Here is a 57201-nt window from a genome sequence, read left to right on the forward strand (position 1 = left end):
ATAGCGTGGGGGAAACGCCCGGTCCCATCCCGAACCCGGAAGCTAAGACCCACAGCGCCGATGGTACTGCATTCGTGAGGATGTGGGAGAGTAGGACACCGCCGGACAACACCCCAGGGTCGAGGCCCCCACCACCGTGGGGGCCTCCCTACCTTTAACCCCCCAAACACAAACGCCCACGAGACCCCATTCACGCCCGGGCGTCGGGTCGGTCGAAGTCGGCCAGCACGCCGACGACCTCACATGCCCGCTATGCCCTCCACTGTGAAGAGCTGCTACTATGGTGCACCCCAAGGCAAAGGAGGGCACCGTGGGCAAGGTGGTCATGTACGGCTCGGTGTCGGTGGACGGCTTCGTCGCGGACGAGAACGACCAGCCCGGACCGCTGTTCGACTGGTTGTCCAGCGGTGACGTCCCGTTGGACGAGAGCGGCGAGGTGAAAGTGTCGCAGACGTCTTACGACTACACCCGGCCGTACTGGGACCAGATCGGGGCGACAATCGTCGGCCGCCACGTCTTCGACCTGACGGATGGCTGGGACGGGAAGCCTCCGGGCGGGGTCGACCACGTGGTCGTCGTGACGCACCGGCCCAAGCCCGAGGGCTGGGCCCCGGAGGCGCCGTTTCACTTCGTCGCCGGCGTCGAGGCTGCCGTGGCCAGGGCGCAGGAGCTCGCGGGTGCCCGCATCGTCGAGGTCGCCGCTGGCGACGTCGGTGGCCAGGTGCTTGCCGCGGGCCTGGTCGAGGAGGTGCGCATGGACGTCGTACCCGTCGTGTTCGGGTCCGGCAAGCGCTACTTCGGGTCGGTCCACGTACAGCACCTGTTGGAGGATCCCGACGTGGCGATTCAGGGCAACCAGGTCCTTCACCTGCGCTATCGGGTGCGCCGTTGACCGATCTGAGCGGGTACGCGAAGAGGTCCACCGCGAATCATCCGTCCGGCCAGAATTGGCCGCAACCCGACGCCACGGCTCGGGCGCGCGCCGCGGGCGAGCGGGCGTTGGTCCTCGGTGGCGGCGGATCCACCGGCAACGCCTGGCTGATCGGTATCCTCGCCGGCCTGTTCGACGCCGGGCTGGATGTGACCGGGGCCGAGCTGGTCATCGGGACGTCGGCGGGCTCGACGGCCGCGGCCCAGCTAGCTGGCGCGACCCCGCCGGAACTGCTGGCCGCCATCCTTGCCGGGGCGCCCCAGCAACGGACCGGTCCGCCCCGGTCCGACGGCGGACGGGCTCCGAGTCGGCCGGCGGCGGACCACCTTAAGCGAACGAGCGCGATCATCGCGGCCGCCCGGGATGCGGCCGAGATGCGCCGCAGGATGGGCGCGGCGGGGCTCGAGATGGATGCGGCATCGGATGGTTCCTGGCAGAGTCGGTGGCGCGCCACCGTCGCCGCGCGGCTGCCCGGCCAGCAGTGGCCGCACCGGACGGTGCTCCTCACGGCGGTCGATGCCCGTACCGGTGAACCGGTCGTGTTCGACCGCCACAGCGGAGTCGAGATGGTGGACGCCGTCGCCGCCAGCTGTGCYAGCGGCCTTCCGTACAGGATCGGGGACAATCACTATATCGACGGCGGCTACCGACGCAACGAAAATGCCGATCTGGCGGCCGGATACGGGCGGGTGCTGGTGCTCTCGCCCTTTGGCGGCAGAACACGGATGCCGCTGAAGTGGGGCATGCAGCTCGCGGCGCAGCTCGGCGAATTGCGCGCCCGCGGCAGCAAAGTCGAAACGATCTTCCCGGAGCGCAACGCCACGCACATGTTCGGCGCCAACGCGATGGATCCGTCGCTGCGTCCGCCCGCCGCCCGCGCCGGCTACGACCAAGGCAGGGCCCTCGCGGGGCAGCTCACCGAGTTCTGGCGCTGACGCCCCGCCGGCCACCGGCCCGTCCCGGCCAAGGGAGTGGCCGGGACGGGAGCTGTTAGCTGCGGTTTCCCGGGATGGGGAAGGATCCGGCCCGCTTGCCGGTGCGGATATTGACGGACTTGAGTTCCGTGAATTCCTCGAATCCGGCCTCGCCCATTTCGCGGCCAACGCCGCTGGCCTTGTACCCGCCAAAGGGCATCTGTGGGATGCCGTCGATGGTCGTATTCGCATAGACGGTCCCGCTCCGGAGCGCCTTGGCCGTGTCCAGGAGGGTGTCCGTGTTCTTGCTCCAGACGCTGTTGGAGAGCCCGTAGTCCACGTTGTTGGCGAGCTCGATTGCCTCGGCTGCGGTATGGAACTTCGTCACCGTCAGGACGGGGCCGAATATCTCGTCCCGGAAGGTCGGGGCGGTGCTGGCGACATTGTTGATAATGGCCGGAGCCATGAATTGGCCGTTGCCGTATTCCCCGCCTTGGAGCCTTTGCCCGCCGGCAATGACTTCGCCACCGTATTTGTTGGCGTTGTCAACGAAGGAGGTGACGTGGTCGAGGTGTCCGGCGTGGATGAGGGCCCCGACGTCCGATGCGTGGTCCAGGGGTTGGCCGACCTTGATTTGAGCCGTCCGGCGGGCCACGTCGGCGATGAATTCATCGGCGACGGTGTCTTGGACGAGCAACCGGGGCTGGGACACGCAGCATTCTCCGTTGTTGAAGTTCACCCCGAAGACGACGCCGGCCGCGGCATCGTCGAGGTCGGCGTCCGCGAAGACGATGTTGGCGGCCTTGCCTCCGAGTTCGAGGGAGAGCTTTTTCATGTTCCCCGCCGAGGCGGCGAGGACCTTGCGCCCGGTCGCCGTCGATCCGGTGAAAGAGACCATGTCGACGTCCCGGTGCGCCGTGATGGCGCCACCGGCCTGGCCGTCGCCGACGACGACGTTGAGCACGCCTTCCGGCAGTCCGGCTTCGGCGGTGAGCCGCGCAATTTCCAACGCCGTGCTGCTGGTGAATTCGGACGGCTTGACCACGGTGGTGCAGCCGGCGGCCAGGGCGAACGGCAGCTTCTGGCTGAGGATGAGAGCCGGGAAATTCCACGGGATGACCAGTCCGACGACTCCGATCGGCTCTCGAAGGACCAGCCCCGTGAAGTCCGGTCCGTTGTTGGTGAAGCTCCTGCCTTGGACGTGTAGTGCCAGGGATGCGGCGTAGCGCCAGAGACCGGCGGCGCCGGCGATGTCTCCCTCGGCCAGGGTGATGGGTTTGCCGGATTCTTCGGCGTCAAGCCGGGCGAGGTTGGCTGCTTCCCTGTCGATCAGCTCGGCCACTTTGTTCAAGATCACGTACCGCTCCATGCCGGTGGCGTGCTGCCAAGTGCCGCTGTCAAACGCGGTGCGGGCGGACCCGACGGCCCGGTCCACGTCGTGGGCGGAACCGCGCAGGACCCGACTGACGATTTCGTCCGTGCCGGGCGCGCGCCGGTCGATCAGCTCGGATTCGGTTTCCCGGGTGCCGGCCCCGTCGATGAAGTGCCCGATCACGCGGGGGGTCGCGGTTGTTGATTTCATGGTGAGGGATCCTTGTGGACTCGTGGCTTAGAGAGCCAGGCGGTAGAGGTGGGCGAGGTCGGCCAGCGAGGCCTCACGGGGGTTGCCGGGCAGGTCTGCCTGGACGAATGCGTCCCGGGCAAGCTTGTCGATGGCATCTTCGCCGACGCCAACTTCGGAGAGTTTGGTCGGGACGCCGGTGTCGGCGGCCAGCTGGTGTACGGCGGCAGCCGCGGCGAGTGCGGCGTCCTCGTCGCTGAGGCCTGTCGTGTCGATGCCGAGGGCGGTAGCGATCCGGGCGAACCGCGCGGGTGCGGCCGAGACGTTGAAGTCCATGACGTAGGGCAGGAAAAGAGCGTTGGCGGTTCCGTGGTGCACCCCGAAGTGGGCGCCCAAGGTGTTGGCCAGGGCGTGGACGGCACCGAGTCCGGCGTCATGGAATCCGATGCCGGCCATCGATGAGGCAACGAGCATGTTGTAGAGGGCGTCTTCGTCGCCCTTGGAAGCGTCGAGGAGGTTCTGGCCGATCAGCTCGATCGCCCCGATGTTGATGGCGTCGGTGACCGGGTTGGCGCCCTTGGCAACGTAGGCCTCGATGGCGTGGGTGAGTGCGTCCATGCCGGTGGTGGCCGCGATCCGTCCGGGAAGCCCGGCCACCGTGCGGCGGTCAAGGAGGGCGATCCGCACGAACATCAGATCGGAAACGATCACCATCTTCACGTGGGTGTCCGGATTGGTGATGACGGCGCCCTTGGTGACTTCACTGCCGCTTCCCACGGTGGTGGGAATGGCAATGACGGGCAGCGGGGCGGTGCTGAACTTGTCCACGCCTTCGTAGTCGGCGATGGTGCCGCCATTGGTGGCGACGACGGCGACGGCCTTGGCCACGTCCATGCTCGAGCCGCCGCCGATGGCGATGAGAACGTCGGCGGCGTTCTCCAGACGGGCACGGTTGGCGGCCTCCACCGTGGCGATGTCGGGGTTGCCGATGACGTCGGCGAAGACGGCAATGTCCAAGGTACCCTGCAAGACCGTGGTGACAACGTCCAGGATGCCTGCGGCGACGATCCCGGGATCGGTGATGATCAGGACTTTGGTGCCGAGGCGGGGCAGTTCGCGCCCGAGTTGTTCGAGCGCGCCGTCGCCCATGATGAGACGGGGCGGGGAGGAAAAGTGCTGGCTCATGGCGGTGCCTTCCGGGTGGGGCGTGGTTTAGTTGGTCTTTTTGCGATTGAGGAATTGCTGTACGGCCTGGCGTTGCTCGGGGCTGGCGCAGCGCTCTCCGACGAGTGCCGCCTCGGTTTGGAGTCCGTGGGCGATGCCGTTCCGCTCGCCGTCGTAGACGGCCCGTTTGCAGGCGTCTACTGCCAGGGCGCTGTGCCCGGTGACTTTTGCGGCGAGGCCGAACGACGCCGCAAGGGGGTCTTCGGCGACGGCATTGAGCAGCCCGATGTCCAGGGCCCGGCCGGCCGTGAGCGGCTCGCCGGTCAGGATCATCTCCAAGGCGCGGCCCCGGCCGATGAGGCGCGGCAGCCGTTGGGTGCCGCCCCATCCGGGAAGGTTCGCCAAGGTGATCTCCGGCTGTCCGAGCCTGGCATGGGGGGACGCCACACGGAGGTCACAGGCCATGGCGAGCTCAAGTCCGCCGCCGAAAGCGACGCCATTGATTGCCGCGATAATGACCTGGGGCGAGTCTTCCAGAGCAGTGAAGACCTGTTGGCCGCGCAACATTTGCGCCTCGGCGGCGGCCTGATCCAGGCCTACGAGAGTGTTGATGTCCGCTCCCGCGCTGAAGGCCGACTCCCCGGCGCCGGTGATGATGACGGCCCGCGCGTTGCGGTGGGGACCGTCCTCGCGGCTGAGCCCGTCGGCGAGGGTTGCGAGGGCGTTGATAAGTTCGGTAGTGAGGGAGTTGCCCTTCCGCGGGCGGTTTAGCGTCGCGACCAGCACGTCGCCGTGCTGTTCCACCAGGAGAATCTGTTCGGTCGTCGTTGTGGACTTGGTCATGCTTGGGCTCCCAACAGGTCGATGGCTTCACGGCGCCGCAGCGTCAGGTTCAGCGCCTCCGTGCGGAACAGCGACGGCTCCATGACCGCCAGATCAGCGGAAATCTCGGGGGTGAAGCCCATTTGAGACAAAATGTCCCGGTGCAGGTCCGCCCCTGGCGCTATTTCGATCAGCACCGGACCGGTCGGGCCGAGCTTGAAGACGGCCCGTTCACAGACGAAATACACTTCCTGTCCTGTTTCCGCGGCGTTCTTCCCCGAGAAGCTGATCTGTTCGACTTGGCGGACGAATTTCGGTTTTCCGGTGGGGGGCAGCGTGATGTTCCCGGTGCCGTCCAGGTGAAAATCGCCCTTGGCGATGAACGTTCCGACGAAAACCACGCGATTGGCGCCCTGGGAGATGTTGACGAATCCTCCGATGCCGGGTGCGCGGCGGCCGAAGCGGCTGACGTTGACGTTGCCCTGCTGGTCGACTTCGGCGAAGCTGAGCACCGCCGTGTCGATGCCGCCGCCGTCGTACCAGTCGAATTGGGCGCCGGCATCGACGCTTGCTTCGGCATTGCGGGCCAAACCGAAATCGGCACCGCCGGCTGGCACTCCGCCCACGTGGCCCTGCTCAACGGTGAAGACGACGTCGGCGCTGATGCCTTCCTCGGCAAGGACTGCTGCGACTCCGTCGGGCATTCCGAAGCCGAGGTTCACGATGTCCCCGGAGCGCAGCTCCGCGGCGGCCCGCCGGGCAATGACCTTGCGGACGCCCAGCTCCATCGGCTCGATGGTGATGTTGCCGAGCCGACGGCGCCCTTCGAGGTAGGGGTCTTCCGCCGTGGCGTGGGAGAGCCGCTGGGTGGGGTCGAGGACGACGACGTCGACGACGACGCCGGGGACCTGCACGGACTGGGGGGCAAGGGAGCCCAGTTCGACCCTGGTCCTGACCTGGGCGATGACGATTCCGCCGTTGTTTTTGGCGGCCTGGGCGGCCGCGAGTGTTTCGGCGAGCAGTCCCTCGCCTTCCATGGTGATGTTGCCGTGGTCGTCGGCGGTGGTGCCGCGGATGATTGCGACGTCGATGGGGACGACGGGGGTGAAGATCCAGTCCTGGCCGGCGAGGGTGACGATTTCATTCACGGATTCCACCGCTGCCTCGTTGAGGCGCCCCCCGGAGACCCGCGGGTCCACGAAGGTGTTGATGCCCACCCGGCTGAGCGTTCCCGGCCGGTGCCCGGCGGCTTCACGCAGCAGGTGGGAAAGTGTTCCTTGGGGGAGGCAGTAGGCCTGGATGAGGTTGTCGGCCGCCAGCTCCTGCATCCGTCGTGACCATCCCCAATGACCGCCGATCACCCGGTGCGTCATGCCCTCGTGGGCGAACCGGTCGATTCCGTCCCCGTTCCCCGATCCCATGCCGGAGACGTGATAGACGCAGAGGTTCTTCGGGAAACCGGTTTCCAGGAACCGCGATTCGATGGCCGCCAGGACGACTCCGGGTTCGTTGACTCCCCCGCCGGAACCGTCGACAAGTACGGTCGACCCGTCGGGGATCAGGCTGGCGGCTTCTTCCGCGGTGCAGAATTTCATGGATCTACTTCCGGTCCTTGCTACGGGCTCAACTGGTGCATAATCCAGGTCAATGACCGGACACTATTCAATCTAGAAACCCCCTTAGGCAGAGACAATAGCAGTGACATAATATTGTTAGCTATTACCAATTGGGACTTTATGATCCAGCTACTCGCAGCCGCACCCTTTTGTGGAGGACCCATGTCTGACTTATCGCCTGGCCAGTCGCCGGAAAACCCGACGGCCCCACACCCGCCGAGAGTGGTGCATTCAGTCTCGCGCGCCGTCGGCTTGCTCAAGCGGCTTGCCGTGGAGGGGGAACCGATGGCCTTGGGTGATTTGGCGCGGGCCGTGGGATTGAGCAAGCCGGCCACCTTCCACATGCTCCGCACCCTGGAGCTTGAAGGATTCATCAGCAAGACCCCGGCCGCCACGTACCAGCTGGACTGGGGCCTGTATGAGCTGGGCAGCTCCGTGTTGCATTCCGTTGACCTGACCCGCGCCGCCCGTGCCCACCTTGACCACCTTGCCGAGATCACCGGAGAGGCCGTGCTGCTGAGCATTTTGGACGGGGATTCGCTGTTGTATTTGGACCGGGGACAGGCAGTTGAATCCTTTTCCATGGTGGCCAACATGGGCCGGCGTTCCCCTTTGCACACGAACGCATCGGGCAAAGTACTGCTGGCATTTCAGCCGGCGGAATTCATTGCCAAGTTTCTGGGGCGCCGCCTCATCCCCAGGACCCAAGCAACGCTGATCGATCCGCGTGAACTCAACCAGATGCTCGCCGCCGTGCGACTCAACGGATATTCCACCTGTTGGGAAGAGGAGGAGATCGGACTGTGCAGCGTCGCGGTGCCGATCAGGGATTATACCGGCGAGGTGTGTGCCGCCATGGCCATCGCCGGGCCGGCGCGCCGCGTGAACGCCGGGGCCGCGGAACCGCTGATCCGCTTGCTGCAGGACGAGGCGGAGCTCATTTCGCAACGTCTCGGAGCTCCCGCGAGCCGGCCGTGACGTCGGTGCGGCACTTGGCATCGATGGTGGCGGCCGTCAGCGATTGACGGGCTCTGCATCCAAAAGCAGGCCGAGCTCGGAGCGGAAGGGCATTCCTTCCCAATCACCGGGAACCATGCAGGCGAAGGCCCCGACCGTGACAGCCGTCGCCAGGCGCTGCGGAACGGGGGAGCCGAGCAGGTATTCGGAGAGGTAGCCGGCCACGAAGCCGTCGCCGGCGCCTACGGTGTCGATGACCGGAACCGGTATGGCATCCTGACGGTATTCCAGGGCGCCCACACGGGCCACACAGCCTTTGTCGCCGAGCTTGATGATGACCTGGCCGGGGCCGAACGCCGCAAGCCGGCGGCCCTGTTCGACCGGTTGGTGTCCGTGGCCCACGACAAGTGCTGCTTCGTCCGCTCCGGCGAAAACGATGTCCACATGCGGCAGGATCGCACGGTAGAACGCCCCGGCTCGCTGCCCGGTCCAGAGTTTGGAGCGGAAGTTCAGGTCAAAGGAGACGGGAACGCCGGCATCTTGGGCCACCTCCACCGCGTGGAGGGTGGCGGCGGCCGCGGTGGCCGACAGGGCGGGGGTGATGCCGGTGACGTGCAGTAGGCCGGCCCGGCGGATCAGTTCCTCCGGGAGGTCCCGGGGGGCCAGCCGGGAGCCCGCGCTTCCCTTTCGGTAGTACCAGACCCGGGTGCTGGCGGCAGTTCGCCGTTCCTTGATCATGAGACCGGTGGGTGCCTCGGAATCCACTATCGCGTGGGTGTTCACGCCTTCGGCCCTCAGCTCCCGGACGACGAGGTCGCCCAGGCTGTCGTCCCCGACGCGTCCGACCCAGGTCACCTCCGTGCCGAGCCGGCGCAGGGCGACGGCAACATTTCCCTCGGCCCCGCCGGTCCCCAGCTGCAGGTCCCGAGTCAGCGCCAACATGCCGGGTACGCGGTCCCGGACCAGGGCCATGATTTCCCCGAAGGTGACAACGGATGCGCTCATCGCGGCACCTGGCTTCCCCGAGCCAGTTCCAGTGCCCGTTCGGCTCTTTCGCGCAGGGAGACCTCGCTGCCGCCCTTGAAGGCGTCCCCGAGCAGGGGGCCGCCCAGGCTGACCGCGAGGGCGCCGGCTTTCATCCATCCGGGAATCTCGGAAAGCTCGACGCCGCCGGAGGGGACGACGTCGATGTCGGGGAAGGGGCCGCGGAGCTGGCGCAGGTACCCGGACCCCACGACGGCGGCGGGGAAGACCTTGACGGCCGTTGCCCCGGCCGACCACCCTGCATGCAGTTCCGTTGGCGTCAGTCCTCCCGGGTAGACGGGGACTGCCGCGCTCCGGGCGACGGTGATGATCGCCAAATCGGTTACGGGGGTGACGAGGAAATCCGCCCCGGCAGCGATGGCCGCAGCGGCTTGGGCGGCGGTGGTCACCGTCCCCACGCCGATTTCCGCCCCCTCGGGGAGGTTCCTGCGCAGCCCGCCCAGGTGCTCCAGGGTCCCGGGAGTACTGAGCGTCAGTTCGATCGAGGTGATGCCGGCCTGCGTGAGCGTCGCGACGACGGGGGCATACTCGGCGGCGTGGCCGGCCCGCAGGACGGCAATGACGGGGGCGGCGAGCAGCGCGGCCGACGGCCGCACGCGTGCTGGTTCTTCGGTGGCGGTCATGGTTGGTGCCGTCTTTCGTTTCGTTTCAGGATGTGCCCCAAAGCCAGGGCAACCCCGTCGTCGTCGTTGCTGAAGGTGATCAGCCGTGCCGCATCGAGCACCGCTGGTCGGGCGTTGAGCGGGGCAATGCTGAGCCCGGCGTAGGCGAACAGGCCAAGGTCGTTGGGCCCGTCGCCGAACGCCACCACGTCCGCGGCCGGCATCCCCCATTGGGCGCAGAGTGCCCGGACGGCAGAGGCCTTGTCGACACCCCTTCGCGTCACCTCCAGATAGCCCGGATTGGAAATTTGGGTATCAACGGCAGCTGGAAGCAGGCCGGTCAGTCGGGCGAGCTTGTCGCGGTCGTGTGCGGCCACCATGAACAGGATCTTGTCCGGGCCTTCCCTCATGCCGGTGAGATCCTCCGTCTCGGGAAGGTGGCCCACGATCCCGGCTTCCCGTCGAACCTGATCATCGAGCCGGGAGGCGAGCCACCGCTCGCCGCTGAACCAGTTGACCGTCAGGTCAAGTCTCCGGGCCGCAGCGAGGATCGCACGGGCCGGTCCCAGCGGAATGCTGGTCCGGGTCGCGATCCGCAGTTCTCCGGCAGCCGTGTAGCTGGCGGTGATGGCGCCCTGCGAGGCCACGAAGACTACCGGATCCAGCAGCCCCAAATCCTCAAGAATCGGGTACATGGCGGCCGGGGCCCTGGACGAGGCCAAAACCAGCTCAAGTCCGGATTCGCGCGCCTCTGTCACCGCGGTGCGGGTTGCCGGGGAGAGCTGGTGGTTGGAGTTCAGGAGGGTGCCGTCGAGATCGATGACGGCGGCCCGCAGCAGCGGAAGCGCGGTGGCGACATCCAGCCACCGGCTTGTCGGTTTGGCGTCGGTCAGCCACCGGGGAAAAGCACGCGGACCCGGCCCAACCCGCCCGCCGGCGCCATGGCGCCGTGCCGGGGTGGGGTTGGTTGGGTTCGCATGCTTGAGGCTCATGACGAGTGGCCGCGGGCATCGTCAAGGGCGGAGAGCTTGTGCAGGGCTTCGACGTAGTAGTAGTCGCCCCACATGACGCTCTCGTTGACTCCCAGGCCGTTGCCCCAATGGTAGGTGGCCTTTTTGATGATGCCCTCCCAGCCTTCGGCGGCACGGCCGAGGAATTCCGGGGTGCTAAGGCGCGCAAGGGTGCGTCGGGCGTAGTCCTGGTAGTCGTTCCCCGCCGGTCCGAGCTGCCCGGCCAGCTGCAGCAGCCCGGCGGCGGCGATGCTCGCGGCCGATGCCTCAGTGGTCAGGCGGGGATGCGGATCGTCAAAGTCGTTCGGCGGGATAAGGCGCTCGCCGGTGCGGGCGATGTACAGGTCCGCGCAGGCTTGGGCGGTAGCGAGGAAGCGGTCATCTCCACTCCACTGGTAAGCGGTGCCGAACCCGTAGATTGCCCAGGTGAGCCCGCGTACCCAGCATGAGTCCGAGCGATAGCCCTGGTGGGTTGCCGCGCGCAGGAATTCACCGGTCTTGGGGTCGAACCAGCCTTCGTGGATCGTGGAGGCGTCCCCGCGCACCAGGAACCGGCGCGAGGTCAGTGAGTGTTGGGTCGCGATGGTCGTCAGCCGCTTGTCTCCGGAGAGTGCGCCCGCCTGAAAAATGATGCCGACGTTCATCATGATGTCGATAAAGGAACTGCCGTCATCGACCCAGGTCTTCAGGTACCTGCCCGCCGGGTTGTAGCTCTTGGCCAGCGTCCGGCCGGCTTCGATCAGGACGTTGGCCGTCCGGGCGGAGGGCGCGATCTCGTGCCAGCGCCCCCAACTGGGTGTGAAGAGGAAGCCCAGATCGTGGGTGCCGTCGTCGTGCTTGCGCGATTCGATGAGCAGGCTGTATTTTTCGGCCTGCTCCCGCCACCAGGGCTCGCCCGTCCGTTCCGCGAAGATCCAGACCAGGCCGGCCAGGAAACCGCCGGTCCATCCTGGGGCCCAGGCGTCATCATCGAAGTGCCACTTGCCGTTCTCGGTGTAAACGGGTATCTTTCCGGGGTGGTCCGTGATGAGGCGCCGAACCTGCTCCTGCGCCGTATCCAGGGCATGCTCGGTGTCGACGCCTCCGTCCGCAACCTCATGCATCGGGGTGCTCATCGATGGGCTACCTTTCGTTTTGGTGGAGCCGGGCCGACCGTTGTAACGGTGGGATCCGGCTCATATCCCTTCGAAAATACCGCCGCCAGAAAATCGGAACAATAGCGAGAAGTAAATATGATTCGGTGGTTGCTAATGAAGGGGCGGGCCGCATAATGAAGGGTATGGATATGAAATCTTCGGCGGATTCACCCCCTCCCGCCGTCCCGGCGGAGCACAAAGCTCCCCGGACGGTCCAGTCCGTGGCGCGGGCTTCGCAGCTCCTGAAGGCCTTGGGCCGGTTGTCCCGGCCGACGTCGTTAAGCGATCTGTCCCGGCGCGTGAACCTGAGCAAACCCGCAACCTACAATCTGCTCAAGACGCTGGAAGTTGAAGGATTGATCTCCAAGGACGCCCAGGCAAGGTACCAGCTCAGCTGGGGCATGTATGAGCTGGGCACCGCGGTGGTGCGGTCCGTCGATCTGACCCGCCTCGCCCGGTTCCACCTCGATCGGCTGGCCAAGGAGACGGGCCAGGCCGTTCTGCTGGGTATCCTCGATGAGGAATCGGTCCTGTACCTCGATCGGGGACAGTCGGATTCGGCGTTCAGCATGACGGCCAACACCGGGCGTCGGTCACCGCTGCATTCCAATGCCTCCGGGAAGGTCCTCCTGGCCGGCGAGAGCCCCGAATACGTCGCCGCCGTGCTGGGTAAGGGCCTGAAGGCCTATACCTCGCGAACGATCACCGGTGCCGAGGAGTTGAGGTCGGTTCTGCAGAAGGTCAACAGCCGCGGCTATGCCACGTGCTGGGAGGAACGGGAGCTTGGACTCTCGAGTATTTCCGTCCCGGTGAGGAACCATACGGGTGCCGTTCAGGCGGCGATGACCATCGCGGCTCCTTCCAACCGGCTCAACAGCACCACCTTGTCCAAGTTCCTCTTTCCGCTCCAGAAGGAGGCCGCGGCAATCTCGGAGAAAATGGGATGGTTTCCCGTGCAAGAGCTGGCCAATGATGGCGATGACGGGCCGGAGACCGACACCGGCCTGTAGGCCCCGGGACCGGCCTACCCCTTGCCGTGCGCGGCCCGGGATCGCCGCGACAGCGAATCGACGGTGACCGCCAGCAGCAGCACCGCCCCCGTAATCATGAACCGGATGGACGAATCCAGGCTCAGGAGCGTCAGGCCGCTTGCAATCGACTGGATGACCACGATGCCCAGGAGCGCGGACCAGGCGTTGCCGCGGCCACCAAAGAGGCTGGTGCCTCCGATGACGGCCGCCGCGATGGCGACCAGGTTGGTGTCGCCCCCACCGCTGCTGACCCCTGCCGAGGCCAGTCGTGCCGTCGCGAGAATGCCGCCCAACGATGCCAGCGTCGTCCCCAGAATGAATACCGAAATGATGACACGGTTGACATTGATGCCCGCGCGTCTGGCGGCTTCGACGTTTCCGCCGATCGCATACACGTTCCTCCCCCAGCGCGTCCGGGTCAGGGCGTAGTTGATGATCATGATCAAGAGCAGGAACAGGAAGAACATCAGGCCGATGCCGCGGCTGGTGTTCAGGTACCAGGCGACAACGCCGAGCAGCACCAGCAACAGTGACGCCTTGACGATGACTTCGGTCGACGATGTCGCCGACAGGCCGGCCGAGGCGCGGCGGCGCGACTTCAGGAATGCCGAAACTCCGTAGAGGGCTGCGGCGACTGCCACCAGTGCGTAGGAAACGGCCGGGGCAAGAAACATCTGCTGGGCGAACGTGACGAGCCAGGAATCGAAGGGGATGTTGATGGAGCCGTTGGTTCCCAGAATCCACAGCTGGAGGCCAAGGAATCCCATGAGTCCGGCCAGCGTGATGACAAAGCTTGGCACGCCGAACCGGGTAAAGATCAATCCATAGAAGAGCCCGATAACCGCCGCCGCCAGGATGGCCAGGACGACCGAGAGCCAGAGCGGCCACCCGTGGAGGATGAATCCGAAGGCCACGATCGCCGAGGATAGGCCGCCAATGGTTCCCACCGAAAGGTCAATCTGGGCGATGAGGAGAACCAGGACGACGCCAATGGCTATGGTTCCGATCGCCGCACATTCCAGGGCCAGGTTGACAAGGTTGGCGGCGGAGAGGAAGAACGGGTTCAAGGCCTGGAAGATGCTCCAGATGATGGCCAGCCCGATCAATACGGGAAGGACGCCCGGGCCCCCGTCGCTGATGCGCTTGCGGAAGTCCGTCCAGTACCGCCGGAAGCCTCGGGGCCCTCCCGGGCCCCCGACGGATTCCAGGGCAACGTCGTGATTGCTGACATCGATCATGGCTTGGGCTCCTCCCCGCTTCTGGTGCCGGCTCTTCGGGTTACGACATTATCTGATGCCCCGGTTATGGCGGCCACGATGTCCTCATAGCTGACATCGCCAACCCGGAACTCTCCATTGTTCCGGCCCAGGCGGAGCACGATGATCCGGTCCGCAACCGCCTGCACGTCGGCCATATTGTGGCTGATGAGTATGACGCCGTGACCGCGCTCACGAAGGCGTTCAACCAGGTTGAGGACCTCGGCTGTTTGGGCTACGCCGAGTGCGGCGGTCGGCTCATCAAGGATGACGATCTTCGGGTCTCCGATCAGCGACCGCGCGATGGCGACCGTCTGTCGCTGGCCGCCGGACAACGCCGCGACGACCGTCCTGAGGGAGGGGATCTTTGCGGAGAGCTGGCGGAGCAGGAGCGAGGACCGTTTCTCCATCTCCACCTCATCCAGCGCCAGGCTTCCGAGTTCATTGCCGAGAAAGAGGTTGGAGACGACATCAAGGTTGTCGCAGAGGGCAAGGTCTTGAAAGACTGTCGCGATGCCAAGCCCGCGCGAAGCCGCGGGGCTGGGAATTCTTACAAGCTGCCGGTCAAACGATATGGTGCCGGAATCCGGGGAATGCACGCCGGCCAGGACCTTGACCAGCGTTGATTTTCCTGCACCGTTGTCGCCGACTATTGCTACGACCTCGCCGTTGTGGATATCGAGGTCGACGTTGGTTAATGCCTGCACCGCGCCAAAGCTTTTACTGATTGAGCGCAGCGAGAGAATCGGCACTGTATTCGTAGACATCACGTGTTCCGGGGATGTCATATTCGCCATTGAGTTTCCTGTTCGTGGTGGCCCGTGCTGCCGCTGATGGCCGGTCGGAGTGCCACGCACTCCGACCGGCGGCGGTCACTTGATGTTGGCTTTGGCGCAGGCTGCCGCGAAGTTCGCGGTGCAGATCTCCGAAGCCTTGTAGAAATCATCCTTGATCACTGTGTCCGTGATGTTGGAGACGTTCACCGCGATCGGCAGGTTGAGGAAGGTTGGTATTCCATCGACGGTTGTTGTGGACTCGGGCGTCTTGCCGTTGGCCAGGTCGACTGCCGCCATGGCAGCGTGCTTCGCCTCTTCCCTGAAGGGGTTGTAGATGGTCATGTACTGATCGCCGGCCACGATGCGCTGAAGTCCGGCAAGGGATGCGTCGAGCCCGGTGACGGGGACGAGCGGGTGAACGCCGGCAGCCTTCATCGCCGCAATCGCCGATCCGCCGTTGCCGTCGTTGGCGGAGTAGACGCCAACGATTTGGCCCGTGAATTTGGTCAGCTGGCTGGCAACCCAGTTCTGGGCTTCGGCCGGATCCCAGGTGGCGTACTCGGCCAGGACCTTGTAGCCACTGGCGTCAATGGCCGAGTGGGCGCCCTTCTTGATGTTTGCGGCATTCGGATCGGTCTCCGCACCGTTGATCATCAGGATGCCGCCCTTGTCGGTCGCCACTCCGTCCGCCTTGAGCTTGTCGACGAGGGCCGCCCCCTGCAGCTCTCCGACCTTGGTGTAGTCATTGCTGATGGAGAAGGCCACATCCGGGCTCTTGATCAGCCGGTCGTACGAAATGACCGGCACTTTCTGCGCCTTCGCGGCCTGAACGATGCTCGCCGCCGCGACGCCGTCGTACGGGTCCACGACCAGCACATTGACTCCCTGCGTCAACATCGACTGGGCCTGTTGCAGCTGCTTGGATGCATCAGAGGAAGCGTTGGCGTAAAGGAGCGTGCAGTCGGGGCAGAGGGAAGTGAGCGCCTCCGTGAAATAGGGTTTGTCCTTTTCCTCGTAGCGCAACGTGGTGACTTCCGGGAGCAATAAACCGATTTTCTTTGCAGTGGCTCCGGGCACTGAAGTCCCGGGTTCGGCCGGAGCGCTACAGCCCGAGACTAGACCCCCAAGGACCAGAAAAATGGCAGAAACACCAACTGTTTTTCTGAGTAGATTGTTCATGGTGAGAAACCTCCGTTAGGACAACAGCGATTCTGTAGTCTGCCCAAAAATTAGCCCGTCCGAGGAGTGTACAACAATAGCCAAGACAAAATAGAGTTTTGTCCTTGCTAATAGCCGAGGAATGGGATCACCGTGGGGTGCGTTTTTCCGGCACAATCCGTCCGCCGGGCACCGCCCCTCCGGCCTTCCGGGCCTTTTTCATGGGCCTGCCGGGCACCCGTGATCACGCTTCCAATGCCCACTCGTTGGGACATTGGAAGCGTGAAGCCGAACCCGTTCCCTAGCCCTCGACGGCGGCCGCCACCGCCGCGGCGACCGCCGGGGCGACCCGGGGATCCAGCGGGCTGGGGACAATGTAGTCCGCCGTCAGGTCCGGCGCCGCCAGCCCGGCAATGGCCTGGGCCGCCGCCAGCTTCATGGCCGGGGTGATCCGCCGGGCACCCGCGTCCAGCGCACCCCGGAAGATGCCAGGAAACGCCAAGACGTTGTTGATCTGATTCGGAAAATCGCTGCGGCCCGTGGCGACCACGGCAGCATGGCGCCGCGCGACGTCCGGCATGACCTCGGGGTCCGGATTGGACAGGGCAAAAATGATGGCATCGGGATTCATCCTCGCCAGATCCTCCTCCGCGATGGTTGACGAGGACACCCCAACCACCACATCAGCGCCGTTGAGGGCTTCTTGAATGCCCCCGGTTACCCCGGCTCTGTTGGTCTTGGCCGCATACTTGGCCTTGACCGCGTTCAGGTCCACGCGGTCGCGATGGACGATGCCGCGGGAATCGAGCAGCACCACGTCGCCGAGCCCGGCATTGAGCAGGATCTCCGCCACGGCAATGCCCGCGGCCCCGGCGCCGGAGATGACGGCCCGCATCGCGCCGAGTTCCTTGCCCACCACCTTGGCGGCATTGAGCAATGCGGCCAGCACCACCACGGCGGTGCCATGCTGGTCATCGTGCATGACGGGGCAGTCCAGGGCCTCGATCAGGCGCTCCTCCAGTTCAAAGCACCGCGGTGCGGAGATGTCCTCCAGGTTCACCGCACCGTAGCTGGGGCGGAGCCGGACCAGGGTTTCTATGATCTCCTCGACGTCGGTGGTGTCCAGGACCAACGGGATCGAGTCCAGCTCGCCGAATGCCTTGAACAGCGCGGACTTGCCCTCCATGACGGGCAGTGACGCCCGCGGGCCGATGTCCCCGAGACCCAGGACGGCCGTGCCGTCGCTGACCACCACCACCAGGCGGCTCGTCCAGGTGAGAGCGGACGCCAGGGACGGGTCATCGGCGATGGCCCGGCTGACCTGGGCGACGCCGGGCGTGTAGGCGATGGACAGATCCCGCAGGCTGGCCAGGGGGACCTTGCTGCCGACGGACAATTTGCCGCCCCGGTGTGCGGCAAAGATTTCTTCCTCGGAAAGGTGGACCTTGCTGCCGGTGGCGCGGTCTTCGGTGAGGGGCATTGTTTCAAGTGACATTTGAGGTCTCCTGCGTCGCTTCCATTGGTGGGAGGCGCGAGAGCGTCCGGGCGAATATTTGCCGGGACGACGGCAACCGCCGCGCAGAGGGGTGGCACGCGGCGGAGCCTCGCAGCGCCGGACTCGGCCTGTACGTCGGTGGGCAGGGAAGAGAAGAGCCGGCATTTGCTGTGGTTTGTTGTCACCGATCCTACCGCACGGGCCCGCCGGAACCCGGGTCGGGGGCGTGCCCTCGCCTCACATGGCGCTACCGCAGGACGATGTCCGTCGCGGTGGCGGGCGAGCGGCCCGTGGAGACAAAACCGGACACATTGGCGTGCGGGTGCTTGATGATGTCCGTCACCGAGCCCAGGTGCAAGGAGAGGTCCACCTTGTCCTCGGGTGCCGCCAGCAGCAGCTGGAAGCCGAATTCCTGGAGCGCATTGATGCCGGCCCCCGCGTATTCCGAGTTCGCCTGGATGAACGCCTCGTCGATCATGACCGTCCCGTAGGTGCTGTACCCCTGGGCGTCGATGCCCAGCTGGTAGGCCAGCGCGGCGCCCATGATGAAGGAGGTAAACCGCTGTCCCTCACCGCCCGAGAGTGTGCCGGGCTCCAGGCCCAGCTCCACCTCGCCGTTCGGCCGGTGTTCATTGCAGCTGATGCTCACGTGCTGGCGCACATCCAGAACTGTGTCCGCCCAATGCTGCCGGGCGGGGTCGTTCAAGGCATCGACCAGGCCTTCCAGGGCCTGGTAGCTGGAGGTCATCTTTTCCTCGGTGTCCTTGGTGTAGGCGTTGCCCARGGCATCCTTTAGGTCCATCCGGAACTGGCGGGCCTCGTCCGGGATGGCGGTCCGCACTTCCAGCCGGAGCCGGCTGCCTTTTTCAAAAGGCACCTCTTCGAGGATTTGGTTCAGTGGCAGGATGCGTTCGGCGATCGCCCGGCGCTCCTCCTCCAATAATTGCAGGAGGTCGGAGAAGCGCTCGTAGGAGCGGTTATTGAAGTACTCGCGGAACTCGTCCTGGCGCTGCGGCAGCCCGTCGGAGAGGATGCGCCGGTACAGCTCCTCGTACTGATCTGCGGACTCGGCGCCGGTGCCGATGCTTGAGCTCAGGTGCGGGCCGAACTCACGGGCGAAGGACTTGAAGGTCTCAACCAGCGCGCCTTCGGTGCGGAACAGGCGCTCCCTGAGGGCGGCAATCCGCTCACCCAGATCCTCCGCGGTCCGGCCGGCGAGCCGCTCGAGCTCATCCAGCGTGGTGGGCTCGGCCCCAGCCAGGTAGGCGGCAAAGTCGTCCATCRCCCAGTCCGCCGGCGGCTGGGTCCGGGCCTGTTCGGCGGTGGTGTAGGCCGAGGTCGCCGCCGCGTGCAGCTCCCTATCGATCTGCGCAAGGTCATGGTGGAGCACGGCCACCCCTCCCACGGCGGCCTCCAGCCCGGCCTTGGCCTCGCCCAGTGACGCCCGGATCCGGGCCAGCGTGGCGCTGCTGTCCACGGTCTCCGCCAGGGTGGCCCGGAGTTTCTCCAGGGCCGCGGAGACGGCGGCGCTGTCCACCTGGTCAAAGGCGCGGGTGTCCCCGGCCACGCGCCGCAACGCCTCGAGCCGGTCCGCCAGGGACTCCCGGGCCTCGCTGCGCCGGTCGGCCAGCGCGCTCGAGCGTTCATGGGCGGCAGCCAGGGTGTCCGCCTCCGCCTCCAACCGGGCAATCTTGTCCGCGTTGGTGAAGCCGAGGAGGTAGTCGCCCGGATTGACCGTGCGGGTGTCACGCTCGAACGTGGTGGCATTGGCCTTCAGCGTGCCGGCCAGGGAGATGGCACGGTGGTGCTGATGCAGTTCGGCGTCGGCGTCCACGCAGCGGAACGCGAAGTCCAAGGTGACCTTGGCGCGCAGCCAGGAGCCGGCGTCGGAATCTTCGAACTCGAGCTTGGTGACGAGGTCGAACGGGCCGGCGTCGGCGCCGCGCACCGGCGTACCGATGTTGATCCAGCGCAGCTTCCCAACCCCGTCCAGGGCGTTGATGGCGCCGGTGACGGCCTCGATGTCCCGGCCGCGGATGAGCAGCGTGGTGGCCAGGGACCGCAGCGCCTTTTCCGCCGCCGGCCGCCAGGGGGCGTGGTCGCGGCCAATGTCCACCAGCTCGCCGGCAAACGGCATGTTCGCGGCGTCCAGCCCGGTCACGGCGCTGATGGCGCGCCGGGCGGCGGCGCTGCGGCCGTCGATGTTGCTGCCCCGGCGCTCGTAGGAGGCGATCTCCGCCCGCAGCTTCTTTTCCTCGGCCTTCGTGTTGATGCTGGCGGCCACGGCCTCGTACTCGCGAGTGCGCGCGGACTCGGTTTCGGCCTGCTGATGGGCCAGCCCGGCCGCCGCGGCCGTGCGCGCGGCGTCCAGCCCGGCGGGCGTCCAGTCATACTCCAGGGCGGCGGCGTCGAGGTCGTCGCGGACGGCCGATTCAAGCCGCCGCCGCTCCTCCAGCTCGCGCTTGGCGGTGCGGATGTCCTTCTCCAAGCCGTCAATGGCGCGCCCGCCGTGGTTGGCGTGCTGTACGTCCAGGTCGGCGACGGAGCCGGCCAGTGCGTCCTTGGCGAGGGTAGCGGTCTCGATCTCCGCCAGCTTGTTGGCCCGTTCCTCGGTCAGCGCCGCGGCCCTGGCGGCCAGCAATTCGGCCCGAAAGTGCCCACGCAGCAAGGGCAGCTGAACATTCTTGAGTTCGGTGGTGGCGGCAATGTTCGCCGTGAGTTCCTGATACCGCGCGCGCAGCTCGGGAACGTGCGCCAGGGCGTCGCGCTGGCCGCGGGCGTCCTGAAGCTGCCGGTAGATCCCGCGCAGGTGGCTAAAGTCCTCCACGGCGGCCTTCGCGGCGGACAGGGTGGCGGGCTTGTCCAGGACCTCGTAGCGGAAGAACCGGTTGACGCCCTTGTCCAGGCCCTTGCCGTTTTGCAGCGTGCGCAGCAAGCTGAACGCCTTGTCATTGTCGATGCCCAGCTTGCGGCGGAACCGCTCGGCAAACGTCTTGTGGACGTCGAACGCTTCCGCCCCGGGCAGTGCGGCGTGCAGGGACGACGGCGAGAAGCGGCGGCTGCCGTGGTTTTCCAGGGCCTCGGTGTCCAGCGGCCGGTCGTGAATGACGTAATGCTTGCCCACTTGCCCCTCGAGCCCGTTGGCGGGAAGGTCAAACAGGGCGGCGATGGTGACCGTGCGCCCCAGCCCGTCCGCGAAGACCAGCGCCGTGGCGGACCAGGTGGCGCTGGGGCGCTGGTAGGTGGTGCCGTTGGCGGTCTTGATCTTGCGTCCGCGCATGTAGCTGTACGTGGTGCGGCGGTCCTTGCGGTTGGAGGCCTCGTGCGCGGATTCGTTGAGGCGGGGGGCCGCATAAAAAATGTGTTGGATGCCGYCGAAGAGCGTGGACTTGCCCACCCCCGGATGGCCGGTGAGCAGGGTGCCCGCGCGGTCCACGTACATGGCGTGCCGGCCGTGGAACGTGCCCCAGTTGATGATCTGGATCTCGCTGAGGCGGAACTGGCCGGGGTTGATTTCCTCGCCGATCGGCAGCGTGTGGGCAATGCTCATGAGAGCGCCTCCTCGGGGGCATCCGGGAGCTCCGGCTCGTCGCCGGCGCTGTCCAGGGCCGCCAGGTATGCAGGAATTTGGTCGATGGAATCGAAGGGCAGGGCCAGGGCCAGGGCGTTGCTGACCCGGTATTCGCCGGCCAGCTCCGTGGGCAGCAGCAATTTGAGCGCCAGCAGGCGGGCCAGGGCGGCGTCCGTCTGCTCGTCGAGCCGCTTGTCGTCCACAGCGCCAGGGCGGCGGTGCTCGGCCAGGATTTCACGGGCGCCGCCGCGCGTGACGGTCGCCTCGGTGCCGGAGCCGGCATGCCGGTCCAGCAGCATGCGCAGGCGCAGCGCCAGCAGCGTCTCCTCCCGGCGCAACGGCTTGCGGGGCATGATGGGTTGGGTGTGGACGGCGTCGATCTCGGCCGGGGCCAGCATCGCGATCTTGCGCTCCGGGTCGATGGTCAGCAGCAGGAAGATCTCGCTCAGGTACTGCTGCAGGGACTGGCGATGGGTGGCGATGGTGGTCCACAGGACGGGTTCGGCGGCGCCGTCGATGTAGGGTCCGCGCAGCAGGCGCACCAGGACCTGGCGGATCTCCAGCGAGAAGGAGCCGGTGTCGCCGGCGAACAACGCCCGTTCGCCACGGTAGGCGGCGGCGAGGCCGGGCGCGGAAGGCGGGGGGACGTCGTCGTACTTCCGGGCTCCGGGGGCGGCGGATTCGGTGCGCAGGGTCATGGCGAGGAGTCCTTCGTGAACGTGATCAGCGGCAGGTGGGCGGTGCGTTCGGAGCCGTCGATTTGGGTGAAGCGGACCGTTTCCCGGCCGGCGGCGTCGACGTCTTGCTCGCTGCCGCGCGCCGCGAGGATCAGGCCGCGGATGGAGTTCAGGTGCCGCAAGTCCCGGGGCAGGTCCGCATAGACGTCCGCCAGGGTGGCGCGGCCGTTGCGGGTCGCGCGGGCCCGGCCGACGGCGGCATGCAGGGCCGGCATGTCCGGCTGCGGCGTCGCGGGCGTGCGGTGGATGTCCGCGTCGCTGAGGGCCGGCGGCGCGGCAAGCCGGGGCGGGGGAATGTGGTCATCCGGGTTGAAGATGCCCAGCCCGGCGAGCGTTTCAAAGGCGGGGATGTAGAGCAGCGGTTCGACGACCGGGGTGCGCGGGCGCAGACGTGCACCCGCCACGGCCTGCAGGGCGGCGTGGATGGCCTTGCGCAGCAGCACCGATTCCCGGAACTCCTCCGACATCACGTAGCCGTGCAGGCTCTCGGACAGGCGGCCGTAGATGGCGTGGACGTCCGCGGCCTGGCGGCGCAATTCCCGCAGGAGCGTGGCGAGGTTGGTGCGTTCGTCGGTGGTGAGCCCGTCGATGAAGCCGCGCTCCAGGACTTCGTTGATGGATTGCCGGAACCGGGCCTGCTGGACGGGGTCGTTGAGGAATTCGGTGAATCCTTGGAAGGTGGCCCCTTCGGCCGTGCCGCGCAGGGCCTTGTCGCCCTCCAGGACCTGGCCCACGGCGACCCCCTTGGTGACGGAGGATTCCATGATTTCCTGGCGAATGCCGTGGAGCATGATTTCCACGCCGTCGCGCATGCGCTTGAAGTCCGCCGGCAGGCCGGACGCCAGATCCAGCACGCTGCGGGCCGCGGCCGCGGCGGATTCGTCCGAGAGGACGGCCGGGTTTTGGCCGTTCTTCAGCGCCTCAATTTCGCCCTGGCGCTCGGCGATCTCCGCCGCAAGTTGGGCGATGCGGCTCTCCGGGTTGGGGTCGGTCTGGAAGGAGAGCGTCTCAATGCTGGTCAGCAGGGTGCTTAGCCGGGAGCTGTTCAGGTTGGTGCGCTCCACCGTGAAGCTCTCCAGGAAGGTGAGCACCCGCGATGTTTCGGCCGTGGGTTCGTAGATGAATTTCCCGTCCACCATGGGGCGGGCCAGGAACTGGCTGCGTACCCAGGAATCGGCATAGTTGGAGGCTTGCCAGGCGTCATTGAGACTCAGAAACTCAAGCCGCAGTTCCTTCATGAAGGCGGCAAGGTCGGCGTGGAATTCCTCCAGCGGGACGCGCTGGCGGGCGGGGGTGAACTCCGCCCGCAGGAACGCCACCGTCCACGGCGCCGCCTGCATCAGCTTCCACCCCGGGCTGTGCCGCAGCCGTTCCTGGGCGTGCCAGTGCGCAACGGCGGTTTCGGTGGAGCGCATGGGGTCCTTCGGGGTGGCAGCGGCGGGTCGTGGCGCGAGGCGTGGCGGTCTCCCCATTTTAAGCCATGGCGTGCGGCTCCCCGCCCGGCCCTGAACTGGCCCGCACTAGATGTCGGATTTCCCCTCGAAAATGAGTTTTTTGGACATCAATTGCGGGTAGGTTGACACACCCCCCAGCACTGCGCCGGGCCCGGAGAGCCGTCTACGGCTGGCCGCCGTCAACGGTGATCAATGACCCGGTCGTGTAGCTTGAGGCATCGCTGGCGAGGTACAGCGCAGTGCCGACGATCTCATGGGGTTGCCCCCCTCGTTTCAGGGCGAATGAGTCGGCGCGCTTGGCGAAGGCCTCTTCGTCCCAGGACTTGCTCACATCCGTCAGGAACGTGCCGGCGATGATCGCGTTGACACGCACGGTGGGGCCAAAGGCATGCGCCATGCCGATCGTGAGCGCGTTAAGTCCGGCCTTCGCTGCGGCATAAGGGAGGATGTGCGGCCGCGGGTGCACGGACCCGGCACTTGAAATGTTGATGATCGAGCCTCCGCTGCCCGCAGCCATCCGCTCGCCAATCAGGGCACAGAGTCTGTACGGCCCTTTGAGATTGACGTCGATGACCTTGTCGAACAATTCCTCGCTCAGGGACGACGGGGAGTCGTAGAGCGGGGACATCCCCGCGTTGTTAATAAGGACGTCCACCCGGCCGAACTGCCCATATGCGGCATCGACGAGCCCGGGGAGAGCATCCCACTTGCCCACATGCGCGCCGATGCCTACGGCGCGCCGACCCGTTTCCTGATGGATCAGGTTGGCGTATTCCGTACACGCCTCTTCATTGCGGCTTGCGATAATGACGTCGGCGCCGGCCTCCGCCAGTCCGCGCACCATGGCACGTCCGAGTCCACGGCTTCCGCCGGTGACGAGTGCTACGCGCCCCGTGAGGTCAAACGAGATGGGTGTCATTGGTTCCTCGCTAAGGATGGGGAGGTGTCGATAGATACTTAATATCATAATCATAGATCGAGGCTGGTGTACGTGTGCCGGAGACTTGAGTGGCCGACAAAAGGAGTGTTATCCTAATAATGATTGTCACAAGCAGGGGTGGACAGCACAAACGCCGCGTCAACGCGATCCATCGAGTAGGCGTAAGTGCGCCGATGGGTTCCATGGGACCGGAAGTCGTCTCCAGCGCGGTCACCTTGCTCGGCTCGCATAAAACATGATTTATCAGTGGCAGCATTCTGGCGGTGGATTCGGGGGAATTATCGCCTTGGCGTTCTTTTTTATCCCCTATTGAACGGGCCGCTTGAGGCATTTTCCGCGCTACGATGAGGATAATGATAGAAATGTTGGCACAGAGTACAGGAATGGGCATGTTAACGACTCAGAAACGCCGGCCCCAGAAGGTCGCCATGCTCGTGGCCCAGCAGATCATGAGCGATGTCTCCCGGAATAAAGTGAAGCCAGGTGACCGTCTCCCTCCTGAGCGAGTCATGCTCGAAAAGTACGAGATCGGACGCGGCACCCTTCGCGAAGCGTTGCGACTCCTGGAGTTCCAAGGTGCAATTGCGCTCAAGTCCGGACCCGGCGGAGGTCCCATACTCCTGAGTCCCGATGCATCGCATCTGGCGAACAGTCTCTTGCTCCTGATGCAAATGCGCGGGGCGCCTTACCGGACCGTCGTTGAAGTGCGCCAGTGCATTGAGCCAGTCACCAGTCGGCTCGCCGCAACCCGAATCGATGATCGGGCACTTGAGCTGCTGGAAGGAACAATTACTCGGATGCGCAAAGGCGTAGACGATGAAGAGCAGTTTTTCCAAGCCAACAAGGAATTCCATGATGTCATTGCCTGGTCATCGGGCAATCCATTACTCGGTCATTTCAATGAATCGTTGATGGGAATCATGGACGGGACGGCGATTGGAATCGACTACCCCACGCATCGGCGTGCCGCGATAGTCAAGGCACACGAGGGCATCTATCAGGCGATGCTTGCGCACGATCCCGACAAGGCGGAAGAGCGAATGCGCGAGCACGTTGATGCGTACTCCACCTACGCGGAACGCAAGTTCCCTGAGGTGCTTGACCGCTTKGTTCTTTGGGAGCATGCCAATCAAATCTAGCCGGCGACCACGGTGGATTCCGTCATCAGGCGGCGATCGCCGTGATGCCGTGGGGTCCTTGGGACTTCCGTAGCTAATCCAATGCGCGGTCATGCCCATGGTCGGTCGGCAACGCTGCCGGCCGGGCGAATTCCAGGGGTCGATATGTGCTCGAGCCTTCCATGAAGTCCCTCAAGCACCGGGAGTCTGCCGCGCCCGGACAAATGGCGCGCCGCGAACCGGCCGGCGCGCACCGCGCCGGACGGCCGTTCTTCGAGCCGGGCGCGCGTCGGAGGGCGCCGACGTCAGGGACATCCTCGCCGGCCACGGCCGATTCCGCGGCGAAACCGGCGGCGACGCTCGCCGGTCCATCCAACGCCCTGACCCGGCGCAGTCATGCCGCCCCGTCCGCGGTCCGAGCGCCCGGGCCTCGCGCAGCCACGCGCCGTTGCGGCCGGGACGACCCGAAGTCACCACCAATTGTCGGCCCACACCGTTCCTGGCCACCTCCAGATTGACAGACGCCCCGATTCCGGGACCTACAGTAGGTAAGACTTGCAACCAATAACTATGTACACGATTAGTATCATTCGCTACAATAGTCGTAATGGTGAGGCGGTCCGCAGGTGACCTTGCCGAATCAACGGTTGATGAATTTCCCTACGGGCTGAACTGACACGAGGTAGTGATGACTGATTTCCAACTCTCCGCCGAGCAACTCGAGCTGCAAACTCTTGCCGCAACGGTTGCACGCGAGGTTTACGCTCCGCTGGCCGATGGGTGGGAGGAAAAGCATGAGCCACTTCCACAGTCCGAGGTCCAGCGCCTGGCCGACCTGGGTTTTTTGGGAATCTGCATACCAGAGGAGTATGGGGGTTCCGGCGCGCCGCTCATGGATGCACTCCTGGTTATCGAGGAGCTGGCCAAGGTCTGTCGTCCCGCCGCTTTCCAGGTTTTCGAGGCCAACGTTGGTCCGGCCCGGGTGATCGAATTCTTTGGAACGGCGGAACAGCGCAAGCGGTTCCTCCCGCGCGTCCCCACGGGTGAACTGACGATGGCCATCGGCATTTCCGAGCCGGACGCCGGCTCGGCGGCGACCGACATGCGCACCACCGCGCGGATCGAAGGCGACGAGATTGTGATCTCGGGGAACAAGCGTTGGATTTCCAATGGTGGCCACGCCGACCATTACCTGATCTACTGCAGAATGAATGACTCGCCCGGCGCCAAAGGCATCGGGGCCGTCGTCGTGCCGGCCAATGCGCCGGGGGTTTCCTTCGGTCAGCGCGAAAAACTCATGGGGTGGAAGGGGATCCCCTCGGCAGACATCTACTTCGACAAAGCACGCGTTCCGCTGTCCAACCTCGTCGTGGACGCCGGAGGCTTCGGAAAACTGTTCGGCGTCTTCTCCATTGAACGTCTGGGCAATTCGACCATGTCGCTGGCGATTGGCCAGGCGGCGCTCGACAAGACGATCGCCTATGTGCAGGAGCGTGAGCAGTTCGGGCGCTCCATCGTCGAATTCCAGAACGTGCAGCAAACGGTTGCAGACATGAAGATCCAGGTCGAGGCCGCCCGCCTGCTGATCCGCAGGGCGGCAGTCAACGCCGGCCGCGGGTTGCCGGATACGCTGGAGGTCTCCGTCGCCAAGTGCTATGCAAATGAGATGGCGAAACGGGTATCGGATTTGGGCATGCAGATGCACGGCGGCAACGGCTACACGGTTGAATACGGCATGGAGCGCCTTCATCGCGATGCCCACGGTTGGGCCATCGCCGGGGGCACCCCAGCCATTCAGAAGGTCCGCATCGCATCCGAACTGTTCGGGCGCGGTTTCAACCAACGCGTGGGGAGCGCCGTATGACCGAGTTCTCCTGGGAGCTCCCGCCCGCCTATGGCGCGTTGCGTGAGGAGGCCCGCGCCCTCGCCGCCTCGGTCGCCCACTTGGCCGCAGAAGCCGACGAGGCCGACTCGTTCGTCCCCGACGTGCGCGCGGCTCTCGCCGAGAGCGGGCTGGGGGCGCTGATGGTGGCCACCGAATACGGCGGCCGTGGTGAGAAGGTCGACTCGCTCGCGGTCACGGTGGTGCGTGAGGTGCTCGCGGGAGAGTGCGGGCATCTGGATTCGATGTTCGCAATGCAGGGCATCGGGTCCTTTGCGATCTCGCATGCCGGCAGCGATCGACTGAAGAAGGAGTGGCTGCCCAAGGTGGGCGCCCTTGAGGCCATTGCCGCGCTGGCACTCACCGAACCGGGCGTCGGGTCGGACCTGAAGGGACTCAACACCACGATCAGGACCGTGGGCGATGAGATCATTGTTGCGGGTCACAAATCCTTTATCACCAATGCCGGTGATGCCGACTTTTACTGCGTGCTGGGGCGGGAGGGTGACGGATACACCCTCGTGCTGGTACCCGCAGGGCTGCCCGGCGTCACGGTGTCAAAGCCGCATCAAATCATCGCGCCGCACGTGCTGGGCGATGTCATTTTCGACAACGTCCACGTGCCTGTCGAGAACCGCATTGGCGACGCCGGCAAGGGCTTCCCGCTCGTGTTGGCTACGCTGGCCACCTTCCGCGTCTCAGTGGCAGGAGCCTCGATCGGCCTTGCCGAGGCGGCGCTGCGCGAGGCACTGAACCATGCAAAGGATCGTGAGCTGTTCGGCACGCCGCTGACACGTCTCGGCGGCGTGCCCGCAGCGCTCGCTACGTGCTGGACGGATATCGAGATGGCACGGTCCTTGACCTACCGGGCCGCCGCGGCCGCCGCGGCCGATCCGCTGGCAAATCTGCATCTGTCCTCCATGGCAAAGGTCGCGGGTACCGAAGTCGCCGGCCGGGTAACGGACCGCTGCGTGCAGATCATGGGCCGCTTCGGCCTCGTGCGCGGCAGCAAGATCGAGCGTCTCTACCGGGAGGCCCGCCCCATGCGCATTTACGAGGGCTCAACGGAAGTCATTCTTGACTCTCTCGCCAAGCAGCTCGTCAAGCGAGGCCTGCCATGATCATCGATGCGCACTGCCATGTGTGGCCGGATCACCTGGCCGAACGACTGGTGACCGCCCGGCCTGCCGGTTTGGACGCCGTTGGCGACGGTACCCTTGACGGACTCCGACGCTCCATGGACGCGGCCGGTATTGATATGGCCTGCACGCTGGCGATCGCCAACGAGGCCCGCCATGTCTCACGCACCAACGATTTCATCGGCGGCGTGGACCGCTCCCGCTTCATCCCCTTCGGGACCGTGCACGCGGGGTTGAGCATCGAGGAGAACCTCGCGTCCCTTCGGGACAACGATATTCGCGCGGTCAAGTTCCACCCGAATTTCCAGGGCATGTCACTCGGGAGCGAAGAGACCGCCGACATCTTCGCCGCCCTCGCCGACAACGGCATCTCGGTGCTCTCGCACGTCGGCGCCGGCAGCGACGACGCCGCCCACGAACGCGGGGCCCCCCACCACATCGCCGGCATCGTTGACTCAATTCCGCACCTGCGCTTCATCGCCTGCCACTTCGGCGGCTACCACCGCCTCGGCGAGGCTGAACAGAGCGTGCTGGGGAAGAATGTGTGGCTTGAAACATCGTGGCCGCCAAGCGTCTCGGAGCTCGGAGCCGAGCGCATCCGTTCCCTCATCGAGGCACACGGCTTCGAACGTTTTGTTTTCGGCTCGGACTGGCCCATGGCCGACCCGGGCCGGGAGATTCGCGTGATCCGTTCCATTGGGCTAAGTACCGAAGCTGAACAAGCGATACTCGGCAACAATCTCGCCGCCCTGCTCGGGGTGGGCGACCTGAAAGGAAACTCATGAAGACAGTGCGTTTGGGCGCCGGCATGGCGTTCTGGGGTGACAGCGTCAAACCCGCTGCCGAGATGATCCGAAAAGGGGAGATTGACTATCTCTGCTGCGACCATCTGGCAGAACTAACGATGTCGATCCTGGCCAAGCAGCGCAAGAAGGACCCCAGCCACGGCTATACCCGTGACGTGCTGGCCCTGCTTGAGGGCGTGCTGCCAATAGCGCTCGAAAAGGGCACCAGGATCATCACGAATGCCGGTGGCGCCAACCCGCAGGCCTGCGCCGACCGCATCGTTGAGCTCATCAAGGAAATGGGACTGAGCGAGGTGAGGGTTGCCGTCGTCACCGGTGACGACATCGAGCCCGAGATCGACAGTCTCATGGCGGCCGGTGTTCCTTTCGCCAACATGGATACCGGAAAGCAATTGGCCGACGTACGCGACCGCCTGACCCACGCCGCCGTCTATACGGGGTCCGAAGGCATCGTCGAAGCGCTCGCCGGCGGAGCCGACATCGTGGTATGCGGCCGGGTCACCGATATTGCCCTGTATCTCGGCCCCCTCATCCACGAGTTCGGCTGGAAATGGGATGATTGGGACCGGCTGGCCCGGGGGACCGCCCTGGCGCATGCGATTGAATGCGGCGGCCAGGCCACCGGCGGACTCTACGCCGGCGGGTGGCAGGATGTGCCGAGCCTGGAAACGCTCGGCTACCCCATCGCCGAAGTCTTTGAGGACGGCACTGGCATCATCACCAAGACCCCGGACACCGGTGGCCGAGTGGATGTCGGGACCGTCTCCGAACAGATGGTCTATGAGATCCTGGACCCGAGCAACTACCTCACGGCCGATGTCATAGCAGACTTCTCCCAAATACGTTTGGAAGAGGTCGGCGAGGACAGGGTCAAGCTCTCCGGTGTGACGGGCAAGCCCCGCCCGGAAACGCTGAAGGTCAACATGGGCTACCGTGCCGGCTTCATCGGCGAGGCGGTCTTCACCTACACGTGGCCGGACGTCTACGCGAAGGCCCAGCGCGGCCTCGAATTCCTGCGCAACCGCCTCAAGCGCGAAGGCTTTGAGTGCCAAGAAGACATCGTCGAGTACATTGGGCACAATTCGGCGTGGGGGAGAGTGGTTGCGGAGCCCGACGACCCGGACCGCCTGGAGCTTGTCGTGCGCTATGCCGCGCGGTGCGCTGACGCCGAGAACGCTCGCAAGATGTTCACCGAAAGCGTGCCGCTGTACAACAACGGACCTGCGGGCGTATCCGGCGTGGGTACCCGCCCGCCGCTCAAGGAACTCTACGGCCTCTGGTCGGCCCTCATCCCCCGCGAACACATCCGGCAGTCCGTCCGATACCTGGAGGTTTAACTGTGAGTACGAAACGTGTCGCCGATCTGGCGCATGGCCGTTCGGGAGACAAAGGAGATACCTGCAACGTCGGTATCGTCGCCTACGACGCCGAGGGTTTTGAGATCCTCAAGGACTACCTGACCGAGGATGCCGTGAAGGAGCATTACGGTGACCTCGTCAAGGGCACCGTGACCCGTTACGAGCTGCCGAACATCCATGCCTTCAACTTCGTTTTGACCGGGGCGCTCAACGGTGGCGGTACCCTGTCGCTGCGTTCGGATCACCTCGGCAAGGTCATGTACGCGTGGCTGCTGCGCATGGAACTTCCGGAGGTGGCGGCATGAAGAACGTCACGGGGGCCGAGGACGCCGTCGCCCGTCTGTGGAATCCGGGCACCGTGGCGCTTATTGGGGCCTCCAGCCGCCCCGGAACCCTGGCCTGGTGGCCACAGCGGTTGATGCAGCAGTTCGGTTTTGCCGGGCGTGTCATCCCCGTGAATCCGAACCGGGCCGAGATCGAGGGTTTGCCATGTGCTCCGAGCATTGGTGCCATTGAGGGACCCGTGGATGTTGCCGTTGTGACCTTGGACAATCTCGGAACCGCCCGCGCCGTGGCCGAGTGTGCGGCGGCCGGTGTTGGCGCCGTGATCTTGCCCGCGCAGGGTTTCGGCGAGAGCGGCGACGAGGGCAAGGCCATCGAGCGCGGCATGCTGGAGGTCGCACGGTCGGCGGGAATGCGGATCCACGGACCCAATACGGATGGTTTGGCCAATTTCGCCACCGGCGCCGTAATGTCGATTCAGCCGGTGTTGGGCCAGGGCGTGGACGTCGGTGAGGTTGCCGTCATCACGCAAAGCGGCGCGACCGCGGGGTCCCTTATTTCGCGGCTCAAGGCGGAGGGAATCGGCTGCCGGCTCTATGCCAGTGCCGGCAATGAGATCGACCTGGGTCTGGCCGACTACCTTTCCGTTGCCCTGCAGGATCCGAATGTGAAGATGGTTCTCTCCTTCATCGAGGCCATCCGCCGCCCGGAGGACTTCGTCAAGGTTGCGGCCCTGGCGGCCGAGTTGGGCAAGCCGATCGTGGTGATCAAGGTTGGCCGGACCCGGGAGGCGGCCGCGCGCGCGGCCGCGCATACCGGTGCGCTGGCCGGGGAAGACCGCATTTACGACGCCTTGTTTGATTCCCTGGGTATTGTCCGGGTGGAGGAGCTCAGTGAGCTGGTCGCGATAGCGAAACTGCACCTGGCAACAGGGGCGATCGCTTCAAACAGGATCGGCATCATGTCTGTGTCCGGTGGGCAGGCCGGCACGCTCGCCGACCGGGCGGCGAGCTTCGGTCTCCGTCTCCCGGAGCTTGCGCCGTACACGCAGGACGCGCTTTCCTCCCTGTTCCCGCACGGCAACGCACTTAATCCGTGTGACCTCACGGGGGACATTGCCAAGAAGCCTGAGCTTGCGGCCGCGGCGTACGCCGTGTTTGACGACGACGCGTCGGTTGATTTCCTTGTCTATGCCCGCAAGAACCTGACCGGCGACGTCGGACAGCAGAGCGTTGAGGCGTTGGCCATGGAACGGTCCAAGCGTCGGTTGCCGTTGGCTGTCTACTCGATGGACGGGGTGGTGAATGAGCTCGAGAGCAAGATTTATCACTCTCAGGGAATCCCCATCTTCACGTCGGCAAGTGAGCTTTTTGCCGGGGTTCGCGGCCTCGCAAAATTCAATGCACGGCCCGCCGTCCGCGCCATCGCGAACAATGTTGAGCCTGTTGCGTCCATACCCTCCGATGCGAGCGGTGTGCTCAGCGACGAGCACGCCAAGAGCCTGCTGGGGGCGTATGGCATTTCATTTCCCGCGGAGCGCGTCGTCACCGATGCCGCGACCGCCGTCGAAACAGCCGAGGCCATCGGTTACCCGGTCACGTTGAAGATCGTGAGCGAGCGGATCACGCACAAAACCGAAGTCGGCGGCGTTCTGCTTGGCGTCTCCGGCGAGAGCGCAGTGCGGGAGGGCTTTGCCCTACTGATGGAGCGTGGTCGAACCGCCCTGGCCGGCGATGATCCCGAGGGCATCCTCATCCAAGAGCAGATCACCGACGGTGTCGAAATTATCACCGGCCTGGTCATCGACGAGCAGTTCGGCCCGTTTGTGCTCGTCGGCACGGGTGGCGTCATGGCCGAACTCCTTGACGACGCCGTCCTGCGTCCGGCACCCGTCACCGCCGCCGAGGCCCGCGAAATGATCGGCACCTTGCGGGGGCGCGCACTGCTCACGGGATTCCGCGGCGCCCCGCCGGCAGACATCGACGCCCTGGCCGAGACGATAAGCAGCCTCTCACGGCTGGGCCGGGACCACGCTGAGGTAATCAGCGAACTAGACCTCAACCCCGTGCTTGTCCGTCCCGCCGGCAGAGGCGCCGTTGCCGTCGACGCGCTCGTGGTCCTCAGCGAGAGGGTGCGGGGATGAGCGACCTTGTCCTTTCGGAGCGCCGGGCCAGCATGATGGTGCTCACGCTCAACCGCCCGAAAGAACGGAACCCCCTGGATCAGGGCTCCTCGGAAGCGCTGCGCGCGGCGCTGCGCGCGGCCTTTGCCGACGACGCCGTACGCTCGGTAGGGATTACCGGCGCCGGTGACGCGTTCTGCGCAGGCGGGGACCTCCGGCAGATGGCGCGGTTCTCCCAGATCCCCGTCGAGGAGGCTTACGCCTGGCCGCAGGCCATTGTGGCGCTGCACAAGGACATGCTCGATGCCCCCAAACCCGTCGTGGCCGCCGTGAACGGACCCGCGTTCGCCGGCGGCATGGGACTGGCCGGCATGTGCGACATCATTATCGCCGGGCGGGCAGCCAGCTTTGCGATGCCTGAGGTGAAGCTGGGCCTGTTCCCCATGATCATTGTGGCGCACCTGGCCCGTGCGATACCGCGGAAGCTGCTGCTCGAGATGATGATGACAGGTGATCCGATCGACGCAGACGAAGCGTACCGGATCGGTTTTGCCAATCGTGTCTGCGAGCAGGACGAGCTCGATAACATGCTGGCCGAGTATGCCACCAAGTTCGAACGCGTCAGCCCCCTGGCGCTGCGGCTCGGGCGCAAGTCGTTTGCGTTGCTCTCGGATATGCCCGCCAGCCAGGCGCTGGATGCCGCCCAATTCTTCAACCTGCCTTTCTTCCTCGGCAGTGATCTTCGCGAGGGAGTGGATGCATTCTTTAACAAGCGCAAGCCGCAATGGATCCCGGAAGGCGAGCAATCCAATGACTGATGCCTATATTGTGGGCGCCCTGCGCACCCCCGTCGGGCGGCGCGATGGCGGCCTGTCGGGCGTGCACCCGGCAGATCTCTCGGCCCATGTCATTGCGGGGATCGTCAGCAATACGGGCGTGGATCCTGAACTGATCGACGATGTCATCTGGGGGTGTGTCGGCCAGGTTGGCGCGCAGGCATTCAATATCGGCCGAACGGCCGTGCTATCCGCCGGACTGCCAGAGACGGTGCCTGCCACCACGATTGATCGGCAGTGCGGCTCGTCGCAGCAGGCTCTCCACTTTGCCGCCCAGGCCATCCGGTCCGGCGATCAGGATCTTGTGATCGCCGGCGGAGTGGAGTCGATGAGCCTGATCCCCCTGGGATCCGCAGCGCAGCTGGGCGAGAAGGCGGGGATGGGCCATCCGCGCTCGGGCGCCAGATGGGCCGAACGCTACGGTGAGCAGGAGTTCAGTCAATTCCGGGGCGCGGAAATGATTGCCGACCAATGGGATGTGTCGCGGGACGACATGGAAGATTTTGCGCTGCGCAGCCACCGTCTGGCGGCCCGGGCCGTGGACAGCGGCGTGTTCACCCGGGAAATTCTCCCGTTCGGCGAGGTTTATCAGGATGAGGGACCCCGGCGCGACACCAGTCGCGAACGAATGGGCGCCCTCGCCACCCTCGTGCCGGGCGGCCGGATGACGGCGGCCGTGGCCAGCCAAATATCCGACGGAGCGGCGGCTTTGATGATCGCCTCGGAGTCCGCCTGCAGGCGCATGAACCTGACACCGCTCGCACGTGTACACACCAGCGCCGTCGTCGGTTCCGACCCGGTAAAGATGCTCAGCGGACCGATTCCCGCAACGCTGAGGGTACTGGAGCGCGCAGGGCTGACGGTGGAAGATATCGACGCCTTCGAGGTCAATGAGGCCTTCGCCCCGGTGGTCCTCGCATGGCAAAAGGAAGTCGGCGCCGCCATGGACCGGGTCAACGTCAACGGGGGCGCCATCGCCCTGGGGCATCCGCTGGGGGCGACGGGGGCGCGGCTGATGACGACGCTCGTGCACCACCTGGTGCGGACGGGCGGACGCTACGGCCTGCAGACCATGTGTGAGGGCGGCGGCATGGCCAACGCCACCATCATCGAGCGACTCTAACAGCTCTCCGCCCCGGGGCCCGGGCCGCAGGCAAGCGCGCCCGGGGGGTGCTGTTTTTCGGCATTTCCACCTCTTGACGTTCGCTAATTCATATGCAACATTATTACTAATGACATTCGCTTGTAGGGTTAAGGAGAACGTGTGACAACGGAACTGGCAATGGCGGTAGAAGAGGATGTCGCGGGACTGCGGCAGCTTGTCCGCGCCTGGGGAATGGAAAGAGTTCGCCCGCACTTCAAGGACCTGGAAGACGCGGCGGAGTTCCCGCGGGAGCTGTATCGCGAGCTGGGTGAGCTTGGCGTCTACGGATGCTGCTTCCCGGAAGAACTCGGCGGCATCGGCGCAGGTTTCGCCGCCCTCGCAGCGGTAGCCGAGGAACTCGCCTACATCTACCCTCCATTGTCGGCCGGCATGAACCTGCAGGCCGCCACGGTGCCCCTGACGATCGCGAACTGGGGCAGTGAAGAGCTCATCCAGCAATACGTCCCACGGCTGCTGTCGGCGGAGATTCTCGGCTGCAATGCCATGACCGAGCCGGACGGCGGATCCGACTTCCTCGGCGCCATGCGCACCCGCGCCGTGCGCGACGGCGACGACTATGTCATCAACGGCGCGAAGATGTGGATCACGAACGCAAATGTCGCCGACGTCGCGATCGTATACGCCAAGACCGACCCCGCCGCCGGTCACAAGGGTGTCACGGCGTTCGTCGTTCCGACAGACTCCGCGGGATTCTCCACCCGCCGCGTTCCCTGCCGCGTGCTCGGGAAACTGATGCCGACCAATGAGGTCTTGCTGCAGGACGTGCGGGTTCCGGCCTCGAACATCCTCGGGGCCGAGGGCCAAGGCTTTGTCGTGGCCATGAACGCCATGGATTACGGGCGCCTGTCGGTCGCGGCCCGATCCGTCGGCCTCGCTGCAGCGTGCCTGGATGCCTCACTTGAGTACGCCAATCAGCGAGAGGCCTTCGGACAGAAAATCGGGAACTTCCAGCTGATCAAGAAGCAGCTGGCCGACATGACGTGTGACGTCGCGGCCGCCCGCGCCCTTGTCTCGGCCGCCGCCGCACGGTACGACGCCGGTGACATCGCCACACGCGAGAGCTCCATCGCGAAGTACTTCGCGGGCGAGATCGGCAACCGCGCCGCGCAGGCCACCGCCGAAATCTTTGGCGGCTTCGCCTTCAGCGACGAATTCCCGGTCAGCACGTACGTCAATTACGCCAAGCTGTGGCAGACCGGCGAAGGGTCGGCGAACATCCAGGCAGTCCTCATCGCCGACGACGCACTGGGATGGAAGCGGATGGACCGGCACAAGACGGTCCTGAAGAAAGGCGCTACAGCATGACTGGCTTGAAGTTCGGCATCCTACCGACGCCCATTTACGGGGCCGAGACTCCCTATCGCAAGCAGGTCACCGAGCATGAGGAGCTGGTCGCTTCGGCTGAACAGCTCGGCTTCGAGTACATGGTGGCGGGGCAGCATTTCCTCGGTTCCGAACTGCGCTACTTCCAGCCGGTCCCTTACCTCACGCACCTCTCGCACGCGGCTCCCACGATGCACGTCGTCACCGGAATCATGCTGCTCTCGATGGCGAACCCCGTCGATATGGCCGAACAAATTGCCACCCTCGACGTCTTGACCAACGGCAAGACAGTCTTTGGGGTCGGATTGGGGTACTCGGACCGTGAATTCAAGGCGTTCGGCGTCAGCCCCAAACAAAAGGTCTCACGCTTTGAGGACGGGCTCGAGCTCATCAAGGCGCTGTGGTCGGGCGAGCGGGTCAATTATCAAGGCCGCTACTGGACCGTCGAAGACGTCCAGCCGGCCGTTCTGCCGGCGCAGCCCTCAGGCCCCCCCATCTGGATCGGCGGGCAGGCCGAGCCGGCCATCCGTCGCGCAGCCCTGCTGGGTGACGCCTGGTATGCCCCGCCCTTCCCGAGTCATGAGGGTTTGGCGAAGCTGCGGGCAACGTACCTTGCCGTCAGGGAAGAGGCCGCCCTGGCTACGGACGGCGACTTTCCCCTGCGACGTGAACTGATCGTGGCGGACACGCGGGCCGAGGCAGCGCGGCTGGCCGCCGAACGCAGCGCCCTGCGCTACAGCACCTACCGCTCCTGGGGGCTTTCGGGCCAGAACACTCCGACCAAGGCGCCGACCGGCGGGATCGAAATCGAAGACCAGTTCATCCTTGGCTCACCCGATGAAGTCGTCGACCAGCTGGGTGCGCTTCAAGAAGACCTTGGCATGACGCACTTCATGTTTAAGTCCCACTGGCAGGGTCTGCCGCACGCCGATGCCATGCGCCAGCTTGAGCGCTTCGGTACCGATGTGCTCCCGAAGTTGATTTGAGAGAAGCAAATCAGCGGATCGCCGCTTTCATTACCCGCAACCCAAGCAGCCCGATAAAGAGAGAGTAAAACCAATGGCACAGAAGCGCCCTGGAATGATGATCGCAATGTTTGATATCCCGGAAGAGCTCGATGAAGAGTTCAACACCTGGTACAACGAGGAACATATCCCCGAAAAGGTCGGAACGGTCCCGGGATTCCTGAGGGCCCGACGGTACCAGTCTCTCGAGGGGCGGCCCAATTATGTGTGCGTCTACGAACTCGAAGACGTCAGCGTCGTCGACAATCCGGCGTATCAGTCGAATTACAAGAGTGGTTCCACGACCACGCAGTTCATGAAGTCAAAGGCGAAGACCTTTTACCGCAACGTATACATCGAAATCGGAGATTTTCAGGGCATTCCGCTGCCCGCCGACGACTGACGCTGCCCATAGTATCTTGATCAAAGGATGTCACAATGATGGAAAATTCATGTGAGCAGCTCGGTCGGCGCTTGCAGCAGATTGAAGATCGCCTGGAGATCCAAGAACTCGTCGTTCGCTACGGGTTCTTGGTTGACGACCATGATTTGAACGGGGTGAAATCACTCTTCGCCCGGAATGGGCGGCTGAGAACCAACGCCGGTCTCGTCAAGGGCGAAGGTGTCGATGGCGTCGGCGCTTACTTCGAGAGCCGTTTTGCAACGCTCGGCCCGACGAATCACTTCGTGCACGGGCACATTATCGAATTTGAAGACGATAACCGCGCCACAGGCCTGGTTTCCTCCCACGCCGAGGTTTCGCGGGATGGTGCTCCGATGTTGACGGCGATGCGTTACATCGACACGTACACGAAAGTTGACGGGCGATGGCTTTTCGAGGACAGGATTCAGTCCTATATGTACTTCGTCGATGTCCGTGAGTATGCCGAAGCCCTTGGGGCGAAGCTGCGTATCCGGACGTCCCCCGCGGATGCGCAGCCGGGAGACTGGCCTGTGTGGTTCAACGCAGACCTGGAATCCGCGGCGTCTTAGTTCGGGAATCGGCTGATGGTTTGTGCGGGAGTTTATTCACTGTCGGRGACAGTGAATAAACTCCCGTGATGAACCACATCCAATTACTTCTCCCCAGCGGCAGCGCTCACGTGCCCGCGGTCCGGGCTCCATCGACGACGATGTTCGCACCGTTCACGTAACCGCCGTCATCTGAGAGCAGGAATGCGCACGTGCCGGCAATCTCGGCCACCGTCCCCAATCTGCCCATGTATGCGGCAGCCGCCTGCTCCTGTAGCGAGGCGCCGCGGCGATCGGCCGCTTCGCGGTACATCGGAGTATCGATCGAACCGGGGGAGACAACGTTGCACCGCACCCCGGATGCTCCAAAATCGATGGCGATTGACCGACTCAGTCCCAGCACCGCGGACTTCGAGGCTACATAGGCAATCGACGACGGTCGGGCATGGGTAGAGACAACCGACCCGAAGTTGATGATCGATCCGCCTCCGGTAGTGATCATGCGGCTCAAGGCAGCCTGGCACCAGAGCAACGTGCCCGTCAGATTCACCGAAAGTGTTCGGTCCCATGTTTCCTTGGAGACTTCCAGTGCGTTCCCTGCGGCGTGGATGCCTACGACATTGACCAGGCCATCGACCCTGCCGTGGTCCCGTGTGATGTTGTTGAAGACTTCGGCGGCGAAGGATCTGTCGGTGACGTCACCGATATAACGCGTCGTGTCCGCCGAGCTGGTCCAGTCCTCCAACCCGGAATTCAGGTCGACTGCGATGACGTGGGCGCCATCCTTCGTGCATCGCTCAGCGACGGCCCGCCCCATCCCCCGTGCCGCGCCCGTAACAACAATCGTGCGGCCATAAAGATTCGACAAGATCGTTCCGCCTTCCATGCATATGTTTATTATGTATAAGACTAAGCGTGGGGGAATGGCCTGGCAAGGGTTTCCCGTGGTTGAATAAGTGGAAATTGCTATATATAGTTATATCCATATTTGTGGTTAGTCTGCGGTTGGGAACGGGAGGGTGCATGGTAACGGGGCCGGTCTATGAGAATCTCCTGGTCGTCCGGGAGCCGGGCATGGTTTCAGTCACGCTCAATCGCCCGCACGAGGCGAACGCCCTGAGCCCCGCCCTCGCTGACGAGTTCTGCGACGTGATATCGAGTTCGGATGGAGATCCGGAATGTCGCCTTGTTGTCATCCGGGGGAGCGGGAAGTTCTTCTGTGCCGGCGGCGACGTCGTCGGCATGGCAACGGCGGATGATCAGGGTGGATTTCTCGCAGACCTGGCCGGGACCTTGCATCAAGGCATCCTCCAACTCGCGGGCTCCCGCCTCGTGACGATCGCCGTCGTCCAGGGTCCGGCGGCAGGCGCGGGACTGGGCCTGGTCCTCAACGCTGATATCGTGCTCGCCTCGCCGAAGGCATCCTTTGTCAGTGCCTACGGCGCTATTGGACTTACCCCGGACTGTGGGGTCTCTTATCTGCTTCCGAGGGTGATCGGGCGGCGCAAGGCCACCCAAATGCTCCTGACCCAGCGTGTTGTGGGTGCGCAGGAGGCGTTGGACTGGGGACTGGTGACCGAGCTGGTCGGCGAGGACGAACTGGAGGCCAGGACCCGGGAAGTTGCGGCCGAATTGCTGCGCGGTTCCGCGCACGCACTTGCCGGGACAAAGCGGCTGCTAAACGCCGCGAACCTCACCGACTACTCCGGACATCTGCGGGACGAGGCAGCCACCATCTCGCGGATGATTACCTACCCCGAGACCCGCGCGCGGGTCGACGCATTCTTGCGGCGCTCGGAAGACCGAGGCAAGAAAGTTGATCGGGAAGCGGAACCACAGACCGCTCCAAGCGGGCCGGGGGCTTCCGCCCGTGCTCAAAATGTCCGAGTGCAAGTTGCTGAAGGAGTGAACCAGTGAAGATCGTAGTTCTTATCAAACAGGTGCCGGATACCGAAGAGGAACGGACGCTTGATGCGGTGACGGGTGGGCTTGACCGCCAGACCGGAGAGAACGTGGTGGACGAGGTGGCTGAGCGCGCGCTTGAGGCCGCACTAAGTTACAAGGACGCGCACAAGGGCACGGAGGTGGTCCTCGTGTCGATGGGGCCGGCCACCGCCAACCAGGCCCTGCGCAAGTGTCTGTCAATGGGAGCCGATTCGGCCGTGCACGTCCTTGACGACACGCTCGCCGGCTCCGATATTGGCCGGACTTCCGCGGTGCTCGCCGCCGCCCTGCGACACACCGGATTCGATGTGATCATCGCCGGCAATGAGTCGACGGATGGGCGTGGCGGAGTGGTGCCGGCGATGGTTGCCGAGCATCTCGGTCTCCCGCATCTGAGTTTCATGAACTCCGTGGAGATCGCCGACGACACGGTCGTCGGGGAGCGGGCGGCCGAGAACGGGACGCTTCGGGTGCGCGCGTCGTTGCCCGCCGTGATTTCGGTGACGGAACGTTCACCGGCGGCCCGTTTCCCGAATTTCAAGGGCATCATGACCGCCAAGCGCAAACCGCTGACGACCCTGGCGCTGGGGGACCTGGACATGGATCCGGCATTCGCCGGTGCCGGCCGCTCGGTCGTGGTTTCAACCCGTGAACGCCCGGCCCGCACCGCCGGCAAGAAGATCGTCGATGAGGGCAACGCCGGCGTTGAGCTGGCGGAATTCCTTGTTGCCGGCCGGCTGATCTAGAAAGGAATCAATCATGTCCAATATTTTGGTATTCATTGAAGTCTCGGCTGCGGGCGAGATCAAGAACACGGCGCCCGGGTTGCTCGCCGCGGCGGCAAAACTCGGCACACCGGTGGCCGTCGCAACAGTGACGCCCGGTGCCACTGAGTCGATTGCCGCAGAGCTGGGCTCCCTTGGCGCGGAGCACGTCTATGTCGCGGAGTCCACTCAGGCCGGCACGTTGCTGGTGACCCCGCAGCTGGAGGCGCTGGCCTCCGCGGTATCCGCCCTCGAGCCCGCCGCGGTCCTGGTCGCGCATTCTGTCGAGGGACGGGATGTCGCGGCCCGGCTCGCGGTGCGCACACGGGCCGGACTCCTCGTGGACGCGGTTGACGTGTGGCGAGATGGCGCCAATGTGGTCGCGGCACATTCGGTATTCGGAGGGACCTACACCACGGCGTCCACCGTGGAAGGTGGGTTGTCGATCGTGACGATTCGCCCAGGTGCGATCGAAGGGCGCGCAGCAGCGGCCACCCCGACAGTCACCCTCGTGACCGTGTCCGAGGAGACATCCCGCTCCGCGGTGATCGAGGACATAAACGAGTCCGCAGGATCTTCCGGGCGTCCGGAACTGCGTGGTGCCACGACGGTGGTCTCCGGTGGCCGCGGCCTGGGTTCGAAGGAAAATTTCGAGCTCGTCGAACAGCTTGCCACGACGCTGGGAGCGGCGATCGGCGCCTCCCGGGCGGCGGTTGATGCCGGCTACGTACCCCAGAGCCACCAGATCGGCCAGACCGGGATCACCGTGTCGCCGCAGCTGTATGTTGCATTGGGGATCTCCGGTGCAATCCAGCATCGAGCGGGGATGCAGACCGCGAAGACGATCGTGGCAATTAACAAGGACGAAGACGCCCCGATTTTTGACATCGCCGACTTCGGCATCGTCGGTGACGTGTTCACCGTGGTGCCGCAACTCATCGAGACCATCGAAGCACGCGGCAGGTAAGTACGCTCGAGTCCGCCATCGGAGAGGCAATTCAATCCATGTCTACATCGACGAAATTGAATCAAAGTGCAGTAAAGAGCAGGTGGTTCAAGCTGGTCTGGATCATCCCGGCCGCGGTCGTGGTCCTCTTTCTGGTGGTGCTCACGGCCAGATGGCTGCGTGAACTTCCGACGGTGCAATTGTTCATGACTGATTACACCGGCGCCTCACGGTCGCCGGAGGGTGCGCCGGTCGGGTTTCCCGCCTGGCTCGGGTGGCAGCATTTCCTGAACTCGTTCTTCATCCTGCTGATCATCCGGACGGGCTGGCAGGTCCGCACCGTCACCAAACCGGCGGCCCACTGGACCCGCAACAACAACGGCCTAGTCCGCACGGAGAACCCGCCGGCGAAGATCAGTTTGAATCTGTGGTTCCATCTGACCCTGGATGCGCTCTGGGTACTCAATGGAATTGTTTTCTACATCCTGATCTTCTCAACCGGACAGTGGAAGCGCCTGGTCCCAACAAGCTGGGACGTGTTCCCCAATGCCATTTCAACGGCGATCCAATACGCGTCGCTGAACTGGCCCACCGAGAACGGGTGGGTCAACTACAACAGCCTCCAGCTGCTGGCCTACTTCACCACGGTGTTCATCGCAGCGCCGCTCGCCCTGGCCACGGGCCTGCGAATGTCCGGGGCGTGGCCAAGGAACGCCGCAAGAGTGAACAAAATCTACCCGGTGGAGCTCGCCCGGGCGATCCACTTCCCGGTGATGCTCTACTTCGTCCTGTTCATCATCGCCCATGTCACCCTGGTCATGGCGACCGGAGCCCTGCATAATCTGAACCACATGTATGCCGCCCGCGACGACGGCTCCTGGGCCGGATTCTGGATCTTCGCCGGCTCACTCGTCGTGATGATCGCGGCCTGGATGGCCGCGCAACCGATGTTCCTGCGTCCCATCGCCTCCCTGACCGGCAAACTGTCCCGCTAAAGGATTTGGCCACGGGCGTTGGTGACATGCGGCGTGGCTGAGTGACAAAAAGAAGACCTCTGTGAATTGGTGCTTGCGAGAGCTATCACGAGAACCCGGAGGTCTTCTTCGTCTCCCATGTTCATGCTTTGTTGGCTCCCAAGGGCCGGCCGATACCGGGAGCACGGGGCGGCCGGGACGCAGGACCGCTCCAGTCGTCCCCACCGTTCCTCGCAACGCACCCCGGTGCGGACGGAACGGCGGATCATCCACCGTGCACAAGGTCCTCAGCCGGTACGGTCTGGCGAAGCTGGTATGGCTGGAGGGTGCCACCGGGCGAATCATCCGCCGCTACGGCTACGCCTACCTGCACAATGCGGTCGATGACCACTCACGCCTCGCCTACCGGGATCCATCACCGATGGGACGAAGGAAAACCGCTGCAGGGTTCTGGGAACACGCCAACACCTACTTCAAACCCCACCCCGAGACATGACACGCTACATCGAGGACTCCTACGACGGCCGTGACATCATGTCGTGGCCGCGCGGGGCATTTTCCCTTCACTGACCACGAGCCTCCGCCTGGCCATGCGTATCAGGATTGCCGCCGGCAACGTAACGATGCCGACCACCACCCAGGCCGCTTCAAGACTCCACCAAAGAGTGGCGAGGGCGAATAGGGAAGGGCCGGCCGCGGCGCCAAGTGCAGTGCCGAGCTGGAAACGGCCCGTGGCCCGTGCGGCTGCAGCACTTGTGTACCTGAGCAGTCCAATGAGGACGAGTCCGGGCCAGCCCCATCCGGCGGAGAAAGTCAGAATGGTCCCGATGACCGCGAGCAGAGGCTGGCCCGTGGCCATGGTGAACATGCCCACGCATCCCAGGAGGATCAGGCGCGTGGCGGGAAGCAGGCCGTCGGAGCCGTTTCGGTCGGCCCACCAACCGCCGAGAAAACGCGTGAGCAGCGAGGCAATGCTGGCTATCGCAATGACATAGCCGACGTGAACGGAAGAAAGGCCGCTGGACTGCAGTGAGAGAGCGGCATAAGCCGTGATGGCCCCGACAGGTATGGTTGCGAGCGCGCCCGCGACGGCCAGAAGGGCTATGCCACGGTTGTCTCCGGCGGGGGCCCGATCGTAGACGGCCGCGGGATTGAATCTGATGGTGCGGGCGCGACTGGTGACGGTGACCACCAACGCCGTTACCGAGACGACTGCGGCCAAGACATACGCCCACCGCCAGCCGACGCCTATGGCGATGACCGGAACGGCAACGCCGGCAAGGAGACCCGCCAGAGGTGCGGCCGCTTGCTTGGCCCCCATCGTTAGACCGCGCCGCCCTGGCGAGACCTCGGCCACCAGTATGACGTTGGTGGTGGGCGTGATCAGGCCGTAGGCCAGTCCGGCCAGAACCAGCCAGCCGACGAGGGTCCAAAAGGAATTGTTACCGGTGCCAAGACCAACCTGTGCCACCGCCGTCGTCGCGAGACCGAGGGCGGCGGCGACCCTCCAGCCCCACCGGTCGGCCCACGGCGCGATGAAGAAGGCCGAAGCAGCTGTCGCCAGCCAGAAGCAACTTGCGGCGATGCCAAGCGCTCCGTCGCCCACACCAAGGTCATCCCGGAACTGCAGCGACGTCAAGCCGACCAGTACAGGGGTGAGGACCGCCGCCGCCAACATCGTAATGGCGGCGACGACGGCCCTGCGCGCATGGGGAAATTCTTCCTGGAGAACATCGTGCACAGTCAGGCTCCTCATCCATGCGTGTACTGATCAGATCGGCGGTCCGCTCTAGATCCCGTTCAGGCGGTCGGCCTTCCAGCCGAGCAGGCGCTTCTCAGCGAACGAGACCAGTGCGCCGAGCAGGAGCGCGAATACCATCAGGACCACGATCCCGGCGAAAACACCCGCCGTATTGAACTGCCCCGAGGCCTTGATAATCAGGTACCCCATGCCGCTGTTTGACGCCATCATCTCGCCGGTGACGGCCGCAACGAGAGCATACGGAACCGACACGCGCATACCGGCGATGATCCAGGTCATCGCCGAGGGTACGGTCACTTTGCTGTGGATGTGTCTGCGACCCGCCTTCATCACCTTCAGGACGTCGATGAGGCCACGGTCGACCTCACGGACGCCCTCATGGGTGTTGTAGAAGACGAGGAAGAACACCACTGTGATGACCAGCGCCAGCTTTGAGCCGATACCGAGTCCGAACCACAGCAGGAAGAGCGGGATGAGCGCAAGCCGCGGCACGGCATAGAGTGCAGCCACAATCGGACTGAAAATCGCGCTCATGTAGGGGTTGATTCCGAGGAGGAAGCCCACCAGCATGCCCAGTGCTGCACCGATGGTGAAGCCAATCACGGTCACCTGCAAGGTGACCAGGAGGTTCGGTATCAGGATGCCTTCTGCAATCCATTTGCGGAGCATCTCCATCACTTCTGACGGCTGGCTGATGTAGAAGTGGTCGATGACAGTCCACGCCTGGCCGGGCGGCCCGGAAAAGAGTTCCCAACATCCAAGGAGTCCGACAATCAGTAGGATGCGCCCAATATGGATGTTGCGTCGTCGCTGGCGGGCCTGCGCGACCTCGCGATCTATCTCCAAGGCCAGATCGGGCTCGACCTCTGCCCTGCGATTCATAGCGGGTTCACTGGTGAGCTGTGTCATCGCGGATCCCCTCCTTTCGGCCCCTGCTGGCCTTCTTCGATGATGTTCCATAGCCGTCGCCAAACCTTCGCGAAGTCCGCCGTTTGCCGAATCTGGACCAGGCTCCGGGGGCGCTCGAAGGAAATGTCCTCGATGTGCACAATCCGTCCCGGATTCGTGCCGAAAACCACTATCTGGTCGGCCAGTAGGATGGCTTCATCAAGGTCATGTGTGACGAACAAGACGGTCTTTCGGTCCTGCTCCCACAGCCTGAGCAAGTCAGTTTGCATCGTGTTCTTGAGCATGGCGTCCAACGCGCCAAAGGGCTCATCCATCAGCAGTGTCTCGGGTGAATAAATGAGGGTGCGCGCCAGGGTTGCGCGTTTCCGCATTCCCCCGGAGAGCTGCGACGGGTAGTGATTTTCGAAACCCGACAGGCCGACACGGGCGATGACTTCGGCCACCCGATCGCGCTTCTCTTTCCCGGAAATGCCTTGGATTTCCAGCGCGATGGCGATGTTGTCCTCGAGGGTTCGCCAGGCAAGCAGGTTGTCCTGTTGGGTGATGTACCCAACTTTGGTGTTGACCTGCTGTACCGGTTCGCCGTCGTAGTAGACCGTGCCCCGGCTGGGGGCGAACAACCCCGCAGCCATGTTCAGCAGGGTGCTTTTTCCTGAACCGGAAGGGCCAAGAAGGCAGACAAAGCGGCCGGCCTCGACGTCGAGGTTGACATCCTTGACCGCTATGAAGTGCTTGGAGCCCGTGTCGCCCCTGGCCAGGAATGCCTTGCTGACGTCCCGGAAGCTAATGCCTTTTGCGACCACTCCGTCCCGGCCGGCGGCGCTCACTGCGGGCGCGCCTTCTGATGCCTGGACTCCCAGGTTGATGCTAGCCATGGGTGGTTAGCCTTTCTCTATCTCGTCGAGGATGCTGAGGTCATATACTTGATCGAATTTCACGGTGACCGGCTTGTCCGAGTGGTTGTTCACCATGTTGACCAGTGCGTTGAATCCGTCCTTCTCGGGGCGGAAACCGCGCAGTGCCGTCGATAAGTTGGACTTGAAAGCCAGATCGAACGTCTTCTGGGCAAGATCCGGGAAGTACTTGGCCTTGATCGCGACTGCGGTTGCGTCCGGGTTCTTTTCCAGGTTGTCGGCTGCAGTCTTGAGGACCCGGACGAATTTGACGACTTCCGCGCGATGCTCAGCCAGGTAGGCCCGCGACGTCACAACATCGATGTAGGGAAGCGCCTTGAACTCGGGGATGTCGCTCAGCGTCAGCCAGACCTGGGCGTATCCTTCGGCGACCGGCTGGACGCTGGTCGGGGAGGAGAACGCGAACCCGTCGACCTGGCGCTCCCGCATGGCGGTCACGAGTGCGGCAGGTTCGGAAATGGGCCGAACGGTGACATCCTTATCGGCATTGAGCCCATAGAGCGAGAGGGATTCCCGCACGGCCAGATCCGTGAGGGAACCGGGCTGGGGGAGTGCCAATCTCAGGCCCTTGAGTGCCTTGATACGGTCGGCGATCGGGGCATTGGCGGCGACGCCCAGCTTCTGGATGACGTCGTTTCGCAAGGTGATCTGCGTGGTCGGGCCCTTGGTCAGCGTCGCGACCGAAACGATGTCTCGGCCGGCCGCCACGCCCGGAAGCACGCCGCTCGTGCCCACGATGGCGATGTTTGCGTTGGAGGTAACGGACTGCGCCACCTGCGCGGCATTGGAAATCACCGCGTTGTACGTGACATCCAACCCTGCTGCGGTGAACCCGTTCTCGGCGAATGCCGCGAGTTGGGACATAACGGCGAAGGATTCCGTCGAAGGCTGGAACACGACCGTTGCGCTGCTTTTTGCGGCAGGTGTTGCTGCCGGTCCGCATCCGACCGCCACCGCGCCTATGACCGCAAGAGCGGCACCGGTTAGCAGTTTTCGGCTGAAGGGCTTCTTGGTCTGGGTGGGCGTGCTCATCTAGTCTCCTCGTTGACTTGGTCCTCGGCCTGGTGGCTCGTGATGACCTAAAGCTATATATGAATATGATGATCGTCAATAGTTTTTGCCGTCATTCTCCGGCCGACTCATGGTGCGGCCACGGCTCGCGGCACTTTAGGACCACGAAGGACGCCGCGGTGGCTCGCCCGCCGCGGCGGTGCCGGCTATGTAGCCAAAGGTCAGTCCGGGCCCAATGGTTCCACCCGGGCCGTAATATCCCTGGCCCGTCGGGGAGGCCACGCAGTTGCCGGCTCCATACAAGCCGACGATTGGCGTGTCATCTTGGCGAAGAATCCGTCCGGTCTCGTCGGTCACGGGGCCACCTTTGGTATCCAAGGCCCCCGGGCCGAGAATCACGCAATGGTAGGGCCCTTCCGCCGCGAATGCGTGCATCGTGGGGTTGAGCTGCTCCTGGGATCGAGGCGCCGTCGCCCATGCAGCCTCAATCGGCGTCTCTCCACGACGGAAGTCCTCGTCCTTGCCCGCCACCGACATCCGATTAAACCGTTCGATGGTCTCCCGCAGCTCCGTCGCGAAATCCTCTGCCAGACGGAACTCTCCGGTGCGGTCGGCGATGGAATTCACGCGCGCCAAGATTTTCCCCGACAGTTCGGCCAAGGTGTCCCCCGACAGCACATTCTCACTGCCCCCGTTTTCATCAGGGACGGGGAAACGATGGGGGGAGGGTCTCGTGTCCTTCATGACGCAATCGTCGAAGATCATAAAGAGCAGAAAATTCGAATATTCGCGCCGGTCGGGATTCCAATGGGAATGCACTTGGCCGCGCTCGTTGTACGCCATTTTTTCGTTCATGACCCGCCGGCCGAACTTGTCCACGATGACCATGCTGTCGCCGAACGGGTAGACGCAGTCGCGGCTTGTGGCGCGTGAGCGCAGCGCGGATTCCAGGACAACCTGATCCCACCAGGCGTGGCTCATGTTGCCCAGTTTTGCGCCGGCCTGCATGCCGATGCGTACGAAATCTCCTGTGGCTCCGACCGCAGCCGAGCTGCCAAGCACGGGACCCCGCAGGAATGTCGCGCTGAGCTCCTTGTCATGGATGAAGCCGCCCGTGGCGAAGACCACTCCTCGCGCGGATCCATAAAGGCTGGTTCCGCGTCGCGACCTCGCTTCGACTCCGACAACGGCGCCGGATTCATCGGTCACGAGGCTGTCCACACGCTGCCCAAGCAAAATCTCGACGCCGAGCTTCCGGCAGGCTTCAAGCATGCTCTCGACGAGGATTTGGCCGCCCGTGGCGTCTATGCCCCGTCGGTGACCTTCCGGGAGGCGGATTCTGAGCGAACGACCTTCAGGTGCCTTGTTTTCCGGCAGGTCTGCGTGATAATCGGGATAGCTGGGGAACTGCTCGGTTTCAATGGGGATCGCCCCCAAGCCGTGCAAATCTTCGAAGGCAGCCGTCCCCTGATCATAGAATGTCTCAAGGAGACGAAACTTCTCAGGAGTTAGTCCGAAGTATTCCTCACCGGAGGAATAGGAGTCGGGAAACGAAACCTTGGAGAGGAATCTGAGGGCATCCAGGCGGGGATCCGAGATGCCCGCCTTTTGCATGAGTGGGTTATTTGGAATCCACATCGTGCCGCTCGATTTCGCCGTGGTACCTCCGGCGTGCTCCCCTCGTTCGAGCACGAGGACTTTGCTGCCCTTGGTGGCTGCTCCAAGGGCAGCTGAAAGTCCGGCGGCTCCGGATCCCACGATGATGACATCAGCAACTCCTGCCCACTCATCGCCCCATGAGCGGTTCTCCTCACGGGCGGGCGCTTTGTGATCCAACGCTGGCATTGTGACTCCTTCATGACATAGATCGGTTGTTTGTAACGTGTAATCGGCGGCTCGCCGATCACGGCTGCCTCCCCGGGACTGCCCGGCCTTCCGCGAGCCGGGAACCCGAGTGCGTTCCCTTGGGGGAACAGTAGATCCCAGATAAGGGCGGGAAGCTAAATCGTCCCGGCTGCGGTTGCTTTTCATGAACGCGTGTGCATTCAAGGCAAAGCGTCGGCGTCGACCGGTCCCCCCGGTTGTGCGGAATCCGGCGGGGAATGCTAGAGGCGTTCGATGATGGTTGCGTTGGCCATGCCGCCGGCCTCGCACATGAGTTGGAGTCCGTACCGTTGCTGGTTGTCTTCCAATGCATGGAGCATCGTGGTCATCAGCCGGGTACCTGAGGCGCCCAGCGGGTGGCCGAGAGCGATTGCCCCGCCCCGCGGGTTGACCTTTTCAAAGTCGGCATTGAAATGTGATTGCCAGGCGAGCGGCACGGGCGCAAAGGCCTCATTAATCTCGATGTGATCCATCTCCTCAAGTCTCATCCGCGAACGCGCCAGGATCTTTTCGGTAGCGGGTATGGGCGCGTTGAGCATCAGGATGGGGTCGTCTCCAACGGCCGCCATGGCATGTACTCGTGCCCGAGGCGCAAGACCCAGTTCGCGGGCCTTGCGTTCACTCATGAGCAAAACGACCGTGGCGGAGTCCGCCAACTGTGACGAATTCCCTGCCGTGACGGACCAGTTGATCTGGGGGAAGCGGCTGCTGATTTCAGGGGTCTGGAATACGGGCGCCAGGCCGGCGAGGCGTTCGACGGTTGTGTCCGGGCGGGGCGTCTCGTCACGGCTGATCGTGATTCCCCCGGGGGTCCTCACCGGTATGATCTCGCGGTCAAAGACTCCGGCTGCGGCGGTTGCAAGCCGGTGTGAGCGGGCGGAGTACTCATCCTGGGCTTCACGGCTTATGCTGTATTTTGCGGCAACCAGCTCGGCCGCAACGCCTTGCGAGACGATACCCGGGGCGTATCGCGAGGTGACGGTTGGGCCATAGATGTCGGCCCCCATCCGGGCCGAGCCCATGGGCACTCGGCTCATGGATTCAATCCCGCCAGCAATGACAATGTCATACGCTCCGGCAAGGATGCCCTGGGCGGCAAAGTGGAGCGCCTGTTGGGAGGAGCCGCACTTTCGATCGATCGTCGTCGCGGGGACGTGCTGCGGATAACCGGCGGCGAGCCAAGCCAGGCGGCCGGGGGTCATTGATTGCTCCCCGGCTTGGGATACGCACCCCATGATCACATCATCTACCGTGCCCGGATCGATGCCGGAACGGTCGATGAGGGCCGTCAAGGCCTGGGCCAACAGGTCCACGGGATGGACACCTGCAAGGACTCCGCTTGGTCGTCCACGACCCGTCGGCGTCCGCATGGCGTCGACAATCAGCGCATCATTGCTCATGGGCTAACCCTTCTGTATTTCTTATCATGATTCTAATCATGAGATAAATTCTAGGCCGTTCGACGACGAAAAAGAAGGGGGCGACCATCGGGGCGGGTCAACGGCGAATGCGGCCGGGTGCTACCGAGCGGAACTGTTGACTATTCAGAATAACCATATCTATGGTTACGTTAGTGGCGAGATGGCCTCAGCCGCACATTGACCGGTGCCGGCAAGGGCATCGTTGGCGGCGAGAAAGGTCCTTGACACCGTGCGCGTATCCCTCCGAATCTTTGGATTTCCCCTGACCGATTACAGGGAGATGGCAAGGGCGGCCGAAGTCCTCGGATTCACGGGGATCTGGGTGCCGGACCATGTTGTCGCCATGTCCTCGAATGACGCAAAGTATCCATATCGTCGATCCGGACTTCCCAGCTATGACGGTGACACCCCGTTCGCGGACCCACTCGTGATGTTGAGCCATCTTGCTGCGGCGACCGAACGCATCGAACTGGGCGTCGGGGTGTATGTCCTGCCTTTGCGGCACCCCTTGAACGCCGCAAGGATGCTCCTCTCCGTCCAGGAACTTTCACATGGGCGATTGAACCTGGGCGTGGGCGTTGGCTGGAATCGGGCGGAGTTTGATTCCCTCGGTGAGCCATTTGAGAAGCGGGGAACGCGTGCCGAGGAAATGCTGGGGGTCATGAGGCGGGCCTGGGCCGGCGTCCCTTTCGAGCATGCCGGTGACTTCTATGGACACGGTGAATTGCAGGTGAGCCCTCCGCTGTCCGCCCCCATCCCGATTCTCTGGGGCGGAACTTCGGAGGCATCGCTGAAGCGAGCGGCTCGGATCGCCGACGGCCTGTACTGCCCGCCCGGGGAACTGCGAGCCACTCTCGAACTTCGTGAGCGAATGGTGCCCATGCTGAATGCTCAAGGCAGGGACCCGGATTCATTCCGGTTTGTCGTTCGGTGCCCGGAACCGACCGATATGAATGTATTCGTGCAGGTGCAGCAAAGTGGCTTCGAGGAGATGGTCATCAACGTTCCGCGCTCGGGAACGAGCCTGGCTCAACGAATCGAGTGGATCGAGACAACGGCCAAGCAGCTTCGCGACATCGGTGCGCTGGAGGGCGCCCGATAATCGAGGCGACGCCGTGATTCGCGGTCCCCGCGCCGCTCCGCGGCGTCCGGGCGTTCAGCCCAAGGCGCGCAGACGCGGTGCGAGGTCGCGGGCGAAGAGTTCCAGGAAACGGCGCTGGTCATGCCCCGGCGCATGGAAGACCAAATGGTTGAGTCCCGCATCGAGGTACTGCTTTACCTGTACGACCACCTCGTCGGGGTCTGAGGCCACGATCCAGCGTTTGGCGACCTGCTCGATCGGCAGTTCATTGGCGAGGCGCTCCATCTCTTGGGGGGAGTCCACGGAGTGCTTCTGTTCCGGCGTCAGGGAAAGCGGGGCCCAGAATCGGGTGTTCTCCAACGCGCGCCCGGCGTCGGTGTCGTAGGAGAGCTTGATCTCGATCATCCGGTCCACCGAGGCGACGTCGCGTCCGGCCTGGGCGGCGCCGTCGGCGACCGCCGGCATCAGCTTCTCGGTGTAGAGTTCCATGCCCTTCCCGGAGGTGCAGATGAAGCCGTCGCCGGCCCTTCCCGCGTACCGGGCGACGACCGGGCCGCCTGCGGCAATGTATACGGGGATTCCGCCGTCGGGAACATCGTAGATCGACGCTCCGCGGGTGCCGTAGTAGTCGCCGTCAAAGTCTGTGGTTTCCCCGGTCCACAGTGCGCGCATCAGGGTTACTGCCTCGCGCAGGCGGGCGAACCGCTCCTTGAATTCGGGCCATTCCCCCTTGTGTCCGGTGGCAATCTCGTTCAGCGCCTCCCCGGTGCCCACGCCGAGCATGATGCGTCCGGGGTAAAGGCAGCCCAGGGTGGAGAACGCCTGGGCGATCACCGCCGGGTTATAGCGAAAGGTGGGCGTCATGACGGAAGTGCCGATCTGGACACGCTTGGTACGCTCGCCCACTGCGGCCATCCAGGCCAGCGAGAACGGCGCATGGCCCCCTTCGTGGCGCCAGGGCTGAAAGTGGTCCGACACCGTCACCGAATCCATGCCGGCCGCTTCGGCGGCAACGGCCAATTCCACGAGTTCGCGCGGGGCAAACTGTTCAGCCGACGCCTTGTAACCGAACCGGAGACGCCCTGCCGGGCTCTGCTGTTGGAGCATGTCTTCATCCTTTGTCTCGCGGGAATCTGCCACGTGGGCTTCGTGCGGAAGCCCAGGGATGCTGAGGCCGACCCCTGTAATTAAACATGGTAACCGTTATTATGAATATGTACACGAGCGGGCCGTGGCCACTCGACCCGCGGGTCCGTGGTGCGGAGCTCTTGACAAGGGCGCCCGGGTTCCGAAGAGTAGTGGTGAACCATTATAATAGTAGGTTGTAAATTGGGACGGTTTCGCGGCGAACTGTGGGTGCCACCCTCCGGGGGCGCCCCGCGCTCGGGATCCCCGCATCGGAGGTTGGACAGTGTCTGAATCGGAATCATTCGTGCCGACGACAAGCGCGATTCGGCGGGCTCTCCGGCGCGCCGATGACGGGGTCGTGTTGAACGCCGTCGAAGCCGAGACGCTGCTTCACGCTCGCGGCGATGATCTTCAGCGGCTGCTTGCGGCGGCCTCCCGCGTCCGCGACGCAGGCCTGGAGAAGGCCGGGCGCCCGGGAGTGATCACCTATTCACGCAAGGTGTTCATCCCGCTGACGCGTCTGTGCAGGGACCGCTGCCACTACTGCACCTTCGTCACCACCCCGGGGCAACTTGCAAAAGCGGGACAGGCTCCCTTCCTCTCTCCGGACGAGGTCGTGGCCATTGCGCGCCAGGGCGCGGCGCTGGGCTGCAAGGAGGCCTTGTTCACACTCGGTGACAGACCCGAGGACCGCTGGCCGGCGGCCCGCGAGTGGCTTGATGCGCACGGCTACGACTCCACCCTCGATTACCTGCGGGCCATGGCGATCCGCGTCCTCGAGGAGACCGGCCTGCTGCCGCATTTGAACCCCGGAGTCATGACGTGGGAGGAAATCCAGCGGCTCAAGCCGGTGGCACCTTCGATGGGCATGATGCTTGAGACGACCGCAACACGCCTTTGGTCTCAGAAGGGCGGCCCGCATTACGGGTCCCCAGACAAGGACCCCGCGGTGCGCTTGAGGGTCCTCGAGGACGCGGGACGTTCAAACGTTCCCTTCACCACCGGGGTGCTGCTCGGTATCGGCGAAACATATGCGGAGCGGGCGGAGGCAATCTTCGCCATCAGGGCGGCGAGCCGCCGCCATGGCCATGTCCAGGAAGTCATCGTTCAGAATTTCCGGGCCAAGCCGGCGACGGCAATGATGCGGTCCACGGACCTGGAGACGATGGAATACGCGGCCGCGGTCGCGGTAACCCGGCTGGTGCTCGGGCCGGCGGCCCGGCTGCAGGCGCCGCCAAACCTCACCGACGCCCACGAGCTGTCCCTGCTGGTGAGGGCGGGAATCGATGACTGGGGCGGGGTTAGCCCGGTTACCCCGGACCATGTCAACCCCGAGCGTCCCTGGCCGCACATCGAGGATCTCACCCGGCTCACCGCGGAAGCCGGATTCACCTTGCGCGAGCGGCTGACCGTCCACCCCCATTACGTGCGCATTGAGGAGCCGTGGATCGACCCCAGAGTCCTCCCACATGTTCGTGCCCTCGCGGATTCGCAAGGACTGGCCGTTGAAGGCAGGCTCCCGGCCGGGCTGCCGTGGCAGGAACCGGACCCGGACTGGGCGCAGGCCGGCACCGGAAGGGTGAACCTGCACGCCGATATCGATACGACAGGGCGCACCGGCGACCGCCGGAGCGACTTCGAGGACGTGTACGGGGACTGGTCGGCGTTGCGGGAGGAGGTCCTTGCCGCGAAGCCTGCCCTGGTGGCCGGCGGCAACGCCGAAATCCGTTCAGCCCTTCGACGGGCGGAGAACGATCCTGCGGGGTTGTCGGACGCGGACTATCTGGCGCTCCTGACGGCGGACGGCGCCGAACTGGACGCGCTGGCGCTCCTGGCGGATCAGGTCCGCTTCGAGAGCGTCGGCGACGATATCGGCTATGTGGTCAATCGCAATATCAACTTCACCAACGTCTGCTACACCGGCTGCCGTTTCTGCGCCTTCGCCCAACGCAAGACCGACGCGGACGCGTTCACGCTGTCGATGAAGCAGGTCGGCGATCGCGTGGATGAGGCGTGGTCCGTCGGCGCCACGGAGATTTGCATGCAGGGCGGCATCCACCCGGATCTTCCCGGCACGGCCTACTTCGATCTGGCCAGGACCGTGAAGGAACGGCAGCCGGATATCCACCTCCACGCCTTCAGCCCCATGGAAATCGTCAACGGCGCCTCGCGGACCGGCCTGTCGTTCGAGGACTTCCTTCTGGAAGCGAAGGCGGCCGGCCTCGATACGATTCCCGGCACTGCCGCTGAGATTCTCGACGATGAGGTGAGATGGATACTGACCAAGGGAAAGCTGCCCGCCGCGACCTGGCTCGACATCGTCAAGACCGCACACCGGATTGGTATCCGGAGCAGCTCCACCATGATGTACGGTCATGTCGACAACCCGTCGCACTGGGTCGGGCATCTGCGGACCCTCTCCAAGCTCCAGGACGAGACCGGCGGCTTTACCGAGTTCGTACTGCTGCCGTTCGTGCACACGAACTCGCCGGTCTACTTGGCCGGAGTTGCGCGGCCCGGGCCCACCATGCAGGAAAACAGGGCCGTCCACGCCGTTGCGCGACTGATGCTGCACGGTCGGATCAACCATATCCAGACCTCCTGGGTGAAGCTCGGCGTTGAGGGCACCCAGTTGATGCTGCGCGGCGGCGCGGACGATCTTGGCGGGACGCTGATGGAGGAAACGATCAGCAGGATGGCAGGCGCCGACAATGGCTCGGAAAAGACCGTCGCTGAACTGGAAGGGATGGTCAGGGAGATCGGACGCAATCCGTGGCAACGCACCACAACCTACGGGACGCCGCCCGCGGAACGCGCCGCCGTCGCCCGTGAGCACGCCGCCGTTGGTTTTGGAGCGACGGGAAGGACCTTGCGGTTGCTGCCCATGGCACTGTGAGGCGGGCATGCCGGCGCCATGGTGGCTATCTCATGGCGCCGGAACCGTGATGCCGGGTTGCCCGGCACAGGCACACCCCGCGGGGAACGCAGGGTTCCGGATCTGCTCTTGGCCCTACCCTAGCGACCCGTCCACTGCGGGGCGCGCTTTTCCATGAAGGCACGGGCACCCTCCGCGGCGTCCTGGGATTTGCGGATCGGGTCCACATGGTGGTGCTGTCGGGAGAATTTTTCATCCAGTGACCAGTCGGGCGACTCGACCATCACCTGTTTGGAGACGACCAGGGCCCGGGGGGCGTTCTTGGCGATCTCGTCGGCCAGGCGCAGTGCCTCCTCCAGCGCGCCGCCAGACTCGGTGAGCCTGTTCACCAGGCGTAGTTCGGCCGCCTCCGTCGCCGGCAGCAACCTCCCTGTGAGTACGAACTCCATCGCGTAGTGGTAGGGGATGCGGTGCTGCAGGCGCAACAGTCCGCCTGCGTTGGCGGTGAGCCCGCGTTTGACCTCGGGCAGTCCGAACGTGGCGTCCTCGGCTGCGACAATCAGGTCGCAGGCGAGGGCGATCTCAAATCCGCCGCCAAGTGCATAGCCTTCAACGGCCGCAATGAGCGGTTTCCGGGGCGGGCGTTGGACGAGTCCGGCGAAGCCGCGGTCGGGGACAATGGGGATTTCTCCCCGGGCAAAGCCCTTCAGGTCCATGCCGGCGCAGAAACTTCCGCCGTTGCCGGTGATCACGGCAATGCTGAGATCATCGCGACGGTCCAGAACGTCAAATGCTTCGGCCAGTTCCTCGGAGAGTTGCAGGGATATGGCGTTCTTGGCGTGCGGGCGGTTCAGGGTCAAGACCAGGACGCGCCCGCGTTCCTGGACGAGCAGAGGCTGTTCTTCACGAGTCATATGTTCTCTCCTTGGCTGATGGTGCCCGTCGCTGCGTTTTGGCTAGCGCGGGGCCATGCGGACGGCGCCATCGAGTCTGATGGTTTCACCGTTGAGCATGGGGTTGGCGATGATGTGTTGAGCCAGCGAGGCGTACTCCTCGGGAGTGCCCAGCCTGCTCGGGTGCGGGACACTCTGCGCCAGGGAGTCACGGAATTCTTCTGAGAGCCGGGAGAGGATGGGCGTGTCGAACAGGCCGGGGGCGATCGTCATGACGCGGATGTGCTTGCGGGCGAGGTCTCGGGCGGCGACGAGCGTCATGCCGACTATGCCGGCCTTGGATGAGGCATAGGGGATCTGGCCGATCTGGCCTTCATATGCGGCGATGGAGGCGGTGAGGATGCAGACTCCGCGCTCGCCGTCGAGCTCCTCATTCTTCGCCATGCGTGCTGCGCTCAAGCGAAGGACGTTGAACGATCCGATCAGATTGGTCCTGACCAGGCTCTCGTAGAC

At 64.4% G+C, this 57201-nt stretch carries 49 protein-coding genes, 1 rRNA gene and 1 pseudogene (1 of these 51 only partly in view); 25 read left to right on the forward strand and 26 right to left on the reverse strand.

Annotated features, from left to right (window positions below):
• The 3 genes from rrf to AB4Y80_RS09245 all read left to right on the forward strand — a co-directional run.
• Positions 1-107, forward strand: a 5S ribosomal RNA gene (rrf, locus tag AB4Y80_RS09235); the annotation flags it as partial.
• 203 nt (positions 108-310) lie between these two features.
• A complete protein-coding gene (locus AB4Y80_RS09240) occupies positions 311-892 on the forward strand; it encodes a dihydrofolate reductase family protein (protein WP_442213766.1) in 582 nt (193 codons plus the stop codon).
• A gap of 107 nt (positions 893-999) precedes the next feature.
• Positions 1000-1866, forward strand: a complete 867-nt coding sequence (locus AB4Y80_RS09245) for a patatin-like phospholipase family protein (RefSeq protein ID WP_442213767.1) — start codon at positions 1000-1002, stop codon at positions 1864-1866.
• 55 nt (positions 1867-1921) lie between these two features.
• Here AB4Y80_RS09245 and AB4Y80_RS09250 read toward each other — a convergent pair whose 3' ends face one another.
• The 4 genes from AB4Y80_RS09250 to AB4Y80_RS09265 are packed head-to-tail and all read right to left on the reverse strand — an operon-like array spanning position 1922 to position 6987.
• On the reverse strand, positions 1922-3427 hold the full coding sequence (locus AB4Y80_RS09250; protein WP_442213768.1) for an aldehyde dehydrogenase family protein: 1506 nt from the start codon (positions 3425-3427) through the stop codon (positions 1922-1924).
• Positions 3428-3454: 27 nt separating this feature from the next.
• Complete coding sequence (locus tag AB4Y80_RS09255) at positions 3455-4591, reverse strand: iron-containing alcohol dehydrogenase (protein WP_442213770.1); 1137 nt, start codon at positions 4589-4591, stop codon at positions 3455-3457.
• Between the two features lie 27 nt (positions 4592-4618).
• Positions 4619-5413: an enoyl-CoA hydratase/isomerase family protein gene (locus AB4Y80_RS09260; protein ID WP_442213771.1), complete on the reverse strand. Its 795-nt coding sequence runs from the start codon at positions 5411-5413 to the stop codon at positions 4619-4621.
• On the reverse strand, positions 5410-6987 hold the full coding sequence (locus AB4Y80_RS09265; protein WP_442213772.1) for an acyl CoA:acetate/3-ketoacid CoA transferase: 1578 nt from the start codon (positions 6985-6987) through the stop codon (positions 5410-5412). Before AB4Y80_RS09265 ends, AB4Y80_RS09260 begins: the two co-directional genes overlap by 4 nt.
• A 183-nt stretch (positions 6988-7170) precedes the next feature.
• Between AB4Y80_RS09265 and AB4Y80_RS09270 the strand changes: the two genes are divergently transcribed.
• Positions 7171-7986 carry an IclR family transcriptional regulator gene (locus AB4Y80_RS09270; RefSeq protein ID WP_442213773.1) on the forward strand — a complete coding sequence of 272 codons (816 nt, stop codon included), beginning with the start codon at positions 7171-7173 and terminating at the stop codon, positions 7984-7986.
• Between the two features lie 36 nt (positions 7987-8022).
• Here the strand turns inward: AB4Y80_RS09270 and AB4Y80_RS09275 are convergent, their stop codons facing one another.
• From AB4Y80_RS09275 to AB4Y80_RS09290, 4 genes are read right to left on the reverse strand one after another with little or no spacing between them, the layout of a single operon-like run.
• A complete protein-coding gene (locus AB4Y80_RS09275; RefSeq protein WP_442213774.1) occupies positions 8023-8970 on the reverse strand; it encodes a sugar kinase in 948 nt (315 codons plus the stop codon).
• A complete protein-coding gene (locus tag AB4Y80_RS09280; protein ID WP_442213775.1) occupies positions 8967-9632 on the reverse strand; it encodes a bifunctional 4-hydroxy-2-oxoglutarate aldolase/2-dehydro-3-deoxy-phosphogluconate aldolase in 666 nt (221 codons plus the stop codon). Before AB4Y80_RS09280 ends, AB4Y80_RS09275 begins: the two co-directional genes overlap by 4 nt.
• Complete coding sequence (locus tag AB4Y80_RS09285) at positions 9629-10603, reverse strand: HAD family hydrolase (protein ID WP_442213777.1); 975 nt, start codon at positions 10601-10603, stop codon at positions 9629-9631. The genes AB4Y80_RS09280 and AB4Y80_RS09285 overlap by 4 nt, the downstream gene beginning before the upstream one ends.
• On the reverse strand, positions 10600-11736 hold the full coding sequence (locus tag AB4Y80_RS09290; RefSeq protein WP_442213779.1) for a glycoside hydrolase family 88 protein: 1137 nt from the start codon (positions 11734-11736) through the stop codon (positions 10600-10602). The genes AB4Y80_RS09285 and AB4Y80_RS09290 overlap by 4 nt, the downstream gene beginning before the upstream one ends.
• 170 nt (positions 11737-11906) lie before the next feature.
• On the opposite strand from AB4Y80_RS09290, the gene AB4Y80_RS09295 reads away from it, so the two are divergent.
• Positions 11907-12767 carry an IclR family transcriptional regulator gene (locus tag AB4Y80_RS09295; protein WP_442213780.1) on the forward strand — a complete coding sequence of 287 codons (861 nt, stop codon included), beginning with the start codon at positions 11907-11909 and terminating at the stop codon, positions 12765-12767.
• 14 nt (positions 12768-12781) lie between these two features.
• Here AB4Y80_RS09295 and AB4Y80_RS09300 read toward each other — a convergent pair whose 3' ends face one another.
• The 8 genes from AB4Y80_RS09300 to AB4Y80_RS09335 all read right to left on the reverse strand — a co-directional run bounded on the left by AB4Y80_RS09300 (position 12782) and on the right by AB4Y80_RS09335 (position 24154).
• Complete coding sequence (locus AB4Y80_RS09300) at positions 12782-14026, reverse strand: sugar ABC transporter permease (RefSeq protein WP_442213781.1); 1245 nt, start codon at positions 14024-14026, stop codon at positions 12782-12784.
• Positions 14023-14841, reverse strand: coding sequence for an ATP-binding cassette domain-containing protein (locus tag AB4Y80_RS09305; RefSeq protein ID WP_442213782.1), 819 nt, complete (start codon positions 14839-14841; stop codon positions 14023-14025). The genes AB4Y80_RS09300 and AB4Y80_RS09305 overlap by 4 nt, the downstream gene beginning before the upstream one ends.
• A 75-nt stretch (positions 14842-14916) precedes the next feature.
• The gene (locus tag AB4Y80_RS09310) at positions 14917-15999 is read right to left on the reverse strand and encodes an ABC transporter substrate-binding protein (protein WP_442213783.1); all 1083 of its coding nucleotides are present in this window, start codon (positions 15997-15999) and stop codon (positions 14917-14919) included.
• Between the two features lie 280 nt (positions 16000-16279).
• On the reverse strand, positions 16280-17473 hold the full coding sequence (locus AB4Y80_RS09315; protein ID WP_442213784.1) for an NAD(P)-dependent malic enzyme: 1194 nt from the start codon (positions 17471-17473) through the stop codon (positions 16280-16282).
• 247 nt (positions 17474-17720) lie between these two features.
• On the reverse strand, positions 17721-21023 hold the full coding sequence (locus AB4Y80_RS09320) for an ATP-binding protein (RefSeq protein ID WP_442213785.1): 3303 nt from the start codon (positions 21021-21023) through the stop codon (positions 17721-17723).
• Positions 21020-21742 (reverse strand): DUF4194 domain-containing protein, encoded by a 723-nt coding sequence (locus AB4Y80_RS09325; protein WP_442213786.1) that lies wholly within the window; start codon positions 21740-21742, stop codon positions 21020-21022. The genes AB4Y80_RS09320 and AB4Y80_RS09325 overlap by 4 nt, the downstream gene beginning before the upstream one ends.
• Entirely contained in the window at positions 21739-23196 is a 1458-nt protein-coding gene (locus tag AB4Y80_RS09330) for a DUF3375 domain-containing protein (protein WP_442213787.1), read from the reverse strand. Before AB4Y80_RS09330 ends, AB4Y80_RS09325 begins: the two co-directional genes overlap by 4 nt.
• A gap of 202 nt (positions 23197-23398) precedes the next feature.
• Positions 23399-24154, reverse strand: coding sequence for an SDR family NAD(P)-dependent oxidoreductase (locus tag AB4Y80_RS09335; RefSeq protein WP_442213788.1), 756 nt, complete (start codon positions 24152-24154; stop codon positions 23399-23401).
• Positions 24155-24564: 410 nt separating this feature from the next.
• Here AB4Y80_RS09335 and AB4Y80_RS09340 point away from each other — a divergent pair, with 410 nt between their 5' ends.
• The 13 genes from AB4Y80_RS09340 (at position 24565) to AB4Y80_RS09400 (ending at position 38203) form a co-directional block, all read left to right on the forward strand.
• A complete protein-coding gene (locus tag AB4Y80_RS09340; protein WP_442213789.1) occupies positions 24565-25314 on the forward strand; it encodes a FadR/GntR family transcriptional regulator in 750 nt (249 codons plus the stop codon).
• Positions 25315-25981: 667 nt separating this feature from the next.
• Positions 25982-27157 carry an acyl-CoA dehydrogenase family protein gene (locus tag AB4Y80_RS09345; RefSeq protein WP_442213790.1) on the forward strand — a complete coding sequence of 392 codons (1176 nt, stop codon included), beginning with the start codon at positions 25982-25984 and terminating at the stop codon, positions 27155-27157.
• Positions 27154-28296, forward strand: a complete 1143-nt coding sequence (locus tag AB4Y80_RS09350; RefSeq protein ID WP_442213791.1) for an acyl-CoA dehydrogenase family protein — start codon at positions 27154-27156, stop codon at positions 28294-28296. The genes AB4Y80_RS09345 and AB4Y80_RS09350 overlap by 4 nt, the downstream gene beginning before the upstream one ends.
• Entirely contained in the window at positions 28293-29099 is an 807-nt protein-coding gene (locus AB4Y80_RS09355; RefSeq protein WP_442213792.1) for an amidohydrolase family protein, read from the forward strand. The genes AB4Y80_RS09350 and AB4Y80_RS09355 overlap by 4 nt, the downstream gene beginning before the upstream one ends.
• Complete coding sequence (locus AB4Y80_RS09360; protein ID WP_442213793.1) at positions 29096-30457, forward strand: acyclic terpene utilization AtuA family protein; 1362 nt, start codon at positions 29096-29098, stop codon at positions 30455-30457. Before AB4Y80_RS09355 ends, AB4Y80_RS09360 begins: the two co-directional genes overlap by 4 nt.
• Positions 30458-30459: 2 nt before the next feature.
• Complete coding sequence (locus tag AB4Y80_RS09365) at positions 30460-30783, forward strand: AtuA-related protein (protein WP_442213794.1); 324 nt, start codon at positions 30460-30462, stop codon at positions 30781-30783.
• On the forward strand, positions 30780-32903 hold the full coding sequence (locus AB4Y80_RS09370; protein ID WP_442213795.1) for an acetate--CoA ligase family protein: 2124 nt from the start codon (positions 30780-30782) through the stop codon (positions 32901-32903). Before AB4Y80_RS09365 ends, AB4Y80_RS09370 begins: the two co-directional genes overlap by 4 nt.
• Positions 32900-33700, forward strand: coding sequence for an enoyl-CoA hydratase/isomerase family protein (locus AB4Y80_RS09375; protein ID WP_442213797.1), 801 nt, complete (start codon positions 32900-32902; stop codon positions 33698-33700). Before AB4Y80_RS09370 ends, AB4Y80_RS09375 begins: the two co-directional genes overlap by 4 nt.
• A complete protein-coding gene (locus AB4Y80_RS09380; RefSeq protein WP_442213798.1) occupies positions 33693-34841 on the forward strand; it encodes an acetyl-CoA C-acetyltransferase in 1149 nt (382 codons plus the stop codon). Before AB4Y80_RS09375 ends, AB4Y80_RS09380 begins: the two co-directional genes overlap by 8 nt.
• Before the next feature lie 141 nt (positions 34842-34982).
• Entirely contained in the window at positions 34983-36188 is a 1206-nt protein-coding gene (locus AB4Y80_RS09385) for an acyl-CoA dehydrogenase family protein (RefSeq protein WP_442213799.1), read from the forward strand.
• A complete protein-coding gene (locus tag AB4Y80_RS09390; RefSeq protein ID WP_442213800.1) occupies positions 36185-37192 on the forward strand; it encodes an LLM class flavin-dependent oxidoreductase in 1008 nt (335 codons plus the stop codon). The genes AB4Y80_RS09385 and AB4Y80_RS09390 overlap by 4 nt, the downstream gene beginning before the upstream one ends.
• 73 nt (positions 37193-37265) lie before the next feature.
• Positions 37266-37613 carry a hypothetical protein gene (locus tag AB4Y80_RS09395; RefSeq protein ID WP_442213801.1) on the forward strand — a complete coding sequence of 116 codons (348 nt, stop codon included), beginning with the start codon at positions 37266-37268 and terminating at the stop codon, positions 37611-37613.
• Between the two features lie 35 nt (positions 37614-37648).
• Entirely contained in the window at positions 37649-38203 is a 555-nt protein-coding gene (locus AB4Y80_RS09400; RefSeq protein ID WP_442213802.1) for a nuclear transport factor 2 family protein, read from the forward strand.
• 106 nt (positions 38204-38309) lie between these two features.
• On the opposite strand, the gene AB4Y80_RS09405 is transcribed toward AB4Y80_RS09400, so the two are convergent.
• The gene (locus AB4Y80_RS09405) at positions 38310-39068 is read right to left on the reverse strand and encodes an SDR family NAD(P)-dependent oxidoreductase (RefSeq protein WP_442213803.1); all 759 of its coding nucleotides are present in this window, start codon (positions 39066-39068) and stop codon (positions 38310-38312) included.
• A 137-nt stretch (positions 39069-39205) separates the two neighbouring features.
• Here AB4Y80_RS09405 and AB4Y80_RS09410 point away from each other — a divergent pair, with 137 nt between their 5' ends.
• The 5 genes and pseudogenes from AB4Y80_RS09410 to AB4Y80_RS09430 all read left to right on the forward strand — a co-directional run.
• Positions 39206-40099, forward strand: a complete 894-nt coding sequence (locus AB4Y80_RS09410; protein WP_442213804.1) for an enoyl-CoA hydratase/isomerase family protein — start codon at positions 39206-39208, stop codon at positions 40097-40099.
• Entirely contained in the window at positions 40096-40872 is a 777-nt protein-coding gene (locus AB4Y80_RS09415) for an electron transfer flavoprotein subunit beta/FixA family protein (RefSeq protein ID WP_442213805.1), read from the forward strand. The genes AB4Y80_RS09410 and AB4Y80_RS09415 overlap by 4 nt, the downstream gene beginning before the upstream one ends.
• A 13-nt stretch (positions 40873-40885) precedes the next feature.
• A complete protein-coding gene (locus AB4Y80_RS09420; RefSeq protein ID WP_442213806.1) occupies positions 40886-41857 on the forward strand; it encodes an electron transfer flavoprotein subunit alpha/FixB family protein in 972 nt (323 codons plus the stop codon).
• A gap of 38 nt (positions 41858-41895) precedes the next feature.
• Entirely contained in the window at positions 41896-42831 is a 936-nt protein-coding gene (locus tag AB4Y80_RS09425; RefSeq protein ID WP_442213807.1) for a cytochrome b/b6 domain-containing protein, read from the forward strand.
• A gap of 144 nt (positions 42832-42975) precedes the next feature.
• Positions 42976-43288 (forward strand): annotated as a pseudogene (locus AB4Y80_RS09430) (IS481 family transposase); the annotation flags it as partial.
• 54 nt (positions 43289-43342) lie between these two features.
• Here the strand turns inward: AB4Y80_RS09430 and AB4Y80_RS09435 are convergent.
• The 6 genes from AB4Y80_RS09435 to AB4Y80_RS09460 form a co-directional block, all read right to left on the reverse strand.
• A complete protein-coding gene (locus tag AB4Y80_RS09435) occupies positions 43343-44551 on the reverse strand; it encodes an MFS transporter (protein WP_442213808.1) in 1209 nt (402 codons plus the stop codon).
• 48 nt (positions 44552-44599) lie between these two features.
• Positions 44600-45481 carry an ABC transporter permease gene (locus AB4Y80_RS09440; RefSeq protein WP_442213809.1) on the reverse strand — a complete coding sequence of 294 codons (882 nt, stop codon included), beginning with the start codon at positions 45479-45481 and terminating at the stop codon, positions 44600-44602.
• Positions 45478-46356 carry an ABC transporter ATP-binding protein gene (locus tag AB4Y80_RS09445; RefSeq protein ID WP_442213811.1) on the reverse strand — a complete coding sequence of 293 codons (879 nt, stop codon included), beginning with the start codon at positions 46354-46356 and terminating at the stop codon, positions 45478-45480. The genes AB4Y80_RS09440 and AB4Y80_RS09445 overlap by 4 nt, the downstream gene beginning before the upstream one ends.
• A gap of 6 nt (positions 46357-46362) precedes the next feature.
• Entirely contained in the window at positions 46363-47427 is a 1065-nt protein-coding gene (locus AB4Y80_RS09450) for an ABC transporter substrate-binding protein (protein WP_442213812.1), read from the reverse strand.
• Between the two features lie 135 nt (positions 47428-47562).
• The gene (locus AB4Y80_RS09455) at positions 47563-49251 is read right to left on the reverse strand and encodes an FAD-dependent oxidoreductase (RefSeq protein ID WP_442213813.1); all 1689 of its coding nucleotides are present in this window, start codon (positions 49249-49251) and stop codon (positions 47563-47565) included.
• A 260-nt stretch (positions 49252-49511) separates the two neighbouring features.
• On the reverse strand, positions 49512-50690 hold the full coding sequence (locus AB4Y80_RS09460) for a thiolase family protein (RefSeq protein ID WP_442213814.1): 1179 nt from the start codon (positions 50688-50690) through the stop codon (positions 49512-49514).
• A gap of 250 nt (positions 50691-50940) precedes the next feature.
• On the opposite strand from AB4Y80_RS09460, the gene AB4Y80_RS09465 reads away from it, so the two are divergent.
• Complete coding sequence (locus AB4Y80_RS09465) at positions 50941-51813, forward strand: TIGR03619 family F420-dependent LLM class oxidoreductase (protein ID WP_442213815.1); 873 nt, start codon at positions 50941-50943, stop codon at positions 51811-51813.
• A gap of 54 nt (positions 51814-51867) precedes the next feature.
• Here the strand turns inward: AB4Y80_RS09465 and fgd are convergent, their stop codons facing one another.
• A complete protein-coding gene (gene fgd, locus AB4Y80_RS09470) occupies positions 51868-52899 on the reverse strand; it encodes a glucose-6-phosphate dehydrogenase (coenzyme-F420) (RefSeq protein ID WP_442213817.1) in 1032 nt (343 codons plus the stop codon).
• A gap of 304 nt (positions 52900-53203) precedes the next feature.
• Here fgd and AB4Y80_RS09475 point away from each other — a divergent pair, with 304 nt between their 5' ends.
• Positions 53204-55816 carry a bifunctional FO biosynthesis protein CofGH gene (locus tag AB4Y80_RS09475; protein WP_442213818.1) on the forward strand — a complete coding sequence of 871 codons (2613 nt, stop codon included), beginning with the start codon at positions 53204-53206 and terminating at the stop codon, positions 55814-55816.
• A gap of 119 nt (positions 55817-55935) precedes the next feature.
• Here the strand turns inward: AB4Y80_RS09475 and AB4Y80_RS09480 are convergent, their stop codons facing one another.
• Together AB4Y80_RS09480 and AB4Y80_RS09485 are read right to left on the reverse strand one after the other, a co-directional pair.
• Complete coding sequence (locus AB4Y80_RS09480; RefSeq protein WP_442213819.1) at positions 55936-56709, reverse strand: crotonase/enoyl-CoA hydratase family protein; 774 nt, start codon at positions 56707-56709, stop codon at positions 55936-55938.
• Between the two features lie 42 nt (positions 56710-56751).
• Positions 56752-57201 carry the 3' portion of an SDR family NAD(P)-dependent oxidoreductase gene (locus tag AB4Y80_RS09485; protein WP_442213820.1) on the reverse strand. Its footprint extends 309 nt past the window's final position, so 450 of the gene's 759 nt are visible here — the last part of the coding sequence; its start codon lies off the right edge, out of view — the gene reads right to left on this strand; it ends in the stop codon at positions 56752-56754.

Source organism: Specibacter sp. RAF43, assembly GCF_052114065.1.
Taxonomy (GTDB): domain Bacteria; phylum Actinomycetota; class Actinomycetes; order Actinomycetales; family Micrococcaceae; genus Specibacter.

What these genes read in the sequence shown, in the direction of transcription:
- AB4Y80_RS09330 (WP_442213787.1), bottom strand. Translation starts at nt 23,196, where the DNA reads ATGCGCTCCACCGAAACCGCCGTTGCGCACTGGCACGCCCAGGAACGG.
- AB4Y80_RS09395 (WP_442213801.1), top strand. Translation starts at nt 37,266, where the DNA reads ATGGCACAGAAGCGCCCTGGAATGATGATCGCAATGTTTGATATCCCG.
- AB4Y80_RS09310 (WP_442213783.1), bottom strand. Translation starts at nt 15,999, where the DNA reads ATGAACAATCTACTCAGAAAAACAGTTGGTGTTTCTGCCATTTTTCTG.
- AB4Y80_RS09445 (WP_442213811.1), bottom strand. Translation starts at nt 46,356, where the DNA reads ATGGCTAGCATCAACCTGGGAGTCCAGGCATCAGAAGGCGCGCCCGCA.
- fgd (WP_442213817.1), bottom strand. Translation starts at nt 52,899, where the DNA reads ATGCTCCAACAGCAGAGCCCGGCAGGGCGTCTCCGGTTCGGTTACAAG.
- AB4Y80_RS09250 (WP_442213768.1), bottom strand. Translation starts at nt 3,427, where the DNA reads ATGAAATCAACAACCGCGACCCCCCGCGTGATCGGGCACTTCATCGAC.
- AB4Y80_RS09325 (WP_442213786.1), bottom strand. Translation starts at nt 21,742, where the DNA reads ATGACCCTGCGCACCGAATCCGCCGCCCCCGGAGCCCGGAAGTACGAC.
- AB4Y80_RS09265 (WP_442213772.1), bottom strand. Translation starts at nt 6,987, where the DNA reads ATGAAATTCTGCACCGCGGAAGAAGCCGCCAGCCTGATCCCCGACGGG.
- AB4Y80_RS09350 (WP_442213791.1), top strand. Translation starts at nt 27,154, where the DNA reads ATGACCGAGTTCTCCTGGGAGCTCCCGCCCGCCTATGGCGCGTTGCGT.
- AB4Y80_RS09480 (WP_442213819.1), bottom strand. Translation starts at nt 56,709, where the DNA reads ATGACTCGTGAAGAACAGCCTCTGCTCGTCCAGGAACGCGGGCGCGTC.
- AB4Y80_RS09420 (WP_442213806.1), top strand. Translation starts at nt 40,886, where the DNA reads ATGTCCAATATTTTGGTATTCATTGAAGTCTCGGCTGCGGGCGAGATC.
- AB4Y80_RS09360 (WP_442213793.1), top strand. Translation starts at nt 29,096, where the DNA reads ATGAAGACAGTGCGTTTGGGCGCCGGCATGGCGTTCTGGGGTGACAGC.
- AB4Y80_RS09260 (WP_442213771.1), bottom strand. Translation starts at nt 5,413, where the DNA reads ATGACCAAGTCCACAACGACGACCGAACAGATTCTCCTGGTGGAACAG.
- AB4Y80_RS09380 (WP_442213798.1), top strand. Translation starts at nt 33,693, where the DNA reads ATGACTGATGCCTATATTGTGGGCGCCCTGCGCACCCCCGTCGGGCGG.
- AB4Y80_RS09305 (WP_442213782.1), bottom strand. Translation starts at nt 14,841, where the DNA reads ATGGCGAATATGACATCCCCGGAACACGTGATGTCTACGAATACAGTG.
- AB4Y80_RS09295 (WP_442213780.1), top strand. Translation starts at nt 11,907, where the DNA reads ATGAAATCTTCGGCGGATTCACCCCCTCCCGCCGTCCCGGCGGAGCAC.
- AB4Y80_RS09375 (WP_442213797.1), top strand. Translation starts at nt 32,900, where the DNA reads ATGAGCGACCTTGTCCTTTCGGAGCGCCGGGCCAGCATGATGGTGCTC.
- AB4Y80_RS09275 (WP_442213774.1), bottom strand. Translation starts at nt 8,970, where the DNA reads ATGAGCGCATCCGTTGTCACCTTCGGGGAAATCATGGCCCTGGTCCGG.
- AB4Y80_RS09400 (WP_442213802.1), top strand. Translation starts at nt 37,649, where the DNA reads ATGATGGAAAATTCATGTGAGCAGCTCGGTCGGCGCTTGCAGCAGATT.
- AB4Y80_RS09370 (WP_442213795.1), top strand. Translation starts at nt 30,780, where the DNA reads ATGAAGAACGTCACGGGGGCCGAGGACGCCGTCGCCCGTCTGTGGAAT.
- AB4Y80_RS09255 (WP_442213770.1), bottom strand. Translation starts at nt 4,591, where the DNA reads ATGAGCCAGCACTTTTCCTCCCCGCCCCGTCTCATCATGGGCGACGGC.
- AB4Y80_RS09410 (WP_442213804.1), top strand. Translation starts at nt 39,206, where the DNA reads ATGGTAACGGGGCCGGTCTATGAGAATCTCCTGGTCGTCCGGGAGCCG.
- AB4Y80_RS09355 (WP_442213792.1), top strand. Translation starts at nt 28,293, where the DNA reads ATGATCATCGATGCGCACTGCCATGTGTGGCCGGATCACCTGGCCGAA.
- AB4Y80_RS09345 (WP_442213790.1), top strand. Translation starts at nt 25,982, where the DNA reads ATGACTGATTTCCAACTCTCCGCCGAGCAACTCGAGCTGCAAACTCTT.
- AB4Y80_RS09280 (WP_442213775.1), bottom strand. Translation starts at nt 9,632, where the DNA reads ATGACCGCCACCGAAGAACCAGCACGCGTGCGGCCGTCGGCCGCGCTG.
- AB4Y80_RS09300 (WP_442213781.1), bottom strand. Translation starts at nt 14,026, where the DNA reads ATGATCGATGTCAGCAATCACGACGTTGCCCTGGAATCCGTCGGGGGC.
- AB4Y80_RS09405 (WP_442213803.1), bottom strand. Translation starts at nt 39,068, where the DNA reads ATGGAAGGCGGAACGATCTTGTCGAATCTTTATGGCCGCACGATTGTT.
- AB4Y80_RS09315 (WP_442213784.1), bottom strand. Translation starts at nt 17,473, where the DNA reads ATGTCACTTGAAACAATGCCCCTCACCGAAGACCGCGCCACCGGCAGC.
- AB4Y80_RS09425 (WP_442213807.1), top strand. Translation starts at nt 41,896, where the DNA reads ATGTCTACATCGACGAAATTGAATCAAAGTGCAGTAAAGAGCAGGTGG.
- AB4Y80_RS09440 (WP_442213809.1), bottom strand. Translation starts at nt 45,481, where the DNA reads ATGACACAGCTCACCAGTGAACCCGCTATGAATCGCAGGGCAGAGGTC.
- AB4Y80_RS09285 (WP_442213777.1), bottom strand. Translation starts at nt 10,603, where the DNA reads ATGAGCCTCAAGCATGCGAACCCAACCAACCCCACCCCGGCACGGCGC.
- AB4Y80_RS09270 (WP_442213773.1), top strand. Translation starts at nt 7,171, where the DNA reads ATGTCTGACTTATCGCCTGGCCAGTCGCCGGAAAACCCGACGGCCCCA.
- AB4Y80_RS09460 (WP_442213814.1), bottom strand. Translation starts at nt 50,690, where the DNA reads ATGAGCAATGATGCGCTGATTGTCGACGCCATGCGGACGCCGACGGGT.
- AB4Y80_RS09455 (WP_442213813.1), bottom strand. Translation starts at nt 49,251, where the DNA reads ATGCCAGCGTTGGATCACAAAGCGCCCGCCCGTGAGGAGAACCGCTCA.
- AB4Y80_RS09290 (WP_442213779.1), bottom strand. Translation starts at nt 11,736, where the DNA reads ATGAGCACCCCGATGCATGAGGTTGCGGACGGAGGCGTCGACACCGAG.
- AB4Y80_RS09335 (WP_442213788.1), bottom strand. Translation starts at nt 24,154, where the DNA reads ATGACACCCATCTCGTTTGACCTCACGGGGCGCGTAGCACTCGTCACC.
- AB4Y80_RS09390 (WP_442213800.1), top strand. Translation starts at nt 36,185, where the DNA reads ATGACTGGCTTGAAGTTCGGCATCCTACCGACGCCCATTTACGGGGCC.
- AB4Y80_RS09450 (WP_442213812.1), bottom strand. Translation starts at nt 47,427, where the DNA reads ATGAGCACGCCCACCCAGACCAAGAAGCCCTTCAGCCGAAAACTGCTA.